General features: G+C 72.5%; 57 protein-coding genes (1 of these 57 only partly in view). 18 read left to right on the top strand and 39 right to left on the bottom strand.

The annotated features are described in order from the left end of the window. Positions 1–449, bottom strand: the 5' end (the start) of a protein-coding gene (locus AB0947_RS31115; protein ID WP_366753694.1) for an aldehyde dehydrogenase (NADP(+)). It extends 1,081 nt beyond the left edge of the window; 449 of the gene's 1,530 nt are visible here — the first part of the coding sequence; the start codon lies at positions 447–449; its stop codon lies beyond the left edge, outside the window. A gap of 152 nt (positions 450–601) precedes the next feature. Here AB0947_RS31115 and AB0947_RS31110 point away from each other — a divergent pair, with 152 nt between their 5' ends. From AB0947_RS31110 to AB0947_RS31100, 3 genes are all read left to right on the top strand, one after another. Then, entirely contained in the window at positions 602–1,375 is a 774-nt protein-coding gene (locus tag AB0947_RS31110) for an IclR family transcriptional regulator (RefSeq protein ID WP_366753693.1), read from the top strand. A gap of 38 nt (positions 1,376–1,413) precedes the next feature. Then, entirely contained in the window at positions 1,414–1,887 is a 474-nt protein-coding gene (locus AB0947_RS31105) for a GNAT family N-acetyltransferase (RefSeq protein ID WP_366753692.1), read from the top strand. Between the two features lie 97 nt (positions 1,888–1,984). Beyond that, positions 1,985–3,439 (top strand): penicillin-binding transpeptidase domain-containing protein, encoded by a 1,455-nt coding sequence (locus AB0947_RS31100; protein WP_366753691.1) that lies wholly within the window; start codon positions 1,985–1,987, stop codon positions 3,437–3,439. A 246-nt stretch (positions 3,440–3,685) separates the two neighbouring features. Here the strand turns inward: AB0947_RS31100 and AB0947_RS31095 are convergent, their stop codons facing one another. The 16 genes from AB0947_RS31095 to AB0947_RS31020 all read right to left on the bottom strand — a co-directional run bounded on the left by AB0947_RS31095 (position 3,686) and on the right by AB0947_RS31020 (position 19,241). Beyond that, positions 3,686–4,483 carry an HAD family acid phosphatase gene (locus AB0947_RS31095; protein WP_366753690.1) on the bottom strand — a complete coding sequence of 266 codons (798 nt, stop codon included), beginning with the start codon at positions 4,481–4,483 and terminating at the stop codon, positions 3,686–3,688. Between the two features lie 107 nt (positions 4,484–4,590). Beyond that, on the bottom strand, positions 4,591–5,709 hold the full coding sequence (locus AB0947_RS31090) for a pectinesterase family protein (protein ID WP_366753689.1): 1,119 nt from the start codon (positions 5,707–5,709) through the stop codon (positions 4,591–4,593). An 81-nt stretch (positions 5,710–5,790) separates the two neighbouring features. Next, a complete protein-coding gene (locus AB0947_RS31085) occupies positions 5,791–7,107 on the bottom strand; it encodes a pectate lyase (RefSeq protein ID WP_366753688.1) in 1,317 nt (438 codons plus the stop codon). Positions 7,108–7,232: 125 nt separating this feature from the next. Then, positions 7,233–8,570, bottom strand: coding sequence for a sugar ABC transporter substrate-binding protein (locus AB0947_RS31080; RefSeq protein ID WP_366753687.1), 1,338 nt, complete (start codon positions 8,568–8,570; stop codon positions 7,233–7,235). Positions 8,571–8,619: 49 nt separating this feature from the next. Then, on the bottom strand, positions 8,620–10,125 hold the full coding sequence (locus AB0947_RS31075; protein ID WP_366753686.1) for a family 43 glycosylhydrolase: 1,506 nt from the start codon (positions 10,123–10,125) through the stop codon (positions 8,620–8,622). Further along, positions 10,122–11,003 carry a PmoA family protein gene (locus AB0947_RS31070; protein WP_366753685.1) on the bottom strand — a complete coding sequence of 294 codons (882 nt, stop codon included), beginning with the start codon at positions 11,001–11,003 and terminating at the stop codon, positions 10,122–10,124. Before AB0947_RS31070 ends, AB0947_RS31075 begins: the two co-directional genes overlap by 4 nt. Next, positions 11,000–12,142, bottom strand: a complete 1,143-nt coding sequence (locus AB0947_RS31065) for a Gfo/Idh/MocA family oxidoreductase (RefSeq protein ID WP_366753684.1) — start codon at positions 12,140–12,142, stop codon at positions 11,000–11,002. Before AB0947_RS31065 ends, AB0947_RS31070 begins: the two co-directional genes overlap by 4 nt. Then, complete coding sequence (locus tag AB0947_RS31060; protein ID WP_366753683.1) at positions 12,139–13,023, bottom strand: carbohydrate ABC transporter permease; 885 nt, start codon at positions 13,021–13,023, stop codon at positions 12,139–12,141. Before AB0947_RS31060 ends, AB0947_RS31065 begins: the two co-directional genes overlap by 4 nt. After that, the gene (locus AB0947_RS31055) at positions 13,020–13,955 is read right to left on the bottom strand and encodes a sugar ABC transporter permease (protein WP_366753682.1); all 936 of its coding nucleotides are present in this window, start codon (positions 13,953–13,955) and stop codon (positions 13,020–13,022) included. Before AB0947_RS31055 ends, AB0947_RS31060 begins: the two co-directional genes overlap by 4 nt. Positions 13,956–14,050: 95 nt before the next feature. Next, positions 14,051–15,784, bottom strand: a complete 1,734-nt coding sequence (gene araD / locus AB0947_RS31050; RefSeq protein ID WP_366753681.1) for an L-arabinonate dehydratase — start codon at positions 15,782–15,784, stop codon at positions 14,051–14,053. Beyond that, positions 15,781–16,692 (bottom strand): dihydrodipicolinate synthase family protein, encoded by a 912-nt coding sequence (locus tag AB0947_RS31045; protein WP_366753680.1) that lies wholly within the window; start codon positions 16,690–16,692, stop codon positions 15,781–15,783. Before AB0947_RS31045 ends, araD begins: the two co-directional genes overlap by 4 nt. Continuing rightward, the gene (locus AB0947_RS31040; RefSeq protein ID WP_366753679.1) at positions 16,689–17,345 is read right to left on the bottom strand and encodes a GntR family transcriptional regulator; all 657 of its coding nucleotides are present in this window, start codon (positions 17,343–17,345) and stop codon (positions 16,689–16,691) included. The genes AB0947_RS31045 and AB0947_RS31040 overlap by 4 nt, the downstream gene beginning before the upstream one ends. Positions 17,346–17,472: 127 nt before the next feature. Continuing rightward, complete coding sequence (locus AB0947_RS31035; protein ID WP_366753678.1) at positions 17,473–17,748, bottom strand: hypothetical protein; 276 nt, start codon at positions 17,746–17,748, stop codon at positions 17,473–17,475. A gap of 37 nt (positions 17,749–17,785) precedes the next feature. Then, positions 17,786–18,091: a hypothetical protein gene (locus AB0947_RS31030; RefSeq protein WP_366753677.1), complete on the bottom strand. Its 306-nt coding sequence runs from the start codon at positions 18,089–18,091 to the stop codon at positions 17,786–17,788. Between the two features lie 113 nt (positions 18,092–18,204). After that, the gene (locus AB0947_RS31025) at positions 18,205–18,792 is read right to left on the bottom strand and encodes a TIGR03086 family metal-binding protein (protein WP_366753676.1); all 588 of its coding nucleotides are present in this window, start codon (positions 18,790–18,792) and stop codon (positions 18,205–18,207) included. A 2-nt stretch (positions 18,793–18,794) separates the two neighbouring features. Further along, the gene (locus tag AB0947_RS31020) at positions 18,795–19,241 is read right to left on the bottom strand and encodes a DUF6010 family protein (protein WP_366753675.1); all 447 of its coding nucleotides are present in this window, start codon (positions 19,239–19,241) and stop codon (positions 18,795–18,797) included. Between the two features lie 151 nt (positions 19,242–19,392). On the opposite strand from AB0947_RS31020, the gene AB0947_RS31015 reads away from it, so the two are divergent. After that, positions 19,393–20,598 carry an MFS transporter gene (locus AB0947_RS31015; protein WP_366753674.1) on the top strand — a complete coding sequence of 402 codons (1,206 nt, stop codon included), beginning with the start codon at positions 19,393–19,395 and terminating at the stop codon, positions 20,596–20,598. A 22-nt stretch (positions 20,599–20,620) separates the two neighbouring features. Here AB0947_RS31015 and AB0947_RS31010 read toward each other — a convergent pair whose 3' ends face one another. Beyond that, positions 20,621–21,784 carry a hypothetical protein gene (locus tag AB0947_RS31010; RefSeq protein ID WP_366753673.1) on the bottom strand — a complete coding sequence of 388 codons (1,164 nt, stop codon included), beginning with the start codon at positions 21,782–21,784 and terminating at the stop codon, positions 20,621–20,623. Positions 21,785–21,818: 34 nt separating this feature from the next. Then, a complete protein-coding gene (locus tag AB0947_RS31005; protein WP_366753672.1) occupies positions 21,819–22,760 on the bottom strand; it encodes a 5-dehydro-4-deoxyglucarate dehydratase in 942 nt (313 codons plus the stop codon). A 212-nt stretch (positions 22,761–22,972) separates the two neighbouring features. Here AB0947_RS31005 and AB0947_RS31000 point away from each other — a divergent pair, with 212 nt between their 5' ends. The 7 genes from AB0947_RS31000 (at position 22,973) to AB0947_RS30970 (ending at position 30,321) form a co-directional block, all read left to right on the top strand. Beyond that, positions 22,973–23,782: an NAD(P)-dependent oxidoreductase gene (locus tag AB0947_RS31000; RefSeq protein WP_366753671.1), complete on the top strand. Its 810-nt coding sequence runs from the start codon at positions 22,973–22,975 to the stop codon at positions 23,780–23,782. A 282-nt stretch (positions 23,783–24,064) separates the two neighbouring features. Then, positions 24,065–24,835, top strand: coding sequence for a DeoR/GlpR family DNA-binding transcription regulator (locus AB0947_RS30995; RefSeq protein ID WP_366753670.1), 771 nt, complete (start codon positions 24,065–24,067; stop codon positions 24,833–24,835). Positions 24,836–24,921: 86 nt separating this feature from the next. Continuing rightward, positions 24,922–26,292, top strand: a complete 1,371-nt coding sequence (locus AB0947_RS30990) for a sugar ABC transporter substrate-binding protein (protein ID WP_366753669.1) — start codon at positions 24,922–24,924, stop codon at positions 26,290–26,292. Next, the gene (locus AB0947_RS30985; protein WP_366753668.1) at positions 26,289–27,227 is read left to right on the top strand and encodes a sugar ABC transporter permease; all 939 of its coding nucleotides are present in this window, start codon (positions 26,289–26,291) and stop codon (positions 27,225–27,227) included. The genes AB0947_RS30990 and AB0947_RS30985 overlap by 4 nt, the downstream gene beginning before the upstream one ends. Continuing rightward, the gene (locus tag AB0947_RS30980) at positions 27,224–28,051 is read left to right on the top strand and encodes a carbohydrate ABC transporter permease (protein WP_366753667.1); all 828 of its coding nucleotides are present in this window, start codon (positions 27,224–27,226) and stop codon (positions 28,049–28,051) included. The genes AB0947_RS30985 and AB0947_RS30980 overlap by 4 nt, the downstream gene beginning before the upstream one ends. Further along, positions 28,048–29,037 carry a zinc-dependent alcohol dehydrogenase family protein gene (locus AB0947_RS30975; protein ID WP_366753666.1) on the top strand — a complete coding sequence of 330 codons (990 nt, stop codon included), beginning with the start codon at positions 28,048–28,050 and terminating at the stop codon, positions 29,035–29,037. Before AB0947_RS30980 ends, AB0947_RS30975 begins: the two co-directional genes overlap by 4 nt. A gap of 87 nt (positions 29,038–29,124) precedes the next feature. After that, positions 29,125–30,321, top strand: a complete 1,197-nt coding sequence (locus AB0947_RS30970; protein ID WP_366753665.1) for a TerD family protein — start codon at positions 29,125–29,127, stop codon at positions 30,319–30,321. A gap of 76 nt (positions 30,322–30,397) precedes the next feature. On the opposite strand, the gene AB0947_RS30965 is transcribed toward AB0947_RS30970, so the two are convergent. The 3 genes from AB0947_RS30965 to AB0947_RS30955 all read right to left on the bottom strand — a co-directional run bounded on the left by AB0947_RS30965 (position 30,398) and on the right by AB0947_RS30955 (position 34,241). Next, positions 30,398–30,970, bottom strand: coding sequence for a helix-turn-helix domain-containing protein (locus AB0947_RS30965; RefSeq protein WP_366753664.1), 573 nt, complete (start codon positions 30,968–30,970; stop codon positions 30,398–30,400). Positions 30,971–31,174: 204 nt separating this feature from the next. After that, positions 31,175–32,626, bottom strand: a complete 1,452-nt coding sequence (locus AB0947_RS30960) for an alkaline phosphatase PhoX (RefSeq protein WP_366753663.1) — start codon at positions 32,624–32,626, stop codon at positions 31,175–31,177. A 187-nt stretch (positions 32,627–32,813) separates the two neighbouring features. After that, positions 32,814–34,241 (bottom strand): hypothetical protein, encoded by a 1,428-nt coding sequence (locus AB0947_RS30955; RefSeq protein WP_366753662.1) that lies wholly within the window; start codon positions 34,239–34,241, stop codon positions 32,814–32,816. A gap of 264 nt (positions 34,242–34,505) precedes the next feature. On the opposite strand from AB0947_RS30955, the gene AB0947_RS30950 reads away from it, so the two are divergent. Continuing rightward, positions 34,506–36,332, top strand: coding sequence for an endonuclease/exonuclease/phosphatase family protein (locus AB0947_RS30950; RefSeq protein WP_366753661.1), 1,827 nt, complete (start codon positions 34,506–34,508; stop codon positions 36,330–36,332). A 54-nt stretch (positions 36,333–36,386) separates the two neighbouring features. Here AB0947_RS30950 and AB0947_RS30945 read toward each other — a convergent pair whose 3' ends face one another. From AB0947_RS30945 to AB0947_RS30930, 4 genes are read right to left on the bottom strand one after another with little or no spacing between them, the layout of a single operon-like run. Next, on the bottom strand, positions 36,387–36,920 hold the full coding sequence (locus AB0947_RS30945; RefSeq protein ID WP_366753660.1) for a DUF3618 domain-containing protein: 534 nt from the start codon (positions 36,918–36,920) through the stop codon (positions 36,387–36,389). Further along, a complete protein-coding gene (locus tag AB0947_RS30940) occupies positions 36,917–37,336 on the bottom strand; it encodes a phage holin family protein (RefSeq protein ID WP_366753659.1) in 420 nt (139 codons plus the stop codon). The genes AB0947_RS30945 and AB0947_RS30940 overlap by 4 nt, the downstream gene beginning before the upstream one ends. A gap of 53 nt (positions 37,337–37,389) precedes the next feature. Next, positions 37,390–38,082 carry a hypothetical protein gene (locus AB0947_RS30935; RefSeq protein ID WP_366753658.1) on the bottom strand — a complete coding sequence of 231 codons (693 nt, stop codon included), beginning with the start codon at positions 38,080–38,082 and terminating at the stop codon, positions 37,390–37,392. Next, on the bottom strand, positions 38,079–38,228 hold the full coding sequence (locus tag AB0947_RS30930) for a hypothetical protein (RefSeq protein WP_366753657.1): 150 nt from the start codon (positions 38,226–38,228) through the stop codon (positions 38,079–38,081). Before AB0947_RS30930 ends, AB0947_RS30935 begins: the two co-directional genes overlap by 4 nt. A 167-nt stretch (positions 38,229–38,395) precedes the next feature. Between AB0947_RS30930 and dapA the strand changes: the two genes are divergently transcribed. Then, positions 38,396–39,298, top strand: coding sequence for a 4-hydroxy-tetrahydrodipicolinate synthase (dapA, locus tag AB0947_RS30925; protein WP_366753656.1), 903 nt, complete (start codon positions 38,396–38,398; stop codon positions 39,296–39,298). A 41-nt stretch (positions 39,299–39,339) separates the two neighbouring features. Here dapA and dapD read toward each other — a convergent pair whose 3' ends face one another. The 3 genes from dapD to AB0947_RS30910 form a co-directional block, all read right to left on the bottom strand. Beyond that, a complete protein-coding gene (dapD, locus tag AB0947_RS30920) occupies positions 39,340–40,326 on the bottom strand; it encodes a 2,3,4,5-tetrahydropyridine-2,6-dicarboxylate N-succinyltransferase (RefSeq protein ID WP_366753655.1) in 987 nt (328 codons plus the stop codon). Positions 40,327–40,391: 65 nt separating this feature from the next. After that, the gene (locus tag AB0947_RS30915; RefSeq protein ID WP_366753654.1) at positions 40,392–40,925 is read right to left on the bottom strand and encodes a TetR family transcriptional regulator; all 534 of its coding nucleotides are present in this window, start codon (positions 40,923–40,925) and stop codon (positions 40,392–40,394) included. Continuing rightward, positions 40,925–41,248, bottom strand: coding sequence for a multidrug efflux SMR transporter (locus AB0947_RS30910; RefSeq protein ID WP_366753653.1), 324 nt, complete (start codon positions 41,246–41,248; stop codon positions 40,925–40,927). Before AB0947_RS30910 ends, AB0947_RS30915 begins: the two co-directional genes overlap by 1 nt. 83 nt (positions 41,249–41,331) lie before the next feature. Between AB0947_RS30910 and AB0947_RS30905 the strand changes: the two genes are divergently transcribed. Continuing rightward, positions 41,332–42,087 (top strand): AbfB domain-containing protein, encoded by a 756-nt coding sequence (locus AB0947_RS30905; protein ID WP_366753652.1) that lies wholly within the window; start codon positions 41,332–41,334, stop codon positions 42,085–42,087. Between the two features lie 53 nt (positions 42,088–42,140). On the opposite strand, the gene AB0947_RS30900 is transcribed toward AB0947_RS30905, so the two are convergent. From AB0947_RS30900 to AB0947_RS30865, 8 genes are read right to left on the bottom strand one after another with little or no spacing between them, the layout of a single operon-like run. Next, a complete protein-coding gene (locus AB0947_RS30900) occupies positions 42,141–42,473 on the bottom strand; it encodes a metal-sulfur cluster assembly factor (RefSeq protein WP_103812962.1) in 333 nt (110 codons plus the stop codon). Next, a complete protein-coding gene (gene sufU, locus AB0947_RS30895) occupies positions 42,470–42,937 on the bottom strand; it encodes a Fe-S cluster assembly sulfur transfer protein SufU (protein ID WP_171157449.1) in 468 nt (155 codons plus the stop codon). Before sufU ends, AB0947_RS30900 begins: the two co-directional genes overlap by 4 nt. Before the next feature lie 11 nt (positions 42,938–42,948). Beyond that, complete coding sequence (locus AB0947_RS30890; protein ID WP_366753651.1) at positions 42,949–44,205, bottom strand: cysteine desulfurase; 1,257 nt, start codon at positions 44,203–44,205, stop codon at positions 42,949–42,951. Then, positions 44,202–44,966, bottom strand: a complete 765-nt coding sequence (gene sufC / locus AB0947_RS30885) for a Fe-S cluster assembly ATPase SufC (protein WP_366753650.1) — start codon at positions 44,964–44,966, stop codon at positions 44,202–44,204. The genes AB0947_RS30890 and sufC overlap by 4 nt, the downstream gene beginning before the upstream one ends. 7 nt (positions 44,967–44,973) lie before the next feature. Continuing rightward, a complete protein-coding gene (locus tag AB0947_RS30880; protein WP_143637664.1) occupies positions 44,974–45,294 on the bottom strand; it encodes a non-heme iron oxygenase ferredoxin subunit in 321 nt (106 codons plus the stop codon). After that, positions 45,291–46,475, bottom strand: coding sequence for a Fe-S cluster assembly protein SufD (gene sufD, locus AB0947_RS30875; RefSeq protein WP_366753649.1), 1,185 nt, complete (start codon positions 46,473–46,475; stop codon positions 45,291–45,293). The genes AB0947_RS30880 and sufD overlap by 4 nt, the downstream gene beginning before the upstream one ends. Positions 46,476–46,533: 58 nt before the next feature. Further along, a complete protein-coding gene (gene sufB, locus AB0947_RS30870; protein ID WP_014671980.1) occupies positions 46,534–47,955 on the bottom strand; it encodes a Fe-S cluster assembly protein SufB in 1,422 nt (473 codons plus the stop codon). Further along, complete coding sequence (locus AB0947_RS30865; protein WP_366753648.1) at positions 47,952–48,686, bottom strand: ArsR family transcriptional regulator; 735 nt, start codon at positions 48,684–48,686, stop codon at positions 47,952–47,954. The genes sufB and AB0947_RS30865 overlap by 4 nt, the downstream gene beginning before the upstream one ends. 183 nt (positions 48,687–48,869) lie before the next feature. Between AB0947_RS30865 and AB0947_RS30860 the strand changes: the two genes are divergently transcribed. The 4 genes from AB0947_RS30860 to AB0947_RS30845 are packed head-to-tail and all read left to right on the top strand — an operon-like array spanning position 48,870 to position 52,477. After that, positions 48,870–49,685, top strand: coding sequence for an AAC(3) family N-acetyltransferase (locus AB0947_RS30860; RefSeq protein ID WP_366753647.1), 816 nt, complete (start codon positions 48,870–48,872; stop codon positions 49,683–49,685). A 31-nt stretch (positions 49,686–49,716) separates the two neighbouring features. Next, positions 49,717–50,640 carry an ABC transporter ATP-binding protein gene (locus AB0947_RS30855; RefSeq protein ID WP_366753646.1) on the top strand — a complete coding sequence of 308 codons (924 nt, stop codon included), beginning with the start codon at positions 49,717–49,719 and terminating at the stop codon, positions 50,638–50,640. After that, on the top strand, positions 50,637–51,407 hold the full coding sequence (locus tag AB0947_RS30850) for an ABC transporter permease (RefSeq protein WP_366753645.1): 771 nt from the start codon (positions 50,637–50,639) through the stop codon (positions 51,405–51,407). Before AB0947_RS30855 ends, AB0947_RS30850 begins: the two co-directional genes overlap by 4 nt. A 59-nt stretch (positions 51,408–51,466) precedes the next feature. Then, entirely contained in the window at positions 51,467–52,477 is a 1,011-nt protein-coding gene (locus tag AB0947_RS30845; RefSeq protein WP_366753644.1) for a COX15/CtaA family protein, read from the top strand. 1 nt (position 52,478) lies between these two features. On the opposite strand, the gene AB0947_RS30840 is transcribed toward AB0947_RS30845, so the two are convergent. Continuing rightward, complete coding sequence (locus AB0947_RS30840; protein WP_366753643.1) at positions 52,479–53,222, bottom strand: nucleotidyltransferase; 744 nt, start codon at positions 53,220–53,222, stop codon at positions 52,479–52,481. Positions 53,223–53,240: 18 nt separating this feature from the next. Next, positions 53,241–54,347: an amidohydrolase family protein gene (locus tag AB0947_RS30835; RefSeq protein WP_366753642.1), complete on the bottom strand. Its 1,107-nt coding sequence runs from the start codon at positions 54,345–54,347 to the stop codon at positions 53,241–53,243. Between the last annotated feature and the right edge of the window lie 229 nt (positions 54,348–54,576).

Raw genomic sequence — 54,576 nt, 5'->3', positions numbered from 1 at the left:
CCGGCGACGGAGAAGGCGAAGGGGAAGTTGGAGGCGGAGTAGACGGCGACGACGCCGAGCGGCACCTTGTAGCGGCGCAGGTCCGGGACGGGCGGGGTGGCGGTGTCGTCGGGGTGGTTGATGATGACGTCGAGGAAGGCGCCCTCGTCGACGATGCCGGCGAAGGCCCGCAGCTGGTAGCAGGTGCGGGCGAGTTCGCCGGTCAGCCGGGCGGGGCCGAGCGCGGTCTCGGCGTCGGCGGTCTCGACGAGGCCGTCCTTCGCCGCGTCGAGGCCCGCGGCGGCCGAGCGCAGGAACGCGGCGCGGACCGCGCGGTCGGTGAGGGCGTCGCGCGCGGCGTGGGCCGCACGGACGGCCGCGTCCACCTCCTGGGCCGTGGCCTCCACCGCAACCTGTTCACGCTGCTTCCCGGTGCGCGGGTCGACACTCCAGACTGGTGCTGCTGCCACCGCGGGTCCCTCCCAGTAAAGGCCGCATTGTCTACGACGATCCAGGCTCACCCATCAGCCGCGTTCGATATACTGAACGCTGTCTCTGATGATGAATATGCTGCTCGGAGACTATATAACTCAGGTCCTGTCGAACGAAGGGGTCAAGGGCGATGACGGCAGGCGACACAGGGGGCGGGGCGCAGGTCAAGTCCGCGGTACGGACCGTTGAGCTGCTCGAATACTTCGCCGGCCGGCCCGGTATGCACTCCCTCGCGGCCGTCCAGGAGGCCGTGGGGTATCCCAAGTCCAGCCTGTACATGCTGCTGCGCACGCTCGTGGAGCTGGGCTGGGTGGAGACGGACGCGACGGGCACGCGGTACGGCATCGGGGTGCGGGCGCTGCTGGTCGGTACGTCGTACATCGACGGCGACGAGGTGGTGGCCGCCGCCCGCCCGACCCTGGACCGGCTCTCCGACGACACCACGGAGACCATCCACCTGGCCCGGCTCGACGGCACCAACGTGGTCTACCTGGCCACCCGCCAGTCCCAGCACTACCTGCGGCCCTTCACCCGCGTCGGCCGCCGGCTGCCGGCCCACTCCACCTCCCTCGGCAAGGCGATCCTCGCCAGCTACACCGACGAGCAGGTGCGCAAGCTGCTGCCGGAGACGCTGCCCGCGCTCACCGAGCACACCATCACCGACCGGGAGAGGCTCATCGAGGAGCTGCACCAGGTACGGGAGCAGGGCTTCGCCGTCGACCGCGAGGAGAACACGCTGGGCCTGCGCTGCTTCGGCGTGGCGATCCCGTACCGCACGCCCGCGCGGGACGCCATCAGCTGCTCGGTGCCGGTGGCCCGGCTGACCCCCGCGCACGAGCAGATGATCAAGGACGCGCTGTTCGACGCGCGGGACCGGCTGACGCTGGCGACGCGCAGGCTCTGACCCCGCCGGCCGCGGTCCGGGGCCGTAGGCTCGGTGGCATGGAGATCACGCTGCGGGCCGTACGGGACGGCGATCTGCCGGCGTTCTACCGGCAGATGACCGACCCGGAGGCCCTCCGGATGGCCGCGTTCGGCCCGGAGGACCCCTACGACCCGGAGGCCCTCGCGGCCTACTGGCAGCGCGTACGGAACTCCTCCGACGTGCTGCGCACGGTCCTGGCCGACGGGGAGGTGGCCGGCAACACGGCCGTCTACGGCGTGGCCGGCGAGCGCGAGGTGACCTACTGGATCGACCGCGCCTACTGGGGCCGGGGCGTGGCGACGGCCGCGCTGCGGGCCCTGCTCGCCGAGGTTCCCGAACGGCCGCTGTACGCGCGCGCCGCGGCCGACAACCACGCGTCGCTGCGCGTCCTGGAGAAGTGCGGCTTCCGCGAGGCGGCCCGCGCCCGGGGCTACGCGAACGCGCGGGGCCGGGAGATCGAGGAGGTCGTGCTGATCCTGGGGGCCTCCTGAACGCGGGCCGCCCTGGGCGCCGCACGGCATGAACGCCGGATGAGAAAAACGGTCGTACGGGAACGATCGCCCCCGTACCGATCGTCTTCCCAGCGGGATGAACAAGACGATCAGGCGGGCGTCCGTCTTCGCGCTGCTGCTCGTGCTCGCCCTGCTGGTCAGGGCCACGTGGTTGCAGTTCTACGACGGCAAGGCCCTCGCGGACGACAACGACAACCGGCGGAACGCGATCGCGACCTACTCGCGGCCCCTCGGGAACATCATCGTGGCCGGGAACGCGATCACCGGCTCGACGCGGACGAAGGGGAGCGACCTCGCGTACAAACGGACGTACACGGACGGCGAGCTGTACGCGGCGGTGACGGGTTACGCCTCGCAGGCCTACGCCCCCACCCAGCTGGAGGGCGTCTACAAGGACCTGCTCAACGGCACGGACAACCGGCTGAAGACCGTGATGGACACCGTGACCGGCGAGCGCGCCGAACCGGGCGACGTGCTGACGACGATCGACCCGGCGGTGCAGAAGGCGGCCTACCGCGCGCTCGGCGACAAGAAGGGCGGGGCCGTCGCGATCGACCCGAAGACCGGCAGGATCCTCGCCGTGGTGTCGACGCCGTCGTACGACCCCTCCGCGCTCACCGACGCGAACACGGCCGGCAAGGCCTGGAAGACGCTCAACGCGGACAAGGACAAGCCGCTCACCAACCGCGCGCTGCGCCAGCCGCTGCCCCCGGGCTCGACGTTCAAGCTGGTGGTCGCGGCCGCCGCGCTGGAGGACGGGCTGTACAAGAACGTGGACGAGCCCACCGACAGCCCCGATCCGTACCGGCTGCCGGGTACGGTGCGCGACCTGGCGAACGAGAGCAAGTCCGCGCCCTGCCGCAACGCCTCGATCCGCGTCGCCCTGCGGTACTCGTGCAACAACGTCTTCGGCCACATGGCCGTCCAGCTCGGCCAGGACAAGGTGAAGGCCATGGCCGAGAAGTTCGGCTTCGACGACGACGCGCAGGACGTTCCGGTGCGGGCCTACGCCAGCGTGTACCCGTCCGGCATGGACCAGGCGCAGACCGCGCTGTCCGGCATCGGCCAGTTCGACGTCACCGCGACCCCGCTCCAGATGGCCATGGTGTCCGCGGCCATCGCCAACGGCGGCAAGCTGGTCTCGCCGCACATGGTCTCGCAGATCACCGACAGCGGCGGCGATGTGCTGAAGGACTATGACGACAGCGCCGGCACCAAGGAGATCGTCAGTTCCACCACCGCCGAGCAGCTCCGGTCGGCGATGGAGACGGTGGTCAAGGACGGCACCGGCACGAACGCGCTGATCAACGGGGTGACCGTCGGCGGCAAGACCGGTACCGCGCAGCACGGCGAGAACAACAGCCAGACGCCGTACGCCTGGTTCACCTCCTACGGCAAGTCCGACGGCAACGGCAAGGAGGTGGCCGTCGCGGTCATGGTGGAGCAGTCGGACGCGGCCCGCTCGGAAGTGAGCGGCAACGGCCTGGCGGCGCCGGTGGCCAGGGCGATGATGCAGGCTGCCCTGAAGTAGACGGAGGCCGGGCGCCCGCGCCGGTCCCGTCGGCGCGGGCGCCGTCGGTGAACACTTGGTCCGGGCCCCCCTCCGGAGCCCGCATGACCGGGGTGGCCGGGGGCCGCGCCTACGCGGTGACCGGCGGCTCCGCCCCGCACGGCGGCTCATGGGCCCGCGGCTCGAAAACCCGGAACCCCGCCGCGGCACGGTGCTGCCGGTGGCGGGGGCCGGGTACGAGCGGCTGCCCAGGAGGTGCGGACGGGCTCAGCTGACGAAGTACGTCGGGTTCGGGAGCTTGTACGTCCGGTCGGCGTGACCGCCGTCGAGGTCCGAGTACTGGTCGCCGAAGTTGGCGATGATCTCGTAGCCCAGGTCGTCCTCGATGTGCTCGCGCGTCCCGGACTTGTACTGCACGGTCGTGCAGTTCCAGGTGCCCGGGGTGGCGCAGTCCTTCAGGTAGGCCGGCGGGTTGGCCTTGTCCTTGAGGAACACGTGGCCGGCGTCGAGGTTCACGTCGGCGCCGACCTTCTTCAGGTTCTCCACGGCGGCGGCGCGCTGGGCCTCGCTGAGGCCGGAGTTGTAGAAGACCTCGACGCCCTTGGACGCGGCGTACCGCACGAGTTCCGGGCTGCCGAAGACGGCGGGCCGGTCGGCGCGGTTCACGTAGTCGTTCCAGGTGCCGGAGTTGTACGTGTAGTTGTACCGCTTCTCGTAGTCGAGGCTGAGCAGCAGCGTGTCGTCGATGTCGAAGACGACGGCCGGCTTCTCGCCCCTGTGGTGCGCCTTGCGGGCCGCCTTGTCGATGTAGCTCCTGGCGTCGCTGTCCAGCCGCGCCAGGTCCTTGGCGTACGGGCTGTCCGGGGACGCCTGGTAGACGCCGTCGCTGTCGGCGGTGGTGCCGTAGTAGGTGTCGATGTCCTTCACCAGGACCCCGATGTTGTACGGCTCGTGGGTGGAGTTGGCCGTCGACTGACCGGCACCGGCCGCGCCCGCGCCGTACAGCGCCGCACCGGCGACGACACAGGCGGCACCGGCCGCGACCGCCTTGAGGGACTTCCGCATGAATGCTCCGGATCTGGTGGATGAAGTTGATGTACCAGGCCGGAGACTGTCTACGCGCATCACACACACGGGGCCAGCCCTGTTATCCGATCGATACCGACGCGGTGTCACATCCCGGCCCGCGCCACCGCCCCGCGCCAGGGCGTCCAGTCCCCGAGGTAGGCCGCTCGTGTCGCCGACCCGGCCTGGGCGGCGTCGAGTTGAGGCCGGTTCTCCGGGACGGTGACGACCGCGCCGGGGCCGGTGTCGCGGTACTCGGCGAACCGCTGGCCCTGCCACGGGTAGGCCGCCGACATGTCGGTGTAGGGGGCCACCGCGTCGATGCCGGGGCCGAGCCAGGTGTCGCGGACGGTGAGCATCGGGCGGGCCGTGGGGTCGGAGCTGGGCACCCAGGGGCGGGCCAGCTTGTAGGCGGCGTCCGGGGCCTCGCTGGTGACGCGGCCGTGCGTGACCAGGAAGCCGCGCGGGTTGGCGGCGGCCGTGGAGGGCGCGAACACGAAGCCGTAGGGCGCCGCGGCGAGGCCGGTCCGGTTCAGGGTGCGGAAGCGGCAGCGGTCGAACACCGCCGTCGCCCGGCCGAAGACGAAGTCCACGTCACCCTCGACGTGGCAGTGGGCGTAGTACTGGCGGGCGAAGGCGCCGAGGGCGGTGGAGTCGGCGTACAGGGTGTCCTGGTGACCGAGGAAGCGGCAGTGTAGGAAGGCGCTCCGGTCGCCCTGCGCCTTGAGGGCGACGGCCTGGGTGCCGCTGACGCCCGGATGGCCGGCGCGCAGCCAGTCGTTGGCGAAGGTGATCCACCGGGCGGTGAACCCATCGGCCTGGACGGTGACCGTCGCCGATCCGGAGGTGCCGTAGGTGCCGCCGCCGGGCTTGGGGGTGCCGGCCGCGCGGTCGTGGACGATCACCACGTCCCGGGGGTTCTCCGAGGCGCCGATCCAGGTCATCCCCGTACGGCCGGCGTCGACGGCGACCGGTTCCCGGTAGCTGCCGGGGGCGATCACGAGGGTGCGGCCGGTTCCGGTGGCGGCGGTCACCGCGGCCTGCACGGAGGTGAAGTCGCCGCGGCCGTGCGGGTCGACGTACAGGGTGTCCGGGGTGAGGCGGCGGGCCGGGGAGCCGTGGCGGCCGAACGGGCGCGGCACGGCGTGCGCGGGGACGGAGGCGAGACCGGGCGCGGCGGCGGCCACGGCACTCGCGCCGAGGAAACCCCGTCGGGTCAAGGGCATGGACGTGCTCCTTCCGAGGACGGTTCGGGGCGGGGAGGGACCGGGCCGGGGCCGCGCCCCGGCCCGGTCGCGCCGGCGCGGTCAGCGCAGGTGTCCGGCGCCCGCGCGGTGGTCGACGAGGCCGGGCACGGCCCGCGGCCGGTCCACCCGGGTCCGCAGGACGGGTGTCCAGCCGGCCCCGGACCGGAGGATCTCGCCGGGCACCTGCGCGTTGTGGACGGCGACGAGGTCCGTCGGCGTGCCGTTGACGTAGTTGTCGGCGGCGCTGACCGGCGCCTCCTTCCACTTCTTCAGGATCGAACCGGCGCCCACCCCGGCCGGCAGGGTGAACGCGTTGTGCTCGGCGACGAGCTGGGACTCCATGCCGATGCCGTAGCTGTAGGAGTAGCCGTCGCCGGCCACGAAGTGGTTGTTGTACGAGTCCACCTGCCCGAAGCGGACGCGCGGGGCCCGCTCGACCAGGTTCCGGAACAGGTTGTGGTGGAAGGTGACCTTCAGATGTCCCCGGTCGACGGCGGCTGTGGCCGCGCTGTCGCTGTTGCCGACGAGGATCGTCTTGTCGTGGTCCTCGAAGACGTTCCAGGAGGCGGTGACGTAGTCGGCGCCCTTGACGATGTCCAGCTCGCCGTCGTGCTGCTGGTAGATGCGGCCGTAGTACGACGGCAGGGTGCTGTCCGGGTGGTCCCCGTCGGTGAACGTGTCGTGGTCCATCCACACATGGGTCGACCCGTGGATCACGGCGCTGTCGTACTCGGAGTTCCAGTTGCCGTCGGCGGTGTCGGTCGGGTCCCACTGCGGGAAGCAGTCGAGGGGGCTCTCGAAGGCCAGGTTGCGGACGATGACGTTGTCGACGCCCTTGATCTGGAGGCCGGCGCCCTGGAAGCCGGCGTTCCGGCCGATGCCGACGATCGTGGTGTTGGCGGGGACGTCCGCCTTGATGAAGGCGTCCTGGTGGGCGGCGGAGGCGCGGCGCAGGCCCTCGGGGCTGTCGTCGGGCTCGCCGTCGAGGTTCCTGGTCCGGCCCCAGACCGCCGGGTCGTAGGTCTTCAGATAGGTGCCGAGGTCGTACCCGGGCACGGCGAAGGAGGCGCAGCCCGGGCCGTCGGCGTCGATGGTGCCCTTCACCCGGACGATCTTCGGCGCGCTGCCGCCGTCGGCGAGGGCCGCCTTGAACTGCTCCCAGGTGGTGACGGTGTACACGTGGGCGGGGTCGGCGGCGGCCCCGCCGGTCGTCCCGGTCCCGTACGCCGCCCAGCCGTCTCCGGCGGGCAGCACCTGCCGGTCGGGCCCGGCATGGTGGGCGGTCCGCGCGGACGCGGTGCCGGTGACGGCGAGGACGAGGGCCGTGCAGCCGGCCAGTACGGAGATGACACGTTCATGACATATAGAGGTGCGCACTGTGGGGTCTCCTCAGGTGTGCGGGTGGCCAGGTGATCATGCGGGGGAACTCCGGGGGGCGCGGGGAACCGCGCGATCGGCCGCATCGGACCCGCAGCCCCCCACGGCGGCAACCACCCGAGCCGTCAGTGGTTCTTCTTCCAGTCGGCCTGCGCGGCGTTGAGCTGGCCGGCCAGCGTGTCCAGGAACTCCTTCGCGCTCATCTTCCCGAGCAGCAGCTTCTGGAAGTTCGGCTCGTTGCCGGCCTTGGAGATGGTGTTCCAGTCGGGCAGGTAGTAAGGCAACTGCACGATCTTGGTGTCGCGTCCGTTCAGCGCCTCGGCCGCCAGCTTCGTCGGCTCGGCCCGCCGGATCCACGCGTCCCCGGCCGCGTCGGTGTTCGCCGGGACCTGCCCCGCCGACTCGTTGAACTTGGAGTTCTCCTCGGCGGAGAGGGCGAACTCGATGAACTTCCAGGCGGCCGCCTTGTTCTTGCTCGGCTTGAACAGGCTGAGCCCGTCCACCGGGTTGGAGACCTGCACCCGGGTGCCGTCGTCCAGCGTGGGGTTCGGAACGCCCCGGAACCTGTCCTTGCCCAGTGCCTTGAGATGGTCCTGGTACGACCCCAGGTTGTGGCTCAGCATGCCGATCGTGCCGCTGTCCCACTGGGCGACCATCTTGGTGAAGTCGTTGTTCACGTCGGCGGACGGGGTGTCCTTCTTGTAGAGCGCGACGTACTTCTCGAGGGCGGCCACGTTCTCGGGGTCGTTGACGGTGGTCTTGTCGCCGTTCCAGAACGACGTGATCCCGGTCTGTCCGTACACCGCGTCGAGGGCCGGCGCGATGGCGCCCTCGCCGCCACGGATGGTGAAGCCGAACTGGTTCCTGCCCTTGTCCGTGAGCTTGTCGGCGGCCTCGTAGAACTTCGACCAGGTGGTCGGCGCGTCCAGGCCGGCCTTCTCGAACAGGTCGGTCCGATACCACAGCGTGCCGTTGTTCGCGGAGGTCGGCACCTGGTACAGCGTGTTCCCGCCGCCCGCCGCCTTGCTGACCTCGATCAGGTTCCGGCTCAGCTTCCCGTTCAGCGGGCTCTCGCGCAGCCGGCCGTCCAGCGGCTCCAGGGCGCCCTGGGCCGCGACCTCGGCGAGCATCGCGGTGCCCACGCCGCCGACGTCCGGCAGACCGCCGCCCTGGATGGCGGTGTCGTACTTGGACTGGGCGCCGGCCGCCGGGATGCCGACGTACCTGACCTTGATGTCCGGGTACTTGTCCTCGAAGTCGGCGATGATCTGCTTCCAGATGTCGGTGCGGACACCGCCGTTGTTGTCCCAGAAGGTGATCGTGCCCTTGCCGGAGCCCTCGCCCCCCTTGTCCCCGGCGCCGCCGCTGCCGTCGTCGCCGCAGGCGGTGGCGGTGAGCGCGAGGACGGAGCCAAGGGCGACGGTGAGGGCGGCGCGCCTGCTCCTGCGGATGCTTCTTCTCATGGGTCGGCTCTCTTCTGCTGGATCCAACGGGGACATGACGGTGTGGAGCTCAGTGGGGTGTGATCCGGAACCGGGTGAAGGCCGCCGTCCCGGCGGGTCCCGGTCCCTCGGGCGCGGTGGCGAACAGGCCGAGCAGGGCGCCCACCCAGCGCCAGGGGGTGGCCGCGAAGACGGGCCCGGACGGGCGGAGGCCGTCGCCGACGTCGTACCGGAACCGGCAGCGCGCCCCGGGGCCGGCCTCGATCCGCAGTCGCGCCCGCCCCTCGGGGGCGGGGCACGGCACCCCGGCGTCGCGCTCAGCGCCGGCGACCGCCTCCGCGAACCGGTGCACGAGCCGGACCGTCCCGTCGGGCCCGCGCTCCAGCCCGATCCAGGCGAAGGCGTCCCCGAGCACCGCGAGCCCTGCCCGCGCGCCCGGCTCGGTGCCGTCCAGGCGCAGCCCGACCTCGATCGTGCTCGGCCGGCCGGGCAGCCGCTGAGTGAGGACGTTCGGCAGTTTCCGCAGGTCGCGGACGTCGGCCGAGCGGAGGCAGGTGAGCCGCAACCCGTCCGCCGAGTGCTGGGTGGCCCAGCCGTCGCCCGGGTTGGCGGTCCACTGCCACTGCCGGCCGTACCGGCCGCCGGGGAAGTCGTCGTCGGTCGCCGGGGCGGCGGGCGGCTGCGGCGGGAGGTCCGGCCGCCGGTGCACGGCGACGGGGACGCCCTCGTCGCCGAGGACCGGCCAGCCTCCCCCGGGGCCCCAGCGCATCGGCTGGAGGTGGACCACCCTGCCGTAGGCGCCACGCTGCTGGAAGTGCAGGAACCAGTCCTCGCCGGCGGCGGTGCGCACCCAGCCGCCCTGGTGCGGCCCGTTGACGCCGGTGTCCCCCTGCTCCAGGACGATCCGCTCCTCGTACGGGCCGAAGAAGCCGCGCGAGCGGAACGCGCCCTGCCAGCCGGTCTCCACTCCCCCGGCGGGGGCGAGGATCCAGAACCAGCCGTCGTGCCGGTATAGCTTGGGCCCCTCCAGGGTGAACCAGCCGGGAATGCGGTCGCCGTCGACGATCACCTTGCCCTCGTCGAGCAGCGAGGTGCCGTCGGGGTGCATCCGGTGGCCGGTGAGGCGGTTCTTGACGCCGGAGCGGGACCTGGCCCAGGCGTGCACGAGGTAGGCCTCGCCGGTCTCGTCGTCCCACAGCGGGCACGGGTCGATCAGGCCCTTGCCCGGCTTGAGGAGGTGCGGGCGGCTCCACGGTCCCCTGATCGCCGGCGCGTTGACCTGGAAGACACCGTGGTCCGGGTCGCCCCAGAAGATCCAGAAGCGGTCGTCGTGGTGCCGGATGGACGGCGCCCAGACCCCGCCGTCGTGCCGGGGCCGGGCGAACTCCTCCTCCGGTTCGAGGCGTTCGAGGGCATGGCCGACGAGCGTCCAGTCGACCAGGTTCCGCGAGTGCAGCAGCGGCAGACCGGGGACGCGGCCGAAGCTGGAGGCGGTGAGGTAGAAGTCGTCGCCGACGCGGACGACGTCCGGGTCGGACCAGTCGGCGTCCAGCACCGGGTTGCGGTAGGTGGTCACTGGCTCACCGCCTTGCGGACCAGGGCCGCCGCCTCGTCGCGGGACGGCCGGCCGTCGGCGACGACGGTGACGATCCGGCGGACGACGGTCCCGCCGGGCGGGACGGTCAGCCGCTCGGTGTGCGCCAGGGAGGAGCCCACCCCGGGGTACTCGGCGGCCCGGACGAACCACGGGTCCCGGCGGGTCTCCCCGGTGGCGCCGGCGAAGACCAGCGTCCACCCTCCCCCACCCTCGGCTCCGCCCTGGCGGGGGGACCCCCGTCCGGCCAGCGCCAGCCAGTCGGCGCGGGTGCCGTGCACCTCCGACTCGCCCTCGCGGTCGGCGGTGAAGACCTTCGGGGCCCGGGACTCCTTGCGGGCCCGCCAGAAGAAGCCGCCGTAGGCCGCGCCGGGCCGGCCGTTGGTGGCGGGGCTGCCGATCGACAGCGGTCCGGGGGTGACGTTGGTGAGGGAGAAGGTGAAGTCCAGCGCCCAGGCGGTCCCGGTGAGCCCGGTGGCCGCGACGGTACGGCGCTCGCGCAGCAGCTCGGTCCCGGCGGCGGCCCAGCGCAGCTCCTCCACGAAGCCGTCGGGGTCGCGGAGCCGGAAGCCGGTGTGCCGCTGGGTGCCGTGGTTGTCGAGCTCGGTCGGCCCCCGGTCGCGGACGAAGGTCCGGCCGCCCCAGAAGTTGTGCCCCTCGACGTCGGGAACGGCCACGCCGACGCCGAGGTGGTGTGCGTGGTCGGCGGGGCTCAGCTCGGTGACCGCCGTGCCGGCCAGGGTGGTGACGGGGTGCAGATGGGGGCGCGGGGAGAGCCGGGCGGGCAGCTCGGGCCGGGTGGCGTAGCGGGCGACCGGGCGGCCCGCGACCCGCAGGACCAGGCTGTCGGGGGGCGTCATCGGGTGCTCACCTCGTTCGGCCGGGCCCAGGAGGCGCCCAGTTCGGAGTAGAGGGCGAGGGTGTCTGCCGCCGCCGCGACCAGGCCGTCGATGCCGGGCACGATCCGGCGGTGTTCGGCGGGCAGTGTGCGCCAGGCGTGTCCGGGGAGCGGCGCCGGGTCGGGGGCGGTGCGGACGGCCTCGACCACCCGCATGAAGGCGCCGGTCGCGTCCGGCGGGACCAGCAGCTCCGTGCCGTCGTCCAGGTGTGCGAGCAGGTTCTCCAGCAGGTCCGTGCGGTCGTACTCGGTCTCCTGCGGGCCGTGGCCGCTGCGCTGGAGCAGCACCCGGTCCTGCTTGTACCAGAAGGTGATCCGGCCGCTGCTGCCGTGCACCAGCAGGTAGGGCTCCCCGGGGTGTTCCGCGCACAGGGTCGCCGCGACCGTGACGGGTCCGCGCGGGGTGCGGACGCGGACGCACGAGGTGTCGTCGGACTCGATGGCGTTGGCGCGCAGCAGCTCGGTCTCGATGCCGGTGACGTCCTCGGCGCGGGTGGTGCCGAGCAGGGCGAGGCCGGTGGCGACGGTGTGCGCGAGGGGGTTGGTGAGCACCCCGTCGACCACGTCGGCGCCGTTCAGCCGGCGCCGGCCCGCCCACGGCGCCCGCCGGTAGTACGCCTCGTCGCGCGCCCAGGCCCCGGCCCCGCCGACCCCGACGACCTCGCCGATCGCGCCCTCGGCGAGGAGGCGCCGGATCGCGGGGACCGCGTGCGAGCCGAGCGACTGGAAGCCGATCTGGCAGGCCACCCCGGCCTCGGCGACCCCGTCGGCCATCCGCCGGAACTCCGCGTACGACGGTGCCGGCGGCTTCTCCAGCAGCAGGTGGGCCCCGCGCGCGGCGGCCGTGAGGGCCAGGCCGGTGTGGGTGGGGATCGGGGTGCAGACGACGGCGACGCGGGCGCCGGTCGAGTCCAGGAGCGCGCCGAGGTCGGCGGACTGCTCGGGGGTGCCGAGTCCGTCCGGGATCTCCTCCTCGGTCAGCGGGGTCAGCTCGCAGATCCCGGCCAGCCGCACGAGGCCGGCCGCCTGGAGCCGGCGGATGTTGTCCAGGTGCCGGCGGCCGTGGCCGCGCGCGCCCGCCAGGACGACGTCGACGCTCATCCCTTCACCGCCCCCGCGCTGAACCCGGTGATCAGCCACTTCTGGATGAAGGCGAACACGATCACCACGGGTACGGCCGCGACGATGCCGCCCGCCGCCAGGGCGCCCAGGTCCACGCTGTCCGCGCTCATCAGGGTGTTGAGACCGACCGGGATGGTCTGCTTGCTCTGGTCGGACAGGAACATCAGGGCGAACAGGAAGTGGTTCCAGGCGTGCACGAAGGCGAAGGAGCCGACGGCGATCAGTCCCGGCCGCAGGAGCGGGAGCACCACGATCCGGAAGGCGGTGAACCGGTTGCAGCCGTCCACCCAGGCGGCCTCCTCCAGGGAGTACGGCACGTTCCGGATGAACCCGCTGATGAGGATCATCGACAGCGGCAGCTGGAAGACGGTCTCGGCGATGATCACGCTGCCGAGGGAGTTGAGCATCGACAGCTTGGCGAAGATCTGGAACAGCGGCACCAGCAGCAGCGCGCCCGGCACGAACTGGGAGCACAGCAGGGCCAGCAGGAAGCCGCGCTTGAGGCGGAAGTCGAAGCGGGCCAGGGCGTAGCCGCCGGCCAGGGCGACCACGGTGGTGAGCACCAGGGTGGCGAGGCCGACGTAGACGCTGTTGGTGAAGTAGGTGCCGAAGCCGCGCTCGGTCCACACCTTCCCGAAGTGCTCGAACGTCATCGGCCACGGGACCAGCGAGGTGGAGCCGGCCGGGCGGAGCGCGAAGAGCAGGATCCAGTAGAAGGGGATCAGGGTGAACAGGAGGTAGACCGTCAGGGGGACGTAGATCTGCCAGCGCGGGACCTCGTCCCAGGCGCGGCGCCTCCTGCCGGGCCGGGCGGGCTCGGCCGCCACGCGCTCGGGCGCGGGAGCGATCTCGGTGATCATTTGGAGTCGCCTCCGAACTTGCTCAGCCGCAGGTAGACGATCGAGCAGAAGAGCAGGATCACGAACGCCACCGTGGTCAGGGCGGAGGCGTAGCCGAAGTCGTGGGCGTCGACGCTGGTGTTGGCGATGTAGAGGGGGAGGGTGGTGGTCTCCCCGGCGGGCCCGCCGCCCGTGAGGGTGTAGAGCAGGTCGACGTTGTTGAACTCCCACACCGCGCGCAGCAGCGTGGACAGCACGATGGCGTCCTTCAGGTGGGGCAGGGTGATGTGCCAGAACTGCTTGAGCCGGCTCGCCCCGTCGACCTCGGCGGCCTCGTACAGGTCACGGAAGACGGACTGGAGGTCCGCGAGGATGAGGATCGCGAAGAACGGCACCCCGCGCCACAGGTCGGCGACCACCGCCGCCGGGAACACCGTGGAGGTGTCCGACAGCCAACTGGTGCCGTAGGAGCCGAGCCCCGCGTCGGCGAGGTAACGGGTGATGCCCGTCTGGGAGTTGTAGAGCAGCACCCAGATGGCGGAGGTCAGCACGCCGGAGACGGCCCAGGGCGAGAAGACGAGCGCGCGCCCCAGTGCCCGCCCCACGAAGGTCTGGTTGACGATGAGCGCGAGGGCGAGGCCGAACAGCAGTTGCAGTCCGACTTCCACCACGACCCACTTGGCGCTGAAGGTCAGGGTGTCCCAGAACTGCGGGTCGTGGGCGAAGGCATGGGTGAAGTTGTCCAGGCCCGCGAAGCCGTTGCGCCACGGCTTGGTGGGGTTGTAGTCCCGCAGGCTGTAGTAGAAGACGCTGAGCACCGGGTAGGCGATGAAGCCCAGCATCAGCAGGGCCGCCGGGGCGATCAGCAGGTACGGCAGCCTGCGCGGGGTCGCGGAGGCACGGCGCCGCCGGGGTGGCGCGGGGGGTTTCGCCACGGCTGCGGCTTGGGCCATGACTGTTCTCCGTTCGCAAGGGGTCGATCACGGTGAGTACAGGAAGCGCTTGCTATATACACATGCGTGGGACGTGACGGGACGGGAGGGGGAGGTCAGCCGGCGTACGGGTCCGGCACGGTGCCCGGGCGGGCCAGGAACGCGAAGTCGCAGCCGCTGTCGGCCTGCGTGATCTGCTCGTTGTAGAGGGCGCCGTAGCCGCGCTCGTAGCGGGCGGGCGGCGGCGTCCACCCGGCCCGCCTGCGGTCCAGCTCCTCGTCGTCCACGTGGAGGTGGAGGCTGCGGGCGTCGACGTCCAGCGTGACGAGGTCGCCGGTGCGCACGAGGGCCAGCGGGCCGCCGACGTACGACTCCGGGGCGACGTGCAGCACGCAGGCGCCGTAACTCGTGCCGCTCATGCGGGCGTCGGAGATGCGGACCATGTCCCGCACGCCCTGCTTCAGCAGGTGGTCCGGGATCGGCAGCATGCCGTACTCGGGCATGCCCGGCCCGCCCTTGGGGCCGGCGTTGCGCAGCACCAGCACGCTGTCGGCGGTGATGCCGAGCGCCGGGTCGTTGATGGTGCGCTGCATGGTCCGGTAGTCGTCGAAGACGACGGCCGGGCCGGTGTGCTTGAGCAGGCGCGGCTCGGCGGCGATGTGCTTGATGACCGCGCCGTCCGGGCAGAGGTTGCCGCGCAGCACGGCCACCCCGCCCTCGCTCGCGACCGGGTTGTCCCGGGGCCGGATGACGTCGTCGTCGTGCACCCGCGCGCCGGCGAGCTGCTCGCGCAGGGTGTCGTGCGCCACCGTCGGCCGGTCCAGGTGGAGCAGGTCGGTGATCCGGGAGAGGAACCCGGGCAGACCGCCCGCGAAGTGGAAGTCCTCCATCAGGTACCTCCGGCCGCCGGGGCGGACGTTGGCGAGGACCGGGACCGTGCGGGCGATGCGGTCGAAGTCGTCCAGGGTGAGCCGGACGCCCGCCCGGCCCGCCATGGCGATCAGGTGGATCACGGCGTTGGTGGAGCCGCCCAGGCCGAGCACGGTGGTGACGGCGTCCTCGAAAGCCTCGCGGGTGAGGATGCCGGACAGCCCGCGGTCCCGGTGGACCAGCTCGACGGCGGCCAGGCCCGCCCGCGCCGCCATCCGGTCGTGCCCGGAGTCCACCGCCGGGATGCTGGACGCGCCCGGCACGGTCACCCCGAGCGCCTCGGCGGCGGCGGTGAGCGTGGACGCCGTACCCATCGTCATGCAGTGGCCGGGCGAGCGGGCCAGGCCGCTCTCCAGCTCGGCCATCTCGCAGTCGCCGATGAGGCCGGCCCGCTTGTCGTCCCAGTACTTCCACATGTCGGTGCCGGAGCCGAGGACCTCGCCGCGCCAGTGGCCCGGGAGCATGGGGCCGGCGGGCACGAACACGGCGGGCAGGCCGACGGAGGCGGCGCCCATCAGCAGCGCGGGCGTGGACTTGTCGCAGCCGCCCATGAGAACCGCGCCGTCGACCGGGTAGGAGCGCAGCAGCTCCTCGGTCTCCATGGCGAGCAGGTTGCGGTACAGCATGGGGGTCGGCTTCTGGAAGGTCTCGCTGAGGGTGGAGACCGGGAACTCCAGCGGGAAGCCGCCGGCCTGCCACACCCCGCGCTTGACGGCCTGGGCGCGGTCGCGGAGGTGGACGTGGCAGGGGTTGATGTCGGACCAGGTGTTGAGGATCGCGATGACCGGCTTGCCGAGGTGCTCCTCGGGCAGGTAGCCGAGCTGGCGGGTACGGGCGCGGTGGCTGAAGGAGCGGAGCCCGTCGGTGCCGTACCACTGGTGGCTGCGCAGCTCCCCGGGCTCCTTGCGGGGTGCGTTCATATGGACCACCCGGCGGCGATGGCGGCGACCTCGGCGCGCTCGTCCTCGGGCAGCGGCCTGCTCGGCGGGCGGACGTCCCGGCGGCACAGGCCGAGCGCGGCGAGGGCCTCCTTGACGACGGTGACGTTGTTGGCGTTGCCGTGCGCGGCGCGCAGTTCCTCGAAACGGCGGATCTGCTCCCAGACCTTCATGGCGGCCGGGTAGTCCCCGGCGCGCAGCGCCTCGATCATGTTCAGCGAGACCGCCGGGGCGACGTTGACCAGTCCGGAGGTGAAGCCGGTGGCGCCGGCGGAGAAGTAGGAGGGCGCGTACGGCTCGGCGAGTCCCGCGACCCACACGAAGCGTTCGAGGCCCGCGTCCCGGGCGAAGGCGGCGAACCGGGCGGCGTCCGGGACGGCGTACTTGACGCCGATGACGTTCGGGCAGTGGTCGGCGAGTTCGGCGAGCCGGGCGCCGGGCAGCTGCGCGTTGCGCAGGTACGGCACCACGCCCAGCTCCGGGACGGCCTCGGCGATGGCCCGGTGGTAGTCGACCCAGCCGGCCGCCGAGACGTAGGGGTGCACGGGCTGGTGGACCATCACCATCTGGGCGCCGAGGTCGCGGGCGTGCCGGGCGGAGGCGACGGCGGTGGGCAGGTCGTGCCCGATCCCGACCAGGAGGGCGGCCCGGTCGCCGGCCTCCTCGGCGGTCGACTCGGTGACGAGCCGGCGCTCTTCGGGGGTGAGGGCGTAGAACTCGCCGGTGTTGCCGCCCGGGGTGAGGGTCCTGATCCCGCCTTCGAGCAGGCGGCGCAGCAGGGCCCGGTGGGCGTCCCGGTCGACGGAACCGTCCTCGGCGAACGGCGTCACCGGGATGGCCACCACGTCGGCCAGGGCCGCCCGTTGGCGCTCGAACGTCACGCTGCTCATCTCTGGCCCTCCTCTGGGCGGGGCTCGGGGAACGCACGGCGTACGAAGGACGCGATGTGCGCGTGCAGGGCGCTCGCGGCGCCGTCGGCGTCACCGTCCAGCGCGAGCCGCAGGATCTCCCGGTGTTCGGCGGCCTCCCGCTCCCAGGACGGGTCGGCGGCCCAGGCCACGGCGGAGACGAGGGCGGCCTGGTCGCGGACCTCGTCCAGCATCCGGCCGAGCAGCGGGTTGCCGCACGGCAGGTACAGGGCGCGGTGGAACTCCCGGTTGGCCAGGGAGCGTTCGGCGGTGTCGGCGGCGGCGTCGGCGCGGGTCAGCGCGTCCCGTGCGGCGTCGAGGGAGGCGCCCCGCGCGACGGCCCGGCGCAGGGCCTCGGGTTCGAGCAGCAGCCGTACGTCGTAGACCTCGCGCGCCATGTCCGCGTCCACCATGCGCACCGTGACGCCCTTGTACTGGCTCATCACCACCAGGCCGGTCCCGGCGAGGGTCTTCAGCGCCTCGCGTACGGGGGTCTTGGACACCCCGAACTGCGCGGCGAGTTCCGTCTCCACCAGGGCCTGACCGGGCGTCAGCACCCCGGTCAGGATGCGGTGTTTGATCGCGTCGAGCACGTACTGCGTGCGGGACGGGATCGGGGTGGGCACAGAGGTCATGCGGCCCTCTCGGATCTCACATATCGCGTCTCATATATGACGTACGACGCGTTGAAGGTAGGAGGGGGCTCGGTTTTCGTCAATGGTTGTGACAAAGGAAGTCGTGCACCGGGGCTCATCGCACCGGTCAGACCTCCATCACCGCGTCGCAGTCCGGGCACACCAGGGACGCGTACGCGGCGGGGTACCACGGCTCCCCGGGGCGCGGCGTGCGGGGGGCCTTCGTCATGGCGAAGGTGTCCCTGCCGCACAGGGTGCGCGGGCCGGCGGCGTCGGGCCTGCCGGGGGCGGTGGGCGCCGCGTGCACCCTGCGGGGGAGCCGTTCCGCGCCGGGCGGCCCGGCCGCGGGGGTGCGCGCGGCCACCTGCTGTTCGCGCTCGTACAGGACGACGATCCCGCTCATGTCTCCACGGTAGGCGCGGCGGCCCGGCGCGGCCCGTTCACCCGCCGGTGGCGCCGGGCAGGCCGAGTTCACGGCCGCGGTAGAAGCCTTCGCGCTCCTCGGCGACGAAGGGGGCCATGGCCGCCCGCCGGCGCCCCTCCGCCTCGGAGGCGCGCCACGCGTCGCACGCCTCGCGGGAGGCCCAGAACGACACCCCGGTGATCTCCCGTCCGTCCTCGGACCAGTACGCGTAGGCCCGGTGCAGGCCCTGCGGCGCGGGCTCCGGGCGCCACGCCCGCTCGAAGTCCTCCAGCGTGCCCGGCTGAAGGCGGCGCGTCGTCACCCACACGTAGTGCTCCTGCATGGCGGCTCCCTCCGTACCCGTTCGGCTCGCCCCCTCCCAGGGTCACCGTAGGCCCGACGCGCCGCTTCCGCCGCCCGGCCGCCACCGTCCGGCCCGGGTCGGGACCGCCCGGGTCAGGACCGGTGCGGCCACCCGGGGTCCCGGCCGCTGAAGGCGACGGCCCGGTCCAGCGACGGCGCGTTCGCGGGGACCGGGACGACCGGGCCGAAGGCGCCGTTGCCGCGGCCGGGGTCGTCGGCCGCCGCGCGGAGGAAGGCGAGGGCCGAGTCGAGGGCGGCCGGGTCCGGGGCGTACTCCCGGCCGGTGGCGCGGGCCAGGTCCCAGCCGTGGATCACCAGCTCGTCGGCGACGACGGCGCCCGCGAGCGCACCCGGCAGGTCCACCCCGCCGGCGCGGGTGCCGCCGGTCCAGGCGGCCGGGTCCCGCCAGGCGTCGGCCAGCTCGTCCAGCGCCTTGGGCAGCTCCTCGCGCCAGCCGGGGCCGAGGTCCCGGGCGGCGGCGTCCGGGCGGGTGTCGGTGGTCGCGCCGAGGTCCTTGCGGGCGGCGTCCCGGAAGGCCACGGACAGCGTCAGCAGGTGGCCCAGCAGGTCGCGCACCGCGTACTGCGGGCACGGTGTGGCGGCGGTGAGCTGCTCGTCCGTCACCGATCCGGCGAGCCGCGCCACGATCCTGGCCTGCGGGCCGAGGTCCACCTGGGTCATGGTCACTCCTTCGGGGTCGTGCTCCGCGTACGAAGGGCTGACCGGCGGGCCCCGGGAAACTCATCGGTGCGGCGCAGCGGCTCCCACGGCGCGCGGCCGCCGCCGAGGCACCAGACGGCGATCACCGGGTCGCACAGCGCGCAGCCGAACGACGAGTCGTGCGCGAAGGGGATGATCGGGTGGCCCTTGAGCTGGTGGACGACGTCCCACGCGGTGTGCAGCAGCCAGCCGACGCCGATGAACGCCCACGAGTCCAGGCCCTTGAAGGCGACGCAGGTGGCGAGCGCCGTGAACGCGAACTCCCAGCCGCCGAGGCCGCCGCCGCTGAGGTAGGCGGCCCCCGCGCCGGCGACCATGACCGCGTTGAGGCGGCGCCGGTGGGGTTCCGGGACGAGGGACATGAGGGTGACGTAGAGCAGACCGACGAGAAGGGGGGCCAGGTAGCGCATGCGGTCGACGGTAGGTTTCCGGGCCCCGGCGCCCCAGGGGCTCCAGTGCCAGGTTCCGACGGATTGTCGCCGTCACGCCGGTGGCCGTCCGCCGTGTCTAGGTCACCTGCCCGATCCGCGGCCCCCCGCCTTAGGCCCACGATGAGCGGGCATGACGACTTCCTGGACCGTCGCCCGCGTGCTGCGGGACCGCAACGCGGGGCTGTGCCTCACCGGCCTGGTGGTATCCGCCTTCGGCACCTCCTCGCTGTGGCTGGCGTCGGGTGTGTGGGTGAAGGAGCTGACCGGCTCGGACGGGCTGGCCGCCCTGTGCCTGCTCGCGATGTGGGCGCCCGCCCTCGCCGGCCCGGCGCTCGGCACGCTCGCCGACCGGTTCCGCCGCAGGCCCCTGCTCATCACGGTGAACCTGGGCCTCGCGGCGCTGCTGCCCGTCCTGTTCGCCGTCGGCTCCCCCGGCCGCCTGTGGCTGCTGTTCGCCGTCCTGGTGGTGTACGGCGCGGCCGGCGCCGTCCACGACGCCGCCGAGTCGGCGCTGCTGACCGCGGCGGTCGGCCCGGAGCTGCTCGGTGACGTCAACGGGCTGCGGATGACGCTCACCGAGGGCATGAAGCTCGTCGCCCCGCTGACCGGGGCGGGCCTCTACGCGGCCTGGGGCGGCCCGGCCGTGGCCTGCCTGGACGCCGTCACCTTCCTGCTCGCCGCCGGGCTGTGCGGCCTGCTGCGGGTGCGTGAGGAGCGGCCCGTCCGGTCCGGCGACGGCTGGCGGAGGCAGACCACGCAGGGCGTCCGGCACCTGTGGGGCCACCCCGTGCTGCGCCCGCTGCTCCGGGCGGGCGGTACGGCGATGCTCCTGACGGCGCTGAGCGGCACCACGGTGTACGCCGTGGTGGACCGCCTCGGCCACTCCCCCGCGTACACCGGCGTGCTGTACGCCGCCCAGGGCGCCGGTTCTGTGGCGGCGGGGCTGCTGGCCGGGCCGGCGCTGCGCAGGCTGGGCGGGCGGCGGTTCGCGGCGGCCGGGATCGCGCTGACCGGGGCCGCGGTGGTGGCACGGGCCGTGCCGTGGGACCCGGTGGCCCTGGCCACCAGCGTGGCGTGCGGCCTGGGTCTGCCCTGTGTGCTGGTCGCCGCGCTGACGGCGGTGCAGCGGGAGACCCCCGGCCCACTGCTGGGGCGGGCGACGGCCACCGCCGGCACGCTGCTCTTCACCCCGAACGTGCTCGGCCTCGCCGTGGGGGCCGGCCTGGTCGAACTGGCCGGCCCCGGGCTGCTGCTGCCGCTGTACGGCTTGGCGCTCCTGCTGACGGCCGCGCCGCTGGCCCGGCGCACCGCGAGCGCGACCGGGTCCCCGGAGTGAGGGGGCCGCGCTCCACGGCCGTTCAGCGCGCCGCCAGTGCCTCCCGGACCGCCGCCAGGTCCGCGTCCGACGCCAGCCCGGCGTGGTACAGCCGCAGTTCCGTCGCTCCTTCGGCACGCGCGCGTGCCGCGTCCGCCGCGAGGGTGGTGGGGCTGCCGCCCAGCCCCGCGACGACCGTGAGGTTGGCGGCCAGCACCGTGCCCTCGCGCGCCTGGGCGGCGAAGGGCGCCAGCAGGGCCGTTCCGCCGGTGCAGGGCACCACCACGCCGTCGGCCAGGGACAGGATGTGGGCGGGGTCGACGCCCACGTTGGCGCCGCAGTGGTACGGGACCGGGTCGGCGTGCAGCAGGATCTGGAAGCCGTCCGGTGCGGCGGCGCGTACGGCGGTGACGGCCTCCTCCTGGAGGGTGCGGGCGGTGGTGTCGCGCCACGCGCGCGTGGCGGCCGCCGTGTCCCCGCCGAGCAGCTTCTCCACCGTCGGCCAGCCCTCGTCGTCCGCCGCGCCCCGCCACAGCGGCTCCAGCGCGCCGCGCACGGCCCCGGCCAGCGCGTCGGCGTCCAGTCCCCGCTCGCCGTAGCCGGTGCGGCAGGACGGGCAGAAGCACAGGGACATCAGGTACTGCCCGGCGTCCCCGAGGCCGACGCCTGCGGTCTTGTCGTGGGCGTGCAGGTGCTGGAGCCCGTACCAGCCGAGGGACTCCAGTTCGGTGCCGCGCGCGCCGGGGCGCACGGCGGCCTCGGTGGCCAGGTCGACCAGGTACGCGCGCGTGGCGGGCTGGGCGACGCAGGGGGCCCACGGGTAGCGGTCGCCGTAGGCGTTGACGACCGAGGTGTCCGGGTGTTCGGCGCCCAGGCGGGAGTTGTGGGCGAGGACGACCCAGGTGTGCACCTCCAGGCCGGCCGCGGCGAGGGCTTCGGCGGCCTCGCCGTGGGCGTTGCCGGGGGCCCAGCGGCCGGCGGGGTAGGGCCGCAGGCCGCGGCCCGCCCAGCGGTCGCCCGGCGGGTAGAGGACGGCCGCGTACTCGGCGGTGACGATGCGGTGGCGGGGGTGGCGGGGGGTGAGGGCGCGGGTGGAGTGGTAGGCGGAGGCCAGGGTCACCTGCTCCACACCGAGTCCGGCGATCCGCTCCGGGGCGGCGGGGTCCCCGTTGACGTCCCAGGGGTAGACGAACGCCGACGCCTTCACGCGTCCTCCCCCGGCAGGGCGTGGCCGTGCTCGCTCACGCGTCCTCCTCCAGCAGTTCGTAGCCGCGTTCGATGAGCCGGGCGAGTTGTTTGACGTGTTCCTCGGCGGGCTCGTGCAGCGGGGGCCGGACCTCGCCGACGTCGAGGCCGCGCAGCCGGACCCCGGCCTTGACGAGGGAGACGGCGTATCCGCGGCCCTGGGCGCGCAGTTCCACGAACGGGCGGTAGAAGCCGTCCAGGAGGCGGTGGGCGGTGGGCAGGTCGTCCGTCCGCAGGGCCCGGTGGAAGGCGAGGGCGATCTCCGGCGCGAAGCAGAACACCGCGGAGGAGTAGAGGGTGATGCCGAGGGCGCGGTAGGCGAGCTGGGTCTGCTCGGCGGTGGGCAGGCCGTTGAAGTACAGGAAGTCGCCGGGCACCTCGGTGCGGACCGCGCTCACGACCCGCTGCATGAGGTCGAGGTCGCCGAGGCCGTCCTTGAGGCCGATGACACCGTCGGTGCGGGCCAGTCCGACCACGGTCGCCGGGGTGAAGACGGCGTTGTCGCGCTGGTAGACGATGACGGGCAGGTCGGTGGCGGCGGCGACCTCCCGGTAGTGCCGCAGCAGGCCCTCCTGGCCGGCGAGCACGAGGTAGGGCGGCATGGCGAGGAGGCCGTCGGCGCCCGCACCGGCGGCGATGCGCGCGTAGCGGACGGCGAGGGCGGTACCGTAACCGGCGCCCGCGACGACCGGGACGCGCCCCTCGGCCGCCTCGACGGCCGCCTCGACGCAGGCCTCGAACTCCTCGGGCAGCAGTGCGTGGAACTCCCCGGTGCCGCAGCAGGCGAAGACGGCGGCGGCACCGGCCGCGACACCGTGGCGCACATGGGTGCGGTAGGCGTCCAGGTCGAGCGAGCCGCCGGGGCCGTAGGCCGTGACGGGGAAGAACAGCGGCCCGCGCGGATCGCTGAGCCGTTCGGTCAGAGGGGCTGGCGTCACGGACTCTCCCTTGAGACACGCCGGTACATGTTTCTGATCCACGTCCATATTTCTGAACGTGACCACGCTAAACGGCCGTGTCGCGGCGGGTCAAGCACGCAAACTCGCACGATCGGGAGCGAATTCCCCGACATCACGCGACACTTGACGGTGCCCGGTGAACTCTCTAGCGTGTCCACGTATGTGAATACTGGCCACAAGGAGAACCGAGGATGCCCGCTCCCCGCACGATCCTGCTCACCGGCGCCGCCGGCGGGCTCGGCACCCTGATGCGGTCCCTGCTGCCGGAGTACGGCTACACGCTGCGCCTGCTCGACGTGCGCCCCGTCGAGGGCGAGCCCGACGCGATCACCGCCGACCTCGCCGACGAGGAGGCGCTGCGCGAGGCCGTACGGGGCGTGGACGCGGTCCTGCACCTGGCGGGGATCTCCCTGGAGGCCCCGTTCGAGAAGATCCTCAGGTCGAACATCGAGGGCACCTACAACCTGTACGAGGCCGCCCGTCTCGCGGGCGTGCCGCGGATCGTCTTCGCCTCCTCCAACCACGCCGTCGGCTTCACCCCCGCCCCGCGCGCGGGCGAGCCGCTGATCCCCGTCGACACCCCGCGCCGCCCGGACACCTTCTACGGCCTGTCGAAGTCCTTCGGCGAGGACCTGGCCCAGCTCTACTGGGACAAGCACGGCCTGGAGACCGTCTCGGTGCGCATCGGCTCCTGTTTCCCGGAGCCCACCAGCGTCCGCATGCTGTCGGTGTGGATGAGCCCGGCCGACGGCGCCCGGCTCTTCCACGCGGCCCTGACCGCCGAGCGGGTCGGCCACACGGTCGTCTACGGCTCCTCCGCCAACACCCGCCTGTGGTGGGACCTGAGCACCGCGCGGGCACTCGGCTACGACCCCCGGGACGACTCCGAGCCGTACGCCGCGAAGCTCATCGCCGAGCAGGGCGAGCTGGACCCGGAGAACCCGGCCCACGGCCACCTGGGCGGGCACTTCGTGAACGACCCGCCGATCTGGCCGTACTGACGCTCCGCCGGCTCCCCGGGGGCACCGGCGGCCGGAAACGACCGTCTCCGCGCGCGGGCGGGCACCGAACGGGCCCGCCCGCCGCCGTGTCCGGGCATCCGCCGTGCCCGATCCCACCCCGCCCCGGACACCCGCGCAGGTCCGCGACGGGCACGGCCCGCGCGAAGCGGGCACAAGCGGGCAGTATCGGGCCCGCAACAGACCTGGTCAGCGCCGCGCGCCGACGGTAGAACTTCCCCCATGGGCCCGAACGGGCAGGTCCACAGGGAAGTGGGTGACGACATGACCACCAGGACGGCGGAAGAACGCCAGCGCGAGATCGTGCGGGCCGCCCGCGCCACCGGCTCCGTGGACGTCACCGCGCTCGCCGCCGACCTGGGCGTGGCCAAGGAGACCATCCGGCGCGATCTGCGCGCCCTGGAGGACCACGGCCTGGTCCGCCGCACCCACGGCGGCGCCTACCCGGTGGAGAGCGCCGGGTTTGAGACGACCCTCGCCTTCCGCGCCACCAGCCACGTGCCCGAGAAGCGCCGGATCGCCGCCGCGGCGGCCGAACTGCTCGGGGACGCCGAGACGGTCTTCGTCGACGAGGGCTTCACCCCCCAGCTCATCGCCGAGGCGCTGCCCAGGGGCCGGCCGCTGACCGTGGTCACCGCGTCCCTGCCGGTCGCGGGCGCCCTGGCGGAGGCCGACCAGGTCTCCGTGCTGCTGCTCGGCGGCCGGGTCCGTCCGGGCACGCTGGCCACCGTCGACCACTGGACGACGAAGATGCTGGCCGGCTTCGTGATCGACCTCGCCTACATCGGGGCCAACGGCATCTCCCGCGAACACGGCCTGACCACCCCCGATCCGGCGGTCAGCGAGGTGAAGGCGCAGGCCGTCCGGGCCTCCCGCCGCACGGTCTTCGCGGGCGTGCACACCAAGTTCGGCGCGGTCAGCTTCTGCCGGTTCGCGGAGATCGGCGCGCTGGAGGCGATCGTGACCAGCACCCTGCTCCCGGCCGCCGAGGCCCACCGCTACTCCCTGCTGGGCCCGCAGGTCATCCGGGTCTGATTCCGCGATCCGTCCCCCTCCAGGGGTGCTCCGCACCGTCGGGCGCCCCTTATGTCCCCCTTCCCCCCTTCCTCCAGGAGCGATCCATGCGCACCCCGAGCCGACGGAGGCCGCGAGCCACGCTCGCCCTGGCCGCCGCAGGGACGCTGCTCGCCCCGCTGCTCTCCGGCTGCTGGGCCGGTGCCGGCGGGACCGGTTCCGGCGGCGACTCCATCAACGTCCTGATGGTCAACAACCCGCAGATGACCGAGTTGCAGAAGCTGACCGCCGCCCACTTCACCAAGGACACCGGCATCAAGGTCAACTTCACGGTCCTGCCCGAGAACGACGTCCGCGACAAGATCAGCCAGGACTTCGCCAACCAGGCCGGCCAGTACGACGTGGCCACCCTGTCCAACTACGAGATACCGATCTACGCCCGCAACGGCTGGCTGCACGAGATGAACTCGTACGTCGCGAAGGACCCGTCGTACGACGAGCGGGACGTGCTCAAGCCGATGCGCCAGTCCCTCACCGGCGACGACGGCAAGCTCTACGGACAGCCCTTCTACGGCGAGTCGTCCTTCCTCATGTACCGCAAGGACGTGTTCGCGGCGAAGGGCCTGACCATGCCCGAGCGTCCCACCTGGCAGCAGGTCGCCGGCCTGGCCGCGCGGGTGGACGGTGCCCGGCCGGGCATGCGGGGCATCTGCCTGCGCGGGCTGCCCGGCTGGGGCGAGCTGATGGCACCGCTGACCACGGTCGTCAACACCTTCGGCGGCACCTGGTTCGACACGGACTGGAAGGCACGGCTGGACGCCCCAGCGTTCGAGAAGGCGACGAAGTTCTACGTCGGCCTCGTCCGCGAGCACGGCGAGTCCGGCGCCGCCCAGTCCGGCTTCGCCGAATGCCTGAACAACATGACCCAGGGCAAGGTCGCCATGTGGTACGACGCCACCTCCGCGGCCGGACTGCTGGAGGCGGCCGGCTCCCCGGTCAAGGGCAAGCTCGGCTACGCCCCCGCCCCCGTCGAGCGCACCGCGTCCTCCGGCTGGCTCTACACCTGGGCCTGGGGCATCCAGCAGGCGTCCCGCAACCCCGACAAGGCCTGGAAGTTCGTCTCCTGGGCGTCGGGCAAGGGGTACGAGCGGCTGGTCGGCGAGACCAGCGGCTGGTCGAACGTCCCGGCGGGCAAGCGGGCGTCGACCTACACCAACGCCGACTACCGCGAGTCGGCCGCCGCGTTCCAGGAGATGACCAAGGAGGCCATCGAGAGCGCCCGGCCGAACGACCCCGGGGTGCAGCCGCGGCCCGCGCCCGGCATCCAGTTCGTCGGCATCCCCGAGTTCACCGACCTCGGCACCAAGGTCTCCCAGGAGATCAGCGCGGCCATCGCCGGACGCCAGTCCGTCGACGCGGCCCTGAAGAAGTCTCAAGCACTCGCCGAGAAGATCTCCAAGGAGTACGAGGGACGATGACAGCGACGACCACGGCCCCCCTCGCGGCCACACCCGCACGCACGGTCGGCCGGCCCCCGGCCCGGCTGCGCGCCTGGGCCACCCGCGCCCCGCTCCTGCCGGCCCTCGTGTTCATGATCGTGGTGACCCAGCTGCCCTTCGTGGCCACGCTGGTGATCTCCTTCTTCGACTGGAACGCCCTCTACCCCAAGGCCCGCCGCTTCACCGGCCTGGACAACTACCGCCAAGTGCTCACCGACGCCGGCCTGCGCCACTCGGTGTGGACGACCGTGCTGCTCACGGCGGCCGTGGTGCTGGCCAGCCTGGTCATCGGGCTGGCGCTGGCACTGCTGCTGGACCGGCGGTTCCGCGGCCGGGGCATCGTCCGCACGCTGCTCATCGCGCCCTTCCTGGTGGTGCCGGTGGCCGCCGCGCTGCTGTGGAAGCATGTGCTCTACAACCCCGAGTACGGCTTGCTCAACGGGTTGCTGCACTATGTGGGCGGGCCACAGCCGGACTGGGTCTCCCGCACCCCGCTGCTCGCGGTCGAGGCCTCCCTGGTATGGCAGTGGACGCCGTTCATGATGCTGATCCTGCTGGCCGGGCTCCAGAGCCGGGACCAGCAGCAGATCGAGGCCGCGCGGGTCGACGGCGCGAGCGACTGGCAGATCTTCCGCCACCTGACCCTGCCCCACCTGCGCCGCTACCTGGAACTGGGCGCGCTGCTCGGGTCGATCTACATCGTCCAGAACTTCGACGCGGTCTTCACGATCACCTCCGGTGGCCTGGGCACGGCCAACCTGCCCTACACCGTCTACCAGAGCTTCTACCAGGCCCACGAGAACGGCCTGGCCTCGGCCGCCGGCGTCCTGGTCGTCATCGGCTCGATCGTCATCGCGACCTTCGCCCTGCGCGTGGTGTCGTCCCTGTTCCGCGAGGAGGTGTCCCGCGCATGACCGCCGTACTGCGTCGTAACGGACTCGGCCTGGTGGCCTGGCTGGCCGGCATCGTCTTCTTCCTGCCCATCGCGTGGATGGCCCTGACGTCCTTCCACTCCGAGGCGGACGCGGCGACCAACCCGCCGTCCTTCACCGCCTCGCTGACGCTCGACGGCTACCGCGAGTTCTTCGGCACCGGCGGCGGGGCGAGCCCGTGGCCCGCGCTGGTCAACTCCACGGTGGCGTCGGTCGCCTCGACGCTCCTGATCCTGCTGCTGGCCCTCCCGGCGGCCTACGCGCTGTCGATCCGGCCGGTGCGGAAGTGGACCGACGTCCTGTTCTTCTTCCTGTCCACCAAGATGCTGCCGGCCGTGGCGGGCCTGCTGCCGGTCTACCTCTTCGCCAAGAACGCCGGGATGCTCGACAACATCTGGCTCCTGGTCGTGCTGTACACCTCCATGAACCTGCCGATCGCGGTGTGGATGATGCAGTCCTTCCTCGCCGAGGTGCCGGTCGCGGTCATCGAGGCGGCGCGGGTGGACGGCGCCCGGCTGCCGGTGATCCTCGCGCGCGTGGTGGCCCCGATCGCGCTGCCGGGCATCGCCGCCACCGCCCTGATCTGCTTCATCTTCAGCTGGAACGAACTGCTGTTCGCCCGGGTCCTGACGGGCGTGATCGCCGAGACCGCCCCCGTCTTCCTGACCGGCTTCATCACCAGCCAGGGCCTGTTCCTGGCCAAGGTGTGCGCCGCGTCGCTCGTCATCTCCCTGCCGGTGCTCGCCGCGGGGTTCGCCGCCCAGGACAAACTGGTCCAGGGCCTGTCGTTGGGAGCCGTGAAATGAAGGCCGCCGTCATCGAGTCCGTGGGCCGAGCCGTCGTCACCGAGGTGCCCGACCCGACGCCGGGCCCCCGCGATGTGGTCGTCGAGGTCGCGGCCTGCGGCCTGTGCGGCACCGACCTGCACATCCTTCAGGGCGAGTTCGCGCCCAAGCTGCCGATCGTCCCCGGGCACGAGTTCGCGGGCGAGGTCGTCGGCGTCGGCACCCAGGTCACCGAGGTGGCCGTCGGCGACCGGGTGGCCGTGGACCCCTCGCTGTACTGCCACGAGTGCCGCTACTGCCGCACGGGCCACAACAACCTGTGCGAGCGGTGGGCGGCGATCGGCGTGACGACGGCGGGCGGCGCGGCACGGTACGCGGTGGCGCCGGTCGCCAACTGCGTGAAGCTGCCCGACCACGTCCGCACCGAGGACGCGGCCCTGGTGGAGCCCCTGTCCTGCGCGGTGCGCGGCTACGACGTGCTGCGGGCCCGCCTGGGCGCCCACGTGCTGATCTACGGCTCCGGGACCATGGGCCTGATGATGCTGGAGCTGGCCAAGCGGACCGGCGCGGCGAGCGTGGACGTGGTCGACGTCAACCCGGCCCGCCTGGAGACGGCCCGGCTGCTCGGCGTCTCGGGGGCCGCGGCGAACGCCGACGAACTGGACCGCCCGCGGGGCTGGGACGTGGTGATCGACGCGACCGGCAACGCGGCGGCGATCCAGGACGGCCTGGACCGGGTCGCGAAGGCGGGCACGTTCCTGCAGTTCGGGGTGGCGGACTACGCGACCCGCGTGACGATCGACCCGTACCGGATCTACAACCAGGAGATCACGATCACCGGCTCCATGGCGGTGCTGCACAGCTTCGAGCGGGCGGCCGAGCTGTTCGCGAACGGCGTGCTGGACCCGGGCGTCTTCATCAGCGACCGGATCCCGCTGGAGCGGTACCCGCAGGCGCTGGAGCAGTTCGCGGCGGGGGTGGGCCGGAAGATCGTGGTGGTGCCCTGAGCCGATGGGGGGCGGGACCCTGAGCCGATTAGGGGGTGGGTAAGGGAACGGTAAAGCGGTGTCGTTCGTTCTCCCGGCATGACAGCTATGACCCCTGGCTCGAACATCCCTCTCCCGGCCGCGCGCGTGACCGTGGACGTCTCCGCTCCGGTGCGGCTCGACGTGTCGGGCCTGCTGCTCACCGGTGACGGCAAGGTGCGCTCCGACGACGACTTCATCTTCTACAACCAGCCCACGGGGCCCGGCGTGGCGTACCGGTCGGGAGGCGGTACGGCGCCGGACGCGGTCACGGTCGACACGGCCGCCGTGCCGCCGGAGATCGAGAAGATCGTCGTCACCGCCAGCCCGGACGCGGCCGGCCAGACCTTCCGGGGCATCGAGCCGACGGCCACGGTCCGGGACGCCGACGGCGGTGCCGTGCTGGCGACGTTCACCCCGCCGCAGCTCGGCGACGAGACCGCGCTGGTGGTCGTGGAGATCTACCGCCGGGGCGACCAGTGGAAGGCGCGGGCCGTCGGGCAGGGGTACGCCAACGGGCTCGCGGGCATCGCGACCGACTTCGGCGTGACGGTGGAGGAACCGGCCGCGGCTCCGGCCGCACCGGCCGCACCGCCGCAGCCGGCCGCACCGCCGCAGCCGGCCGCCGCCCCTGTGGCCGCTCCCCCGCAGCCGGTGGCACCGCCGCCCGCTCCCGCGCCGGGCGCCGGGAAGATCAACCTGGACAAGGGCCGGGTCAGCCTGCAGAAGAACCAGACGGTGTCCCTCATCAAGGGCGGCCGGCCGCTGCTGTCCCAGGTGCGGATGGGCCTCGGCTGGGAACCGGCGTTCCGCGGCAAGGACATCGACCTGGACGCCTCGGTCATCGCCTACGGCCCGCAGCGCAACCACATCGACAGCTGCTACTTCGGCAAGCTGACGATCCTGAACGGCGCGATCCGGCACTCCGGGGACAACCTGACCGGCGAGGGCGGGGGCGACGACGAGGTCATCACGGTCGACCTGGGCCGGCTGCCCCAGGAGGTCACCGGTCTCGTCTTCACCGTGAACTCCTTCTCCGGGCAGAAGTTCACCGAGATCGCCAAGGCGTACTGCCGTCTGGTCGACGCCTTCTCCGGCGAGGAGCTGGTCCGCTTCGACCTCACCGGCACGGAGGCCCGGACCGGCGTGTTGATGGCCAAGCTCATCCGCCAGTTCTCCGGCGAGTGGGACATGACGGCGCTGGGCGAGTTCGTGAAGGCCCGCACCGTACGGAACATGGTGGAGCCGGGGGCACGGGCTCTGTAAGCCCGCGGCGACGGTGGCGCGCGGGCCCGCGGCGGTGTGCGGCGGGCCCCCGCGCCGGGCCGGCCACGGCGGCGCCTCAGCCGGCCCGCAAGCCCTCCGTCAGCAGCTCCAGGTACCGCCGGATCTCCCGCTCCCCCGCCCCGGCGAGCTCCGCCGCCGAGGTCACCCCGTGGGTCAGGCGCAGCACGTCGATCGGCTCCACGTCCCGGCGCAGCGTGCCCTCCGCCTGCGCCGCCTGCACCAGCCGGGTCACCGCGCCGTGCACCACGGTCCCGCACGCCGTCAGCGCCGCCGCGCCGCCGTGCTCCGTCACCGCCGAGCCGAGCAGGGCCCTCATCCCCCGCACCTGGAGGGAGCCCACCGCCAGCTCGTACAGCCACTCCCCGAGCGCCTCGCCCGGCGGCCGTTCACCCGCCAGCTCGTCGGCGCGTACCCCGAACGCCTCGATCCGGTCCACGTACGCCGCCTCCAGCAGCGCCTGCCGGGTCGGGAAGTGCCGGTAGAGGGTGCCCGAGCCGACACCCGCCCGCTTGGCGATGTCGTCGAGCGACGCGTTCTCCCCGTGCTCCGCGAAGGCCTCGGCCGCCGCCTTCAGCAGCCGCGCGTAGTTGCGCCGGGCGTCGGCGCGCATGGGCCTGCCCTGCGTCATCCACTCACTCCTCGCGAACCGGGGACCGTCTCCGCAGGGTATCCGGCGCAGGCGTCCCGGCGCCGGTCCCGGCGGGAGGCACGCAGCGGCACGCTCGCGCCCCGGACGCGGCGGGAGACGCCGTGCGGTGGGACGGCGGCGGCCCGGCGTGGCATCCCCACGCCGGGCCGTCGCTCAGCGCCGACAGGAGTTCGACGACAGGACCTAGCGGACCTGCCGCTTCCAGGGACCGGTGATGGCGAGCATGATGCCGGGCGTCTGGATGTTGGCGAAGAGGGTCTTGCCGTCGGGCGAGAAGGTGACGCCGGTGAACTCGCTGTACTCCGGCGCCTCGGCGGTGCCGATGTTCAGCTCGTTGCGGGCGATCGGGTACGTCCGGCCGCTGTCGGTGGCCCCGAACAGGTGCTGGACGCCCTCGCCGTCCTCGGCGATGACCAGGCCGCCGTACGGGGAGACGGTGATGTTGTCGGGGCCGTCGAAGGCGCCGTCCTCCGCCGGGTCGGGGTTCACGCCGAGCAGCACCTTCAGCGTCAGCGTGCGGCGCTTGGGGTCGTAGAACCAGACCTGGCCGTCGTGCTGGACCGGGCTCTCCTGGCGGGCGTAGGAGGAGACGACGTAGACGCCCCCGTCACCCCACCACATGCCCTCCAGCTTGCGGGCGCGGGTGACCTGGCCGTCGGTGAACTGCTTGCGCACCGAGACGGTCCTGGCGTCACGGTCGGGGACGTCCACCCAGTCGACGCCGTACACGGTGCCGATCCTGGTGGCGCGGGACAGGTCGTCCACGAACTTGCCGCCGGAGTCGAAGCACTTGAACGCCTGGAGCACGCCCGCGTCGTCGGCGAGGGTGCGCAGCTTGCCCCGGCCGTGGCGGAAGCCCTCCGGCGGGGTCCAGCGGTAGAACAGGCCGTTGGGGCCGGAGGCGTCCTCGGTGAGGTAGACGTGGCCGCGCTTGGGATCGACCACGACGGCCTCGTGGGCGTAGCGGCCCAGCGCCTTGACCGGCTTGGGGTCGCGGTTGGCCCGGCGGTCCTCCGGGTCGACCTCGAAGACGTAGCCGTGGTCCTTGGTGAAGCCGTTCTTGCCGGCCTTGTCCTCGGTCTCCTCGCAGGTCAGCCAGGTGCCCCAGGGGGTGCTGCCGCCGGCACAGTTGGTGGCGGTGCCGGCGATGCCCACCCACTCGGCGACCTCGCCGCCGTGGCGGACCTCGACGACGGTGCAGCCGCCGGCCGCCGCCGGGTCGTAGACCAGGCCCTCGGTGAGCGGCACCGGGTGCGGCCACTGGGCGCGGGCGCCGGCCAGCTCGTGGTTGTTGACGAGGAGGGTGGTGCCGCGTGGGCCCTCGAAGGTGGCCGTGCCGTCGTGGTTGGACGGGGTGAACTCGCCGGACTCCAGCTTGGTCCTGCCGCTGTACGTGATGATCTTGTAGGAGAAGCCGGCGGGCAGGGCGAGGATGCCCTTGGGGTCGGCGATCAGCGGGCCGTAGCCGACGCCGTGGTGGTGGCCCCCGTGCGCGGACTCGGCCTCGGCGCTCCCGGCGTCCGTGGCGGCGAGGGCGTTCGGCGCGGTGGCGAGGGCGCCGACGCTGCCCGCCAGGGCGACCCCGGCACCGGTGATCGCGGATTTCCTGGCGAAGTCCCTGCGGGTGAGCGACATGGTGTCTCCTGTGACGACGGTGATAGTGCCGTGGAGGGTGGGGGCCTCGGTTCGGCGCACACGCTCCCGCCCACTCGTGAACGCGAGTTGAACGCCGGACTACTACACCGGTCCTTGTTCAAGAATCCGTACGCACTACCCCATCGCCAGCAAAAGGCACCGGCCCGGCCCGCGACCGGCCGGGCTCTCAGCCCCCGTGCTGGGAGCGCGCCTTGAACGCCGCCTTGCGCGCCTGCTTGGCCACCTTCTTGTCCGGGTGCAGCCGCCCCATCGCGTCCAGCACCTCGGCGGTGGCGGGGTGCTCCACCCGCCAGGCCGCCGCGAAGAACCCGCTGTGGTGGGCGGCCAGCCCCTCCACGAGGGCCTGGAGCTCCTCGGAGTTGCCCTCGGCCGCCAGCTGTGCGGCCAGTGTGTCGACGGTCAGCCAGAACACCATGTCCTCGGAGGGTGCCGGCACCCCGGCGGCACCCCGCTCGCTCAGCCACACCCGGGCGAGACCGCCCAGCTCGGGGTCGTCCAGCACCTCGCGCAGCGCGGGTTCGGCCTCCGCGCCGACCAGCGACAGCGCCTGCTGGCAGCGGAGCCTGCGCAGCGGGGCCCCGGCGTCCGCGCCGCGCGCCGCCGCCAGCAACTCCCGTGCCGCCGCGAGCGGTTCGCGCCGGGCCAGCCACTGCTCGGTCTCGGCCCGGGCGGCGGACTGGCCGAACCGGGCGGTGCCGTCGAGCAGGACGTCCGCGCCCTTGTCGGCCAGGTCACCGACGGCCGGCGCCTCGAACCCGGCCTCCAGCAGCCGTGCCCGCAGCCCGTACACGCCGAGCGGGGTGAGGCGGACCATGCCGTAGCGGGCGACGTCGGTGTCGTCCACGGTCGCGGCGGGCTCCTCGTCGGTGTCGGCCATCAGCGCCTCGTCCACCGGCCGGTAGTCCACGAGTCCGACCGGCTCGAGCACCCGGAACTGGTCGTCCAGCCGCATCATCGCGTCGGAGACCTGCTCCAGGACGTCGTTGGTCGGCTCGCCCATGCCGTCGGGCACGAGCATGGAGGCGGCGAGGGCGGGCAGCGGGACGGTGCCGTCGCCGGGGCCGTCCTCACTGACGGTCACCAGGTAGAGGTTGCCGAGGACGCCGTCGAGGAACTCCGCCTCGGCCTGCGGGTCCCAGCCGAGTGACGAGAAATCGACCTCGCCGCCCTCGTCCAGCGCGTCGACCAGGCCGTCCAGGTCGGGGACGGCCGCGTCGGCGATCACGGTCTCCAGCGCGGCCAGCCACACGGTGAGCACGTCCCGCGGGGCGCCGCCGGTGAGCAGCCCCAGCTCCTCGCCGGCCCGCACGGTGCCGGCCTCCTCGTCCACGATCTCGACCAGACCGGCGTCCACGGCGATCCGCCAGGCCTCGCTCGCGCAGGCGGCGGCGTCGTCACCGCTCAGTCCGAGCAGTTCCACGGCGGCCGGCAACTGCTCCTCGGCCAGCCCGCCGCCGGCGTCGACGCGGGTGCCGGGCCCGGCCCAGCGGGCGAGACGGGCCGCGCGGGAGAGCAACGGCGTGGACAGCGCGGCGCGCGCCAGCTCCGCTTCGGGATGCAGCCGTACGGGCGGCAGGGGGGAGCTGTCTGACATCGGCTGGTTCTCCTCGGACCGTGAACGGACTCAGCCGCTCAGCCTAGACGGATTTCCACCCATGCCGCCCGGTTCATCTCACCGTAAGCGGCCGTCCATGGCCGAAACCTTGACAACTCCGGGGGCCAGGCAGGAGATTGACGCGCGTAGAAGTGGGGGGACAACTGTTCACTCGGCTCTCTGCTTGTCACACAGGGCCACCACCCCCACACGCTCCCGTTCCACCCTCGTCCCGGCGCATCGTCACGTCCCCGGAGGGATCCCTTGCCGAGCAGGTCTTCCGCGCGCCTCGCCGCGTTCACCGTCGCCGCCGTCTGCAGCGCGGCCTCCGCCGTCGCCCTCACCTCCCCCGCGCACGCCGACTCGGTGCGCGTCCACGACATCCAGGGCACGACCCGGATATCCCCGTTCGCCGGGCAGAAGGTGACGGACGTGCCCGGCATCGTCACGGCCACGCGCACGTACGGCTCCTCCAAGGGGTTCTGGCTCCAGGACCCGACCCCGGACGACAACCCGGCCACCAGCGAGGGCGTGTTCGTCTTCACCAGCTCCACGCCGAAGGTCGCGGTCGGTGACGCGGTGAAGGTGACCGGTACCGTCTCCGAGTTCGTCCCGGGCGGCGCCTCCTCCGGCAACCAGTCGCTGACGGAGATCACCAAGCCGGTGATCACCACCGTCTCCACGGGCAACGCGGTCCCCGCGCCGGTCGTCGTCGACGAGGACGCGGTGCCGGACGCGTACGCGCCCACCGGCGACGCCGCCGCCGCCAACTCGATCAACGGCCTCCCCCTGGACCCGTCCGCGTACGCCCTGGACTACTACGAGTCCCTGGAGGGCATGAACGTCCAGGTCGCCGACGCTCGCGTGGTCACCGCCACCGACCCGTACAGCGAGCTGTGGGTCACCGTGAAGCCGTGGGAGCACCGCAGCCAGCGTGGCGGCACGGTCTACGGCTCCTACGACTCCCAGAACACCGGCCGGCTCCAGATCCAGTCGCTGGGCCCGACCGCCGGCTTCCCGAAGGCGAACGTCGGCGACACGCTGGAGGGCACCACCACCGGCCCGCTGGACTTCAACCAGTACGGCGGCTACACCCTCGTCGCGAGCGAGCTCGGCACGCTGAAGAGCGCGGGCCTGGAGCGGGAGACGACGCGGAGGCAGTCGGACCGCGAGCTGGCGGTGGCGACCTACAACGTCGAGAACCTCGACCCGTCGGACACCACCTTCGACCAGCACGCCTCCGCGATCGTGCACAACCTCCAGTCGCCGGACATCGTGTCCCTGGAGGAGATCCAGGACAACAACGGCGCCACGGACGACGGCACGGTCGACGCGGACCGGACGGTGACGAAGCTGATCAACGCGATCGTCGCGGCGGGCGGCCCGCGGTACGACTGGCGCTCGGTCAACCCGGTCAACGACCAGGACGGCGGCGAGCCCGGCGGCAACATCCGCCAGGTGTTCCTGTACAACCCGGAGCGGGTGTCCTTCACGGACCGCGCGGGCGGCGACTCGACCACCGCCGTCGGCGTCACCAAGGTGCGCGGCAAGGCCCAGCTGACGGTGTCCCCGGGCCGGATCGACCCGGCGAACGCGGCCTGGAACAACAGCCGCAAGCCGCTCGCGGGCGAGTTCGTCTTCCGCGGCAAGACCATCTTCGTGATCGCGAACCACCTCAACTCCAAGGGCGGCGACCAGGGGCTGGCCTCGCAGTACCAGCCGCCGGTGCGCAGCTCGGAGATCCAGCGGCACGCCCAGGCGACCGAGGTGAACGCGTTCGTCAAGGACATCCTGTCCGTGCAGAAGAACGCGGACGTCATCGCGCTCGGCGACATGAACGACTTCGAGTTCTCCGAAACCGCGCGGATCCTGGAGGGCGACGGCGAGCTGTGGTCGGCGATCAAGTCGCTGCCGAAGAGCGAGCGTTACACCTATGACTACCAGGGCAACCAGCAGGTCCTGGACCAGATCCTGATCAGCCCGGCGATCCGCCGCGGCTGCGACTTCGAGTACGACAGCGTGCACATCAACTCGGAGTTCAGCGACCAGATCAGCGACCACGACCCGCAGGTGCTGCGGTTCCGTCCGTGACACGGCGGCGGGACCGGCCCGGCTCCACGCCCGGCCGGTCCCGCCGTCCCGTGCTCACCGGCAGCGGTCGATCCGGCGCCAGGCCACGGCCACGCCGAGGACGGCGGCGCCCGCCGCGCCGATGATCAGGGCCTGCCGGGGGTGCCGCATCGCGGCGCTCACGGCGGACCGCACCGGGCCCGGGACCCGCGTGTCGTGCTCCGCGGTGCGACCGGCGTGGGCCGCCCGGTCCCGCAGGGCGTGCCGGCCGTGTCCGGCCTGCTCCTGCACCAGGTGCCCGGCCCTGGTCATCCGTTCCTGCGCGGTGTGGCCGGCCCGCGCGGCACGGTCCTGGACCACGTGGCCCGCCTTGGCCGCCCGGTCCTGCACGCCGTGCCCCGCCTGGGCGGCGCCGGCGCGCAGCTGGACGGTCATGGCGCCGGCCTTGTCCCTCAGGTCGGCGGCGCGTGCCCGGGCCCGGCCCTTCACATCGACCCGGTCCACCAGCTGGGCGACGGTGTCGCCGAGCTGGCTCCGGGTCTGTTCGATCTGCCGTCGCAGCTCGTCGGGGCCCTTGGCGCCCGAGCCGTGCGCGTTCCTGTGCGTCATCGGTGTGCCCTTTCCCTGATGGCGTCGACGTCCGCCCTGACACTGCCGAGCGTCCTCTCGGGCGTGGGCGGGGCGGCACGGCGCAGCTGGGCGCGGCCGGTCGCGGCCAGCAGGCCGGCGACGGCGAAGAACACCGCTGCCACGATGAGCGCCGCCGCCCACACGGGCAGCGCCAGGGAGAGGGCGGCGGCGGCCGCTCCGGCCAGGGTGATCAGCCCGACGTAGCCGACGGCGCCGGCGGCGCCCAGCATGCCGCCGCCGCGTCCGGCTCGGCGTCCTTTCTCGGCCAGCTCCTCCTTGGCGAGGGCGACCTCCTGCCGCAGCAGCCGGGAGAGCTGTTCGGTGGCCCGGCCGACGAGTTCGCCCGTGGAGGGGTGCCCGTCGGCCGCGGGCCTGGTGTGCGGGGTCACGGTCACGGCGTTCCGCCTCCTCTCAGTGCGGAACTGCCGGGTACCCGGGCCGAAGGTCGTTAGCCCTGCCCGGTGCCGCCGGGTCCGCGTTCGCCGAGACGCGCGAGTTGGGACTGGAACCAGTCCAGGCGCGCCTGCAACAGGGCGGCCTCGGCGACGAGTTCGGGCACGCCCGGCTCGCCGCCCGCTGTCAACCCGGGGGCGGGGGCGCCACCGGCGGCGCCCGCGATCACCCGGAGCCCGTGCCCGGCCAGCCGGGCGAACCCCGCGAGCGAGACCGGCGCCCGCCCGCGCACGCAGCCCGCGCAGACGGGTGCGAGGACCCGCCAGCCCGGCCGGCCCCAGCCGGCGTCGGCCAGCGCGACGGCTGCGGCGCCGCAGCCGCAGGGTCCGGCCGTGGCCGTGCGCACCCGCTGCCGGGCGGAGCGGAAGCCGCGTTCGAAGCGGATGTAGGCGCCGAGGACGGAGACCTCCAGCAGGACGGCCGCGCGGTGCTCGGCGGTGCACAGCAGCGCCTCGGCCGCCGCCCGGTCGTGCACGCAGTGGAAACCGCAGTCGCACCGGCGGGCCGGCGGGCGGTGCCGGAAGCCGTAGACGCAGGAGGCGTCGTCCAGGACGCCGTACGGCAGCGCGCCGCCGAGCGACACACCGGTGAACCCGGCCCGGGTGCCGTCCTGGGACAGCACCGGGTGGGCGATCTTGTAGCCGGTCGGCGGCTCCGTCGGGCGTTCCGCCGGGAGCCGCAGCCTCATCGGGCGGCCGGGACCTCTTCGCGGACCGGCCCGGCCGGTTCGGCCGCGTCCGTGCGGACGGTCTCCTCGGGGACCTGCGGCTTCTCCTCCCGGACGGCCGGCCGCTCCTGCGCGACCCCGGTGGCCAGTGCCTTGCCGAGCTTCATGGCGCCTCCCATGACAGTCGTCGGTGACCCTCCGCCCATAGTGACCCATGATGCGCCGAGTTGGACACAGGGCCTCGGCCCGCCCCCGGCCCGATTCAGCAACTCTTACCGATACCTCGTAGGAGATTTAAGTAGAGCTTCACGGTTGTAGGGCCGAGACTACTCTCATGACCACGAGTACCCGCGGGCCCGCCCCTTTCGGCCGCACCCTCTGCGCCATGATCACGCCGTTCACCGAGGAGGGCGCCCTCGACCTGGACGGCGCCCAGCGGCTGGCCGCGCATCTGGTGGCGGAGGGCTGTGACGGCCTGGTCCTCAACGGCACCACCGGCGAGTCGCCGACCACCACGGACGAGGAGAAGGCGCGGCTGGTCGCGGCCGTGCGGGAGGCGGTCGGCGGCCGGGCCTCGCTGGTCGCGGGCGTGGGCACGTCCGACACCCGGCACACGGTGGAGCTGGCGCTGGCGGCCGGGAAGTCGGGCGCCGACGGTGTCCTGGTCGTGACGCCGTACTACAGCCGGCCCCCGCAGGAGGCCGTGGCCGCCCACTTCCTCCAGGTCGCCGACGCGAGCGACCTGCCGGTGATGCTCTACGACATCCCGGGCCGCACGGGCACCCGGATCGAACCGGACACGATGATCCGCCTCGCGGACCACCCGCGGATCGTCGCCGTCAAGGACTGCTCCTACGACTTCCTCGGCACCCTGAAGGTGCTTGAGCGCACGGAGTTGGCCTACTACGCGGGCTGCGACGAGCATGTACTCGCGCTGTACGCGGTCGGCGCGGCGGGCTGTGTGAGCACGGTCGCGAACGCCGTACCGGACCGGGTCGCGGCCATCCCGGCCGCGTTCGACGCCGGCGACACCGCCCGCGCGGCCGGACTCCAGCGGGCCCTGACCCCGCTGACCGAGGCGATGACGGGCGCGGGCCTGCCCGGCACGGTCACCGCGAAGGCCCTCCTCACCCGCCTCGGCCTGCCCGCGGGCCCGGTCCGCGCCCCCCTGCTGCCCGCCGACCGGAAGACGGCCGACGGGCTGCTGAGGACGTACCGCGCGCTCACGGCGAGCTGACGGTGACCGAGGGGGCGGCCGCGGGTCATGGCCGCCCGTGATCAGTTGTGGCTGTGCAGGATGTCGTTCAGGCCGCCCCAGACCGCGTTGTTCGGGCGGGCCTCGACCGTGCCGGTGACCGAGTTGCGGCGGAAGAGGATGTTCGAGGCGCCGTTCAGCTCGCGGGCCTTGACGATCTGCCCGTCGGGCATGGTGATGCGGGTGCCCGCGGTGATGTACAGGCCGGCCTCGACCACGCACTCGTCGCCGAGCGCGATGCCGACGCCCGCCTCGGCGCCGACCAGGCAGCGCTCGCCGATGGAGATGATCACGTTGCCGCCGCCCGAGAGGGTGCCCATGGTGGAGGCGCCGCCGCCGATGTCCGAGCCGTCGCCGACCACGACACCCGCGGAGATCCGGCCCTCGACCATGGAGGTGCCGAGGGTGCCGGCGTTGAAGTTGACGAAACCCTCGTGCATGACCGTGGTGCCCGCCGCGAGGTGCGCGCCGAGGCGGACCCGGTCGGCGTCGGCGATGCGCACGCCCTTCGGGGCGACGTAGTCCGTCATGCGCGGGAACTTGTCGATCGAGGTCACCTGGAGGTGCAGGCCCTCGGCGCGGGCGTTCAGGCGCACCTTCTCGATGTCGTCCACGGCGACCGGGCCGAGCGAGGTCCAGGCGACGTTGGCGAGGTGGCCGAAGATGCCGTCCAGGTTCTGGCCGTGCGGCTTGACCAGGCGGTGCGAGAGCAGGTGCAGGCGCAGGTAGACGTCGTGGGCGTCGATCGGCTTCTCGTCCAGCGAGGCGATGACCGTGCGGACCGCGACCACCTCGACGCCCCGGCGGGCGTCCGGGCCGGTCGCCGCGGTCGCGCCGCCGCCCAGCAGCTGGGCCGCCTGCTCGGCGGTCAGCCGCTCGGTGCCGGCCGGACCCGGCTCCTCGACCAGCTCGGGGGCCGGGAACCAGGTGTCGAGAACGGTGCCGTCGGAGGCGATCGTGGCGAGGCCGGCGGCGACGGCGCCGGTGGTACGGGTTGCAGACTCGGTCATGGGAGAAAACCTAACGTGGGCGGGGTGGTGAGGGCGAACCGCGTCTCACGTGCCGGGCGCGGGTTTCAGGGGATCAGCCGGGCCAGCGCGGCGCGGGCGTACTCCTCGTCGTAGGAGCCGCCCGTCAGCAGCACCTGGAGGCAGATGCCGTCCATCAGCGCGAGCAGGGCCCGCGCCGTGACCGGGTCGGTGCGGCGGGCCAGCAGGGCGGCCCCCCGCTCGGTCCACTCGGCGGCGACGGGACGCAGTGCGGGACGGCGCAGCGCGGCCAGGTACAGCTCGTACTCCAGTTCCACGCCGGTGCGCCCGCCCGCCAGCCACTGCCCGAGCGCCCGCGCGAGGTCCGCGGCGAGGTCCCCGTCGCCGCCCTCCGGCACCTGCTCGGCCAGCAGCCTGCCGAACCCCTCGTTCGCCTGCCGCAGCGCGGCCACCAGCAGTTCCTCAAGGGTGGCGAAGTGGTACGTCGTGGAGCCGAGCGGCACGTCCGCCTCGGCGGCGACCGTACGGTGGCTCAGCCCGGCGATGCCGTCCCGGCCGGCCACCCGGATCGCCGCGTCGATGATCCGCTGCCGGCGCCCGGGGTCGTGGCGGCGCGGCATCAGTGGGTCGCCCCGCCCAGGTTCAGCACGACCACTCCGCCGATGATCAGCACGATCCCGGCGACCTTGGCCGGGCCCAGCCCCTCGCCGAACAGCAGCAGACCGAGGACGGCGATGGTCGCGGTGCCCACGCCGGACCAGATCGCGTACGCCGTGCCGATCTGGACGGTCCTCAGCGTCCGCGCGAGCAGCGCGAACGAGACGAGGTACCCCACGGCGGTCACGAGCGAGGGCCAGAACCGGCTGAATCCCTCGCTGTACTTCATCGCCGTCGTGGCGGCGACCTCGGCGGCGATGGCGCCGGAGAGCAGCAGATACCCCATGTGTACGAGCGTACACAACGAGGTGGTTCCACTTCCGTGGAAACCGCTCGCAGCCCGTCCCGCCTCCACTACTGTGCGGGCCCGTGCTCGACAACACCCCCCGCATCCGAAGACTCGGGCCGGCCGCCGCGCTGGCGCTGGCGGCAGCCGTCGCCTGCGTGACCGTGACCGCCATGACCGACCGCCCGGCCGAGCCGAAGGCCACCGCACCGCCGACGCCGCCCGACAACGGCCCCGGCCTGCTCTCCTTCGCCTCCCCGTCCACCGCGCCGGCGCACACGCCGGCTCCCGCGCGAAGCCGCACCGTCTCGTCGCCGCCCCCGTCCTCCGCCCCCGAGTCCCCCGCCCGCTCCGCCGCCCGCCCGAAGCGCACGCCCGCCAAGTCGCCGACGCCCACGGCCGGTTCGTCCCGCCCGGCGGAGCACGGGACGTCCGTCCGCTCCCTCAGCCACCCCGGCCGCTACTGGCACGTCAGCGGCGGCCTGGTGAAGCTCGACCCCGTCACCTCGGCCGCGGACCGCCGCGCCGCCACCTTCACCCGGGTCAAGGGCCTTGCCGACGCCCGCTGTTGGTCCTTCACCACGGCCGGCGGCGGCTACCTCCGCCACCGCGACTTCCTGCTCCGCGCCGAACCCTCCGACGGCTCCCCTCTGTTCCGGCAGGACGCCACGTTCTGCCCCCGCCCCTCCGCCGTCACCGGCGCCGTCGTGCTGGAGTCGGTCAACTACCCCGGCCGCTTCCTGCGCCACCAGGACTTCCAGCTCCGGCTGGACCCGTACCGGAACACCGGCCTCTACCGGTCCGACTCGGCGTTCCTGCTGGTGGACGGGCTGGCCTGAGCACGCGAAAGGGGCCGTGGCACATGGCCACGGCCCCTGTCACGGGTGGTGTGTCAGACGTTGAACCCGAGCGCCCGGAGCTGCTCGCGGCCGTCGTCCGTGATCTTGTCGGGACCCCACGGCGGCATCCAGACCCAGTTGATGCGGAGTTCGTTGACGAGGCCGTCCGTGGCGGACTTGGCCTGGTCCTCGATGACGTCCGTCAGCGGGCAGGCCGCCGAGGTCAGGGTCATGTCGACCGTGGCCACGTTGGAGTCGTCGATGTGGATGCCGTAGATCAGGCCGAGGTTGACGACGTCGATGCCCAGCTCGGGGTCGACCACGTCCATCAGGGCCTCGCGGAGTTCTTCCTCCGAGACCGGCTTCATCTCTGCGGTGTCGGTCATGCCGTCTTCCTTTCGGCGTCGGCGCCACCCAGCGCCTGGGCCGTCGCGTCCTTCCACGCCATCCAGCTCAGGAGGGCGCACTTGACCCGCGCGGGGTACTTGGAGACACCGGCGAACGCGACCGCGTCCTCCAGCACCTCCTCCATCGCGTCGTCGGGCTCGATCTTGCCCTTGGACTGCATCAGCTCCAGGAAGGTCTCCTGGATCTTCCGCGCCTCGGCCAGGTCCTTGCCGACGAGGAGCTCGTTGAGCACGGAGGCGCTCGCCTGGCTGATCGAGCAGCCCTGGCCCTCGTACGAGACGTCCTCGATCGTCGTGCCGTCGTACTTCACGCGCAGGGTGATCTCGTCGCCGCAGGTCGGGTTCACATGGTGCACCTCGGCGTCGCCATCCCTCAGACCACGCCCGTGCGGGTTCTTGTAGTGGTCCAGGATGACGTCCTGGTACATCGAGTCCAACTTCACGAAGACGCCTCTCAGCCGAAGAAGTTCCGTACGTGCTCCAGGCCGTCGACCAGAGCGTCGATCTCGGCCGGCGAGGAGTACAGATAGAACGACGCTCGCGTGGTCGCAGGAATTCCGTAGCGCAGGCAGACCGGTCGGGCGCAGTGGTGGCCGACCCGGACCGCGATGCCCTGCTCGTCCAGGACCTGGCCCACGTCGTGCGGGTGGATGTCCCCGAGCGTGAAGGAGATCGCCGCCCCGCGGTCCTCGGCCGTCGTCGGACCGATGATCCTCAGGTCGGGAACCTCCGCCAGGCGCCGCACCGCGTACTCCGTCAGCGCGTGCTCATGGGCGAGGATCTTGTCCATGCCGATCGACTGGAGGTAGTCGATCGCCGCACCGAGACCGACCGCCTGGGCGATCGGGGGCGTGCCCGCCTCGAACTTGTGCGGGGCGGGGGCGTACGTCGAGGAGTGCATCGAGACGGTCTCGATCATCTCGCCGCCGCCGAGGAACGGAGGCAGGTCCTCCAGCAGCTCCTGGCGGCCCCACAGGACGCCGATGCCGGTCGGGCCGCACATCTTGTGGCCGGTGAAGGCCACGAAGTCGGCCTGGAGGGCCTGCACGTCCAGCGGCATGTGCGGGGCGGCCTGGGAGGCGTCGATGCAGACGAGCGCGCCGACCTCCTGGGCGCGGCGGATTATCGTCTCGACCGGGTTGACCGTGCCGAGGATGTTGGAGACCAGCACGAAGGAGACGATCTTCGTCTTCTCGGTGATGACCTCGTCGATGTTCGACAGGTCGAGACGGCCGTCGTCCGTGAGGCCGAACCACTTCAGCTTCGCGCCCGTGCGCTGCGCGAGCAGCTGCCACGGCACGATGTTGGAGTGGTGCTCCATCTCGGTGATGACGATCTCGGTCTCGTGGTCCACCCGGTAGGGCTCGTCGGCCCAGCCCAGCATGTTCGCCACGAGGTTGAGCGACTCGGAGGCGTTCTTGGTGAAGATCACCTCGTCGCGGCTCGGAGCGTTGACGAACGCGGCGACCTTGTCGCGCGCTCCCTCGTACAGCGCCGTGGCCTCCTCGGCGAGCACATGCACACCGCGGTGGACGTTGGCGTTGTAGCGCTCGTAGTACTCGCTCAGGGCGTCCAGTACCTGGCGCGGCTTCTGCGAGGTCGCCGCGTTGTCCAGGTACACGAGCTTCTTGCCGTCGTGGACGACTCGGTCCAGGACGGGGAAGTCCTTGCGGATCGCCTCGGTGTCGAGGAGGCCCGGCAGCTGTGTCACGCGGATGCGCCACCCTTCACGTATGCCTCGTAGCCCTCGTTCTCCAGCTTGTCCGCGAGCTCGGGGCCGCCGGACTCGACGATGCGGCCGCCGGCGAACACGTGGACGTGGTCGGGCTTGATGTAGCGCAGGATGCGCGTGTAGTGCGTGATCAGCAGGGTGCCGACCTCGCCGGACTCGCGGACGCGGTTGACGCCCTCGGAGACGATGCGCAGCGCGTCGACGTCCAGGCCGGAGTCGGTCTCGTCCAGGATCGCGACCTTCGGCTTGAGCAGCTCGAGCTGGAGGATCTCGTGGCGCTTCTTCTCACCGCCGGAGAAGCCCTCGTTGACGTTGCGCTCGGCGAAGGACGGGTCCATGTTGAGGCGCTCCATGGCCTCCTTGACCTCCTTCACCCAGGTGCGCAGCTTGGGGGCCTCGCCGCGGATGGCGGTGGCGGAGGTGCGCAGGAAGTTGGAGACCGAGACGCCGGGGACCTCGACCGGGTACTGCATCGCCAGGAACAGGCCCGCGCGGGCGCGCTCGTCGACGGACATCTCCAGGACGTCCTCGCCGCCCAGGGTGACGGTGCCGCCGGTGATCGTGTACTTCGGGTGACCCGCGAGGGAGTAGGCGAGGGTCGACTTGCCGGAGCCGTTGGGGCCCATGATGGCGTGCGTCTCGCCCTGCTTCACGGTGAGGTCGACGCCCTTGAGGATCTCCTTCGTGGCGTTGTCGGCCTCGACGGTGACGTGCAGGTCTCGGATTTCAAGCGTTGCCATGGGTGCCTCAGGACTCCTGGGTGAGGGAGACGAGAACGTCGTCCCCTTCGATCTTTACGGGGTATACGGGGACGGGGCGCGTCGCGGGGAGACCGGACGGCTTGCCGGTGCGCAGGTCGAAGGAGGAGCCGTGCAGCCAGCACTCGATCTGGCAGTCCTCCACCTCGCCCTCGGAGAGGGAGACGTTCGCGTGGGAGCAGATGTCGTGGATCGCGAACACCTCGCCCTCGGTCTTCACGACCGAGACGGGCGTGCCGTCGAGTTCCACCCGCTTCGGGGTGTCCTCCTCCAGCTCGCTGAGCCCACAGGCGCGTACGAACGACGTCATGCGACCGAAGCCTCCAGCTCTTCCTCGATCTTGGCGAGCAGGCGCTCCTCGATGTCGGCGACACCGATCTGCTGGACCAGCTCGGCGAAGAAGCCGCGGACCACCAGGCGGCGGGCCTCGTGCTCCGGGATGCCGCGGGCCATCAGGTAGAAGAGCTGCTCGTCGTCGAAGCGGCCGGTGGCGGAGGCGTGTCCGGCGCCGACGATCTCGCCGGTCTCGATCTCCAGGTTCGGCACCGAGTCGACGCGCGAGCCGTCCGTGAGGACGAGGTTGCGGTTCATCTCGTAGGTGTCCGTGCCCTCGGCCTTGGCCTCGATGAGCACGTCACCGATCCAGACCGCGTGCGCGTCGTCGCCCTGGAGGGCGCCCTTGTAGACGACGTTCGACTTGCAGTGCGGGGTGTTGTGGGTGACCAGCAGGCGGTGCTCCTGGTGCTGCCCGGCGTCGGTGAAGTACAGGCCGAACAGTTCGGCCTCGCCGCCGGGGCCGGCGTACTCCACGCGCGGGTGCAGGCGGACCACGTCACCGCCGAAGGTCACGACCACGGACTTGAAGGAGGCGTCCCGGCCGACCAGCGCGTTGTGCTGGGCGACGTGGACGGCCTTGTCGTCCCAGTCCTGGACGGAGACGACGGTCAGCTTGGCACCGTCCCCGAGGACGAAGTCGACGTTCGCGGCGAGCACCGCGTCACCGCTGTGGTCGATGACCACGACGGCCTCGGCGAAGGCGCCCAGCTCGATCACCTGGTGGCCGAAGGCGGTGCCGCCCTGGCCGTGCACGGCGATGCGGACCGGCTCGGTGAGGACGGTCTCCTTGGGGACGGTCACGACCGAGGCCTTCTCGAAGGCGGAGTACGCCTGGGCGGCGACGCGGTCCACCGGGGTGCCCGCCTTGCCGAGGCGCGCGTCGTCGCGGCCCACGGTCTCGACGGTGACGCCCTCGGGGGCCTGGACGTCGACCTTCACGCCGTCGCCGTTCGCGACGGCGGTGCCGTCGTGCAGGCCGCGCAGCCGCTCCAGCGGGGTGAACCGCCACTCCTCCTCACGGCCGTGCGGGACCGGGAAGTCCGCGACGTCGAAGGACGGGGGCGCGCTCATGCGCGAGACGACGGTCGACTCCGCGGCGACCGCGATCGAGCCGGCGGTGGTGGAACCCACCGGGATATTCTGGGCCTCAGCCATGGCTGTCGTAATGCTCGCTTTCTTACGTGTGGGCTTGACGGGGAGTGCGGTGCGGCTGTTAACCGACCGCGCCCTCCATCTGCAGCTCGATCAGCCGGTTGAGCTCCAGCGCGTACTCCATGGGCAGCTCCTTGGCGATCGGCTCGACGAAGCCGCGCACGATCATCGCCATGGCCTCGTCCTCGGAGAGGCCGCGGCTCATCAGGTAGAAGAGCTGGTCCTCGGAGACCTTGGAGACGGTGGCCTCGTGGCCCATGGACACGTCGTCCTCGCGGACGTCGACGTAGGGGTACGTGTCCGACCGGGAGATGGTGTCGACCAGCAGCGCGTCGCACAGCACGTTCGACTTCGACCCGGCGGCGCCCTCGCCGATCTCGATCAGACCGCGGTAGGACGTACGGCCGCCACCGCGCGCCACCGACTTGGAGACGATGTTGGACGAGGTGTTCGGCGCCATGTGGACCATCTTGGCGCCCGCGTCCTGGTGCTGGCCCTCGCCCGCGAAGGCGATGGACAGGGTCTCGCCCTTGGCGTGCTCGCCCATCAGGTAGACGGCCGGGTACTTCATCGTCACCTTGGAGCCGATGTTGCCGTCGATCCACTCCATGGTCGCGCCCTCGTAGGCCACGGCGCGCTTGGTGACCAGGTTGTAGACGTTGTTCGACCAGTTCTGGATGGTCGTGTAACGGCAGCGGGCGTTCTTCTTGACGATGATCTCGACCACCGCTGAGTGCAGCGAGTCCGACTTGTAGATCGGCGCGGTGCAGCCCTCGACGTAGTGGACGTAGGCACCCTCGTCGACGATGATCAGGGTCCGCTCGAACTGGCCCATGTTCTCCGTGTTGATGCGGAAGTAGGCCTGGAGCGGGATCTCGACGTGCACGCCCTTCGGCACGTAGATGAAGGAGCCGCCGGACCACACGGCGGTGTTCAGCGCGGCGAACTTGTTGTCGCCGGCCGGGATGACCGTGCCGAAGTACTCCTTGAAGAGCTCGGGGTGCTCCTTCAGGGCGGTGTCGGTGTCGAGGAAGATGACGCCCTGCTCCTCCAGGTCCTCGCGGATCTGGTGGTAGACGACCTCGGACTCGTACTGGGCGGCGACACCGGCGACGAGGCGCTGCTTCTCGGCCTCCGGGATGCCCAGCTTGTCGTAGGTGTTCTTGATGTCCTCGGGCAGGTCCTCCCAGGACTCCGCCTGCTTCTCCGTGGAGCGCACGAAGTACTTGATGTTGTCGAAGTCGATGCCCGAGAGGTCGGAGCCCCAGTTCGGCATCGGCTTCTTCTCGAAGAGCTTCAGGCCCTTCAAGCGCAGCTTGGTCATCCACTCCGGCTCGGACTTCTTGCCCGAGATGTCGCGGACGACGTCCTCGTTAAGGCCGCGCCTGGCGGAGGCACCGGCCACGTCGGAGTCGGCCCAGCCGTATTCGTACTTGCCCAGGCCCTCCAGCTCAGGGTGGGCAGTCTCCGTGGGGAGAGTCATGCGGGGTTCCTCCCGGCCGTGCTTGCAGGTGCGTCAGTGGAAATCTTGGGGATGAACGTCGTGCAGACGCCGTCGCCGTGCGCGATGGTCGCCAGTCGCTGGACGTGGGTGCCCAGCAGCTCGGCGAAGATCTCCGTCTCCGCCTCGCACAGCTGCGGGAACTGTTCCGCGACGTGGGCGACCGGGCAGTGGTGCTGGCAGAGCTGCTCGCCGACCGGTGCGCTGCGCGCCGTAGCAGCGTACCCGTCGGCGCTCAGGGCCCTGGCCAGCGCTTCGGCGCGTTTGTCCGGTGTCACGGCCTCGATCGCCTCGCGGTACGCGCCCGCCTGGGCTGCGATCCGGGCGCGGGCGAAGGCGGCGACCGCCTCGGGGCCGCCCCCCTGCTCGGCGATCCAGCGCAGCGCGTCCGCGGCGAGCTTGTCGTACGACTGGTCGAAGGCGTCCCGGCCGCAGTCGGTGAGCGCGAAGACCTTCGCGGGGCGGCCGCGCGTGCGCGTGCCGTACACACGCTGCTCGCGGGCCTCCACGACGTCGTCGGCGACCAGCGCGTCAAGGTGACGCCGGACGGCCGCCTGGGTCAGCCCCAGCCGGCCGGCGAGTTCGGCGACGGTCGACGGCCCGTGGTCCAGGATGGAGCGCGCGACCCGGTTGCGCGTCGAGCGCTCACCGGTCGCTAGCTCCTCCTGAGGGGCCCCCGTGGGGGTCTCCCGAGCCTCGCCGACGTTTTTCACAACGCCATTGTTGCGTAATTCCGCGGAGCCTGACAAGCGGCGTCCGGATCACCGGCGGTGCCCTGCGTCACTTAGGCATACCTAAGACGACCTGCGGAAACGATCACCCGGTCGGTCGCCCCCGGTCGCCGGCCAGGGCAATTCGGTGGCGCTCCGCGCGCCCGTCCGGGAGACTCCCGGACCATGCCCACACCCCCTCCGACCGGCCCTCTTGTCACACGCGACGACCTCGCCGCCCAGCTGCGCCTGCTCGGCGTCGAGACCGGTGAGACCCTTCTGGTGCACTCCTCGCTCAGCTCCCTCGGCTGGGTCAACGGAGGCGCGGTCGCGGTCGTCCGAGGGCTCCTGGACGCGCTCGGCCCCTCGGGCACGCTCGTCGTCCCCACCCAGACGGGCGGCCACTCCGACCCGGCCGTCTGGGCGAACCCTCCCGTTCCCGAGGAGTGGTGGGACCGCGTCCGCGCCACCATGCCGCCGTACGACCCGCTGATCACCCCGTCCCTCGGGGTCGGCGTCGTCCCGGAGACCGTGCGCACCTGGCCGGGCGCCCGGCGCAGCGCCCACCCGCAGACCTCCTTCGCCGCCCTCGGCCCCCGCGCGCGGGAGATCACCGACGGCCACGCCCCCGACTGCCGGCTCGGCGAGCGGAGCCCCCTCGCCCGGCTGGAGGAGCTGGGCGCCCGGGTGCTGCTGCTGGGCGCGGGCTACGACTCCTGCACCGCCTTCCACCTCGCCGAGTACCGGATACCCGCGCCCCGCGTGCGGGTCGGCCGGCCCGCTCCCGGCGGCGGCTGGGAGACGGTGACCGAGGTCTCGATCACCTCCGACCGGTTCGACGAGCTGGGGCACGACTTCGAGCGGGACCGGCCGGTCGTCCGGGGACGGGTGGGTGCGGCGGACGTCCGGCTGTTCCCGGTGGCGGACGCCGTGGCCTACGCCGAGCGGTGGCTGCCCCTGCACCGGCCCCGTGAGGAGGACTTCCACCACCCCCGCGCCTGAGGGCCGGACGGCGTACCTAGACTCTGGACCCATGCGAAGTGAGCCGGTGGTCCAGGTCCAGGCCTTGGTGAAGCGGTACGGCACGAAGACCGCGGTGGACGGCCTCGACCTGGTCGCCCAGCCGGGCGTGACCGCCGTACTCGGGCCCAACGGGGCCGGGAAGACGACCACGGTCGAGACCTGCGAGGGGTACCGGAAGCCGGATTCCGGCACGGTGCGCGTCCTGGGCCTCGACCCGGTACGGCAGTCCGCCGAGCTGCGCCCCCGCATCGGCGTGATGCTCCAGTCCGGAGGCGTGTACTCCGGTGCCCGGGCGGAGGAGATGCTGCGCCACATGGCGAAGCTGCACGCCCACCCGCTGGACGTCGACGCCCTCGTCGAACGCCTCGGGCTCGGCTCCTGCGGCCGGACCGGCTACCGCCGGCTCTCCGGCGGCCAGCAGCAGCGGCTGGCGCTCGCGATGGCCGTCGTGGGCCGCCCGGAGCTGGTGTTCCTGGACGAGCCGACCGCCGGGCTCGACCCGCAGGCCCGCCGCGCCACCTGGGACCTGGTGAGGGACCTGCGCGCCGACGGCGTCTCGGTGATCCTCACCACGCACCACATGGACGAGGCCGAGCAGCTCGCCGACGACGTCGCGATCATCGACGGCGGACGGGTCATCGCCCAGGGCTCGCCGGAGGAGCTGTGCAGGGGCGGCGCCGAGAACACCCTGCGCTTCACCGGCCGGCCCGGCCTCGACGTCGGTTCCCTGCTCAAGGCGCTGCCGGCCGACTGCACGGCCGCCGAGCTGACCCCGGGCTCCTACCGGGTCGTCGGCAAGGTCGATCCCCAGCTGCTGGCCACGGTGACGTCCTGGTGCGCCCAGCACGGGGTGATGCCCGACCGGATCTCGGTGGAGCGGCACACGCTGGAGGACGTCTTCCTGGAGCTGACCGGCAAGGAGCTGCGCTCATGACCACGGCGGGTACGTACACCCCGAAGCCCGGAGCCGCCCCGCTCCCCCGCATGATCGCGGCGCAGGCGGCGCTGGAGACGAAGATGCTGCTGCGCAACGGCGAGCAGCTGCTGCTGACGGTCGTCATCCCCACCCTGCTGCTGGTGCTCTTCAGCTCGGTGGACATCGTGGACACCGGCAAGGGCGAGGCCGTCGACTTCCTCACCCCCGGCGTCCTGGCCCTGGCCGTGATGTCGACGGCGTTCACCGGCCAGGCCATCGCCACCGGCTTCGAGCGCCGCTACGGCGTCCTGAAGCGGCTCGCCTCCTCGCCGCTGCCCCGCTGGGCCCTGATGACCGCGAAGACGGCGTCCGTGCTGGTCACCGAGGTCCTCCAGGTCGCCCTGCTGACCGTCATCGCCTTCGCGCTGGGCTGGTCCCCGCACGGCGGCCCGGCCGCCGTCCTGCTGCTGCTCGTCGTCGGCACCGCCGCCTTCTCCGGGCTGGGCCTGCTGATGGCGGGCACGCTCAAGGCGGAGGCGACGCTGGCCGCCGCCAACCTGGTCTTCCTGCTGCTGCTCGTCGGCGGCGGGGTCATCGTGCCGCTGGACAAATTCGGCTCGACGGGTGAACAGGTCCTCGGCCTGCTGCCGATCTCCGCCCTGTCGGACGGCCTGCGGGACGTCCTCCAGCACGGCGCCGGCATGCCCTGGGGCGACCTGGGGATTCTCGCCGTCTGGGCGGTCGCCGGCCTCGCCGCGGCCGGCACGTTCTTCCGCTGGGAGTGACCGATCCCGCACGCGCCGGGGCGGACCCTCGTGAACGCGTGCACAAGCGGCGGCCTACCATGGTGCGCGTGCCAAAGCTGAACCGCGCCGACGCCGAAGCCGCCCTGCGCAACCCGCTCGCCTTCATCGCCGACCGCTGGACCCCGGACCCCCGGACCGTCCGGCGGGCGGCGCTCGCCGCGCTCGTGATGTCGGTGGTCATCGTCGTGACCGGCGGCGCCGTCCGCCTGACCGGCTCGGGCCTCGGCTGCCCGACCTGGCCCACCTGCACCGACGACTCCCTGACCACCACCCGGGCCATGGGCTTCCACGGGGTCATCGAGTTCGGCAACCGCATGCTGACGTACGTGCTGTGCGCGGCCGTCGGCTGGGCGATCGTCGCCGCCCGGGCCCACAAGCCCCGGCGGCGCGACCTGACCCGGCTGGGCTGGGCCCAGTTCTGGGTGGTCATGGGCAACGCCGTCCTCGGCGGCATCGTCGTCCTGGTCGGCCTCAACCCGTACACCGTCGCCGCGCACTTCCTGCTCTCCACCGCCCTGATCGCCATCGCCACGGTGATGTGGCAGCGCACCCGGGAGGGCGACGCGGCGCCGCGTCCGCTCGTCGGCAAGGCGGTGCAGCAGCTGGTGTGGTTCCTGGTGCTGGCGTCCGTGCTTCTCATCGCGGCCGGCACGGTGGTGACCGGAGCCGGGCCGCACGCCGGCGACTCCAGCGAGGTCGACCGCATCCCGATCGACTGGGAGACGGTCGCCAAGCTGCACGCGGTGCTCGCGTGGATCGTGGTGACGCTGACGTTCGCCCTGTGGTTCGTCCTGAAGGCGGTCGACGCGCCGCAGAGCCCCCTGGCCCGGACCCGCGAGCTGTTCGTCGTGCTGCTGGCCCAGGGCGTGATCGGTTACGTGCAGTACTTCACGCACCTGCCCGAGGTCCTGGTCGCCCTGCACATGCTCGGCTCGTGCCTGATCTGGATCGCCGTCCTGCGGGTCCTGCTGTCGCTGCGCGAGCGCCCGGAGGCCGCCCTGGACCTGCCGGGTCCGGCGGCCGAGGTGCCGGTGGGCACCCGCGCGTGAGTCATCCGTACGCGGCGACGAGGGCATCGATCGCCGGCCCCAGGTAGGCACGGGTCAGCCCGGCCCGGCGGGTGGGCCAGTCGGCCGGGGCGGGGGCCGGGGCCGGGGTGGCGTAGCGGCGGTGGGTGATGTCCTCGACGACCTCCGCCGGAGCACCCAGCGCCGCGAGCTCCGCCAGGGCCTCCCGCTTGGAGATCAGCCGGCCCTCGCGCAGGGTCACGGTCGCCCGGGCGAAGGTCAGCAGGCCCAGGTCGACCCAGATGTCCTGCCGCCACAGCCGGGCCTTGTCCACCGCCGGCCGCCAGAAGTCGCGCTGGTCGCGCACGACGAAGCCGGCCAGCTGCCGGTCCGGCACCGGCGGGAGCAGCGCTGCCGGGGCCTCGCCGTACAGCACGCGTCCGAAGGCGTGCAGTTCGCGCCGGGTGACGGGGGTGACCGGGCGGCGCATCACCCGTTCGTGTGCCCAGGTGAGGTGTGAGCGGTCCGCGTCGTGCAGGGTGGCCGGTGTGAGGTAGCTGCAATGGAGCTTCGCCGCGAGGGGTTCCCGGCGCCGCCCGCGGTGCAGCGCCACGAGGCGTCGTACCGTCCCCAGGGTCAGCGGGCCCGGCAGGACGGCGATCAGGTCGAGGTCGCTGCGGCCCTCCTGGTAGTCGCCGCCGGCCAGTGAGCCGTGCGCCCAGACGGCGCGGGGCCCAAGGGGCAGCAGGTCGTGCAGGAACCCGTCGAGCAAGGACTCGGTCGTCATCCGCTCAGTCTGGACGGCTCACCCCAGCCCGTACACCCGGCGCGCGTTGTCCGCCGCGATCATCCTCGCCACCCGCTGGGCGTCCTCCAGGGACCAGGCGCCGTCGGCGACCCAGTGGCCCAGCACGCGGCCCAGCGCCTCCCGGAAGAGGCGGGCGCCGACGACGTGCAGTTCCGGCAGGCCCCGCGCGCCGGTGGAGAAGAGGATCTTGCCGAAGGGGGCCAGTTCCAGGATCTCGGCGAGGACCGTGGCCGCCCGGGCGCCGGTGCGGACCAGCGCGGCGCCGGAGTCGGCGTAGACGTGCGGGAAGACACCGGCCAGGTGGGCGGCGTGCCGGTGGTAGGGGTAGCCGTGCAGCAGGATCAGGTCGGTGCCGAGGCCGGCGGTGGCCCGGACGAAGTCGGTGAGCAGCACCGGGTCCGTGCGGTCGATGCGGGAGCCGGGCTCGCCGAGGCCCGCGTGCAGTTGCAGGGGCAGGCCCGAGGCTACGGCGATCCACAGCAGGTGCCGGAGCAGGACGGGGTCGCTGAGCGCGCCGCCGACGCGCCGTCCGGCCAGCCAGCGGCCCGCCGCGCCGCGCACCTCCCCCGGTCCCGGCGGCTCGGGCGCGAGGGCCAGGCCGTGCCGGAGGCCCGCGACGGAGGTGAAGGCGACGGCGGTGGCCGCGGCTCCGTGCACCGACTCGGCGAGGTTGGCGAGGAAGGAGTCGACGGTGCCGGAGGTGTCGGCGACCTGCTCCGCGAGCGGTTCGAGCCGGATGACCTCGCGGGCCTGGGCCGCCGCGGCCGAGGCCAGTTCGGCGGGGCCGGTGAGGTCGCCGGGCAGTCCCGTGTCGACCAGGTACGTCGTGATGCCGCTGCCGCGCAGCAGCCTGCGGCCCGACTCCAGGACGCCCAGTTCGCGGCGCCGGGCCAGGTAGCGGGCGGGCGGGCAGTGCGGTTCGAGGCCGAGCAGGGGCGGGCACCAGCGCCGTACGGCGAAGCCGGTCTGGGTGTCGAAGAGGGTGGTGCCCGGGGCCGGGGGTCCCTCGGTGCGGGCCAGCTGGGCCTCGAAGGTGCCGAGGCCCAGTTCCGTCCGCAGCACGCCGTGGCAGTACTGGTCCACGAGGGACGGCGTTTCGATCATTCCGGCTCCCCGTGGGACGTGGGCGCTGTGCTGCCTTACACGTCCTAACGGGTGGGCGGGGGTTCAGGTGGCGGCGGGCGGCCCGGAGGAACCCGGCACCGCGTCCGTGCGCGGCTCCCCACGGGCGCCGCCCGCCCTAGGGCCTGTCTGACAATTCGCGTCTGCCGCGCGACGCCATGCACGCACTCTCGCCGCACCGGCCCCAGACCCAAGTACGTCCAGTACGAGG

Origin of the sequence: Streptomyces sp. NPDC047841, assembly GCF_040704085.1 — a bacterium.
GTDB classification, from domain to species: Bacteria; Actinomycetota; Actinomycetes; order Streptomycetales; family Streptomycetaceae; genus Streptomyces; species Streptomyces argyrophylli.
Note: the sequence above shows the minus strand (reverse complement) of the source record. Positions and strands in the feature narration are given on the sequence as shown.

Excerpts from the sequence above, each read along its gene's own strand:
- AB0947_RS31110 (WP_366753693.1), top strand. The coding sequence starts at position 602 with ATGACGGCAGGCGACACAGGGGGCGGGGCGCAGGTCAAGTCCGCGGTA.
- AB0947_RS31105 (WP_366753692.1), top strand. The coding sequence starts at position 1,414 with ATGGAGATCACGCTGCGGGCCGTACGGGACGGCGATCTGCCGGCGTTC.
- AB0947_RS31100 (WP_366753691.1), top strand. The coding sequence starts at position 1,985 with ATGAACAAGACGATCAGGCGGGCGTCCGTCTTCGCGCTGCTGCTCGTG.
- AB0947_RS31095 (WP_366753690.1), bottom strand. The coding sequence starts at position 4,483 with ATGCGGAAGTCCCTCAAGGCGGTCGCGGCCGGTGCCGCCTGTGTCGTC.
- AB0947_RS31090 (WP_366753689.1), bottom strand. The coding sequence starts at position 5,709 with ATGCCCTTGACCCGACGGGGTTTCCTCGGCGCGAGTGCCGTGGCCGCC.
- AB0947_RS31080 (WP_366753687.1), bottom strand. The coding sequence starts at position 8,570 with ATGAGAAGAAGCATCCGCAGGAGCAGGCGCGCCGCCCTCACCGTCGCC.
- AB0947_RS31070 (WP_366753685.1), bottom strand. The coding sequence starts at position 11,003 with ATGACGCCCCCCGACAGCCTGGTCCTGCGGGTCGCGGGCCGCCCGGTC.
- AB0947_RS31065 (WP_366753684.1), bottom strand. The coding sequence starts at position 12,142 with ATGAGCGTCGACGTCGTCCTGGCGGGCGCGCGCGGCCACGGCCGCCGG.
- AB0947_RS31060 (WP_366753683.1), bottom strand. The coding sequence starts at position 13,023 with ATGATCACCGAGATCGCTCCCGCGCCCGAGCGCGTGGCGGCCGAGCCC.
- AB0947_RS31055 (WP_366753682.1), bottom strand. The coding sequence starts at position 13,955 with ATGGCCCAAGCCGCAGCCGTGGCGAAACCCCCCGCGCCACCCCGGCGG.
- araD (WP_366753681.1), bottom strand. The coding sequence starts at position 15,784 with ATGAACGCACCCCGCAAGGAGCCCGGGGAGCTGCGCAGCCACCAGTGG.
- AB0947_RS31045 (WP_366753680.1), bottom strand. The coding sequence starts at position 16,692 with ATGAGCAGCGTGACGTTCGAGCGCCAACGGGCGGCCCTGGCCGACGTG.
- AB0947_RS31040 (WP_366753679.1), bottom strand. The coding sequence starts at position 17,345 with ATGACCTCTGTGCCCACCCCGATCCCGTCCCGCACGCAGTACGTGCTC.
- AB0947_RS31035 (WP_366753678.1), bottom strand. The coding sequence starts at position 17,748 with ATGAGCGGGATCGTCGTCCTGTACGAGCGCGAACAGCAGGTGGCCGCG.
- AB0947_RS31030 (WP_366753677.1), bottom strand. The coding sequence starts at position 18,091 with ATGCAGGAGCACTACGTGTGGGTGACGACGCGCCGCCTTCAGCCGGGC.
- AB0947_RS31025 (WP_366753676.1), bottom strand. The coding sequence starts at position 18,792 with ATGACCCAGGTGGACCTCGGCCCGCAGGCCAGGATCGTGGCGCGGCTC.
- AB0947_RS31020 (WP_366753675.1), bottom strand. The coding sequence starts at position 19,241 with ATGCGCTACCTGGCCCCCCTTCTCGTCGGTCTGCTCTACGTCACCCTC.
- AB0947_RS31015 (WP_366753674.1), top strand. The coding sequence starts at position 19,393 with ATGACGACTTCCTGGACCGTCGCCCGCGTGCTGCGGGACCGCAACGCG.
- AB0947_RS31000 (WP_366753671.1), top strand. The coding sequence starts at position 22,973 with ATGCCCGCTCCCCGCACGATCCTGCTCACCGGCGCCGCCGGCGGGCTC.
- AB0947_RS30995 (WP_366753670.1), top strand. The coding sequence starts at position 24,065 with ATGACCACCAGGACGGCGGAAGAACGCCAGCGCGAGATCGTGCGGGCC.
- AB0947_RS30990 (WP_366753669.1), top strand. The coding sequence starts at position 24,922 with ATGCGCACCCCGAGCCGACGGAGGCCGCGAGCCACGCTCGCCCTGGCC.
- AB0947_RS30985 (WP_366753668.1), top strand. The coding sequence starts at position 26,289 with ATGACAGCGACGACCACGGCCCCCCTCGCGGCCACACCCGCACGCACG.
- AB0947_RS30980 (WP_366753667.1), top strand. The coding sequence starts at position 27,224 with ATGACCGCCGTACTGCGTCGTAACGGACTCGGCCTGGTGGCCTGGCTG.
- AB0947_RS30975 (WP_366753666.1), top strand. The coding sequence starts at position 28,048 with ATGAAGGCCGCCGTCATCGAGTCCGTGGGCCGAGCCGTCGTCACCGAG.
- AB0947_RS30970 (WP_366753665.1), top strand. The coding sequence starts at position 29,125 with ATGACCCCTGGCTCGAACATCCCTCTCCCGGCCGCGCGCGTGACCGTG.
- AB0947_RS30965 (WP_366753664.1), bottom strand. The coding sequence starts at position 30,970 with ATGACGCAGGGCAGGCCCATGCGCGCCGACGCCCGGCGCAACTACGCG.
- AB0947_RS30960 (WP_366753663.1), bottom strand. The coding sequence starts at position 32,626 with ATGTCGCTCACCCGCAGGGACTTCGCCAGGAAATCCGCGATCACCGGT.
- AB0947_RS30955 (WP_366753662.1), bottom strand. The coding sequence starts at position 34,241 with ATGTCAGACAGCTCCCCCCTGCCGCCCGTACGGCTGCATCCCGAAGCG.
- AB0947_RS30945 (WP_366753660.1), bottom strand. The coding sequence starts at position 36,920 with ATGACGCACAGGAACGCGCACGGCTCGGGCGCCAAGGGCCCCGACGAG.
- AB0947_RS30935 (WP_366753658.1), bottom strand. The coding sequence starts at position 38,082 with ATGAGGCTGCGGCTCCCGGCGGAACGCCCGACGGAGCCGCCGACCGGC.
- AB0947_RS30930 (WP_366753657.1), bottom strand. The coding sequence starts at position 38,228 with ATGAAGCTCGGCAAGGCACTGGCCACCGGGGTCGCGCAGGAGCGGCCG.
- dapA (WP_366753656.1), top strand. The coding sequence starts at position 38,396 with ATGACCACGAGTACCCGCGGGCCCGCCCCTTTCGGCCGCACCCTCTGC.
- dapD (WP_366753655.1), bottom strand. The coding sequence starts at position 40,326 with ATGACCGAGTCTGCAACCCGTACCACCGGCGCCGTCGCCGCCGGCCTC.
- AB0947_RS30915 (WP_366753654.1), bottom strand. The coding sequence starts at position 40,925 with ATGCCGCGCCGCCACGACCCCGGGCGCCGGCAGCGGATCATCGACGCG.
- AB0947_RS30910 (WP_366753653.1), bottom strand. The coding sequence starts at position 41,248 with ATGGGGTATCTGCTGCTCTCCGGCGCCATCGCCGCCGAGGTCGCCGCC.
- AB0947_RS30900 (WP_103812962.1), bottom strand. The coding sequence starts at position 42,473 with ATGACCGACACCGCAGAGATGAAGCCGGTCTCGGAGGAAGAACTCCGC.
- sufC (WP_366753650.1), bottom strand. The coding sequence starts at position 44,966 with ATGGCAACGCTTGAAATCCGAGACCTGCACGTCACCGTCGAGGCCGAC.
- AB0947_RS30880 (WP_143637664.1), bottom strand. The coding sequence starts at position 45,294 with ATGACGTCGTTCGTACGCGCCTGTGGGCTCAGCGAGCTGGAGGAGGAC.
- sufD (WP_366753649.1), bottom strand. The coding sequence starts at position 46,475 with ATGGCTGAGGCCCAGAATATCCCGGTGGGTTCCACCACCGCCGGCTCG.
- sufB (WP_014671980.1), bottom strand. The coding sequence starts at position 47,955 with ATGACTCTCCCCACGGAGACTGCCCACCCTGAGCTGGAGGGCCTGGGC.
- AB0947_RS30860 (WP_366753647.1), top strand. The coding sequence starts at position 48,870 with ATGCCCACACCCCCTCCGACCGGCCCTCTTGTCACACGCGACGACCTC.
- AB0947_RS30855 (WP_366753646.1), top strand. The coding sequence starts at position 49,717 with ATGCGAAGTGAGCCGGTGGTCCAGGTCCAGGCCTTGGTGAAGCGGTAC.
- AB0947_RS30850 (WP_366753645.1), top strand. The coding sequence starts at position 50,637 with ATGACCACGGCGGGTACGTACACCCCGAAGCCCGGAGCCGCCCCGCTC.
- AB0947_RS30845 (WP_366753644.1), top strand. The coding sequence starts at position 51,467 with ATGGTGCGCGTGCCAAAGCTGAACCGCGCCGACGCCGAAGCCGCCCTG.
- AB0947_RS30840 (WP_366753643.1), bottom strand. The coding sequence starts at position 53,222 with ATGACGACCGAGTCCTTGCTCGACGGGTTCCTGCACGACCTGCTGCCC.
- AB0947_RS30835 (WP_366753642.1), bottom strand. The coding sequence starts at position 54,347 with ATGATCGAAACGCCGTCCCTCGTGGACCAGTACTGCCACGGCGTGCTG.